Source organism: Sphingomonas sp. FG14 (assembly GCF_057809675.1).
Map to the genome: position 1 here is coordinate 1 of NZ_JBMDKK010000014.1, position 57,671 is coordinate 57,671.

Here is a 57,671-nt window from a genome sequence, read left to right on the forward strand (position 1 = left end):
CAGACCGCTTCATCGTCAATCCGATCCACCAAATGCCGGGACTGAACACCTAGGCGGCGTGGACAAATTTGAGCCAGTATCTGGCGGTGGCGACTTGGACCATGCCAAGGAAGCTGTTCGCGAGTTGGTCATAGCGGGTGGCGATGGCGCGATTGATCTTGAGATGGCCGAACATGCGTTCGATGCGGTTGCGTTGTTTGTAGAGGGTCCGGTCGTGCTCGATCTTCACCCGGCGGTTTGATCGACCGGGAACGACGGGATTGATGTTCCGTTTTGCGAGGTCTGCGCGGATAGCATCGACATCGTAGCCCTTGCTCGAGATTGTGAGCCCGGATGAAAGCCGCCCAGTCCATGCTGGTGAACTGCGAGCCCTGATCCGAGTGGATCAGCACCCGGTGCTTCGGTTTGCGCCGCCATACCGCCATGTGCAGAGCCTGCAGCACCACATCGGTGGTCTGCCGGCTCTGCATCGACCAACCCACCACGCGGCGGGAATACAGGTCGATTACGACAGCCAGATAGGCAAAGCCTTCCAAGGTGCGGATGTAGGTGATGTCTGTCACCCAAGCCCGGTCGGGCGCCGCTACGTTGAACTGGCGATCCACAGTGTTGTCGATCGCCAGGGACGGCTTGCCGCCATAGCTGCCCGGCCGCCGCTTGTAGCCGATCTGCGCCCTGATGCCCGCCAGCCTGGTCAACCGGGCCACGCGGTTCGGGCAGCAAGCCTCGCCCTGATCCAGCAGGTCGTCATGCAGCTTGCGGTAGCCATAGACCTTGCCGCTGTCGCTCCAGGCTTGCCGGATCAACTCGGTCTGCCAAGCATCTTCCTGAGCCCGCCAGCTCAGCGGGCTCTTCTGCCAGGCATAGTAACCACTGGGCTGGATGCGCAGGCACCGACACATCGACCGAACCCTGAACTGGTCGCGATGCTCGGCAACGAACGCGTATCTCACTTTGCATCCCTGGCGAAATACGCGGTGGCTTTTTTTAGGATGTCGCGCTCCTCGGTCACCCTGGCCAGCTCGCGCTTCAGCTGGCGGATCTCTGCATCCTTACCGGCATCGCCAGACGCTACCTTCGCCAGCTGACGCTTCCAGGCATACAGCGAATGCGGGCTGACGCCGAGGCGCTGCAAAACTTCCGCTACCGGGTACCCCCGCTCGGTGATCTGGGCCACCGCATCACGCTTGAACTCATCGCTGAAATTAGCCTTCCCCATCGTTGCCTCCTGCCCTCAAAATTAGAATCGAAGGCGTCCAGAAATCTAGGGGCTACTCAGTGCTTGGCTCAGCTATCGGGGCAACGCCGTCAGCATCAATCAGTCAGCGGACTATCGCGCCTCAGGATCAGGCGCCTTCGCCTTGCACAGCAAGGCTGAGAGATCGTCGATTCGTGCCTCGACAGCTCACGCTAATTCTCAGTTGATGTTCTAATTCAGGGGCCACTTACCACGGCTCGCCAGCATCGCATCGCATCGATCATTCTGGAGAGTCATCGCAGATGCCAACTCCCCAACCGTTGACAACATACTTGTATACAAGTATTCCGAGTCGCGAAAATAAGGGAGGGCATAATGCGGATTTTCGGACATGTCGGTTCTCGGATCGCGCTCTGCACATCGACTGCGATGGTGCTGACGCTTGCTGCACCTGCGGTGGCGCAGAATGCGCCCGCCGCGCAGGACACTGATGAAACCTCGCGGCAGGCGACGGATATCGTCGTCACCGGCAGTCGCATCCAGCGCAGCAGCTTCGACTCCCCCACCCCCGTCATGGAGCTGGCGCGCGACACGCTGCTGGAGCGCGGCGCCCCCGATCTTGCCGAGGCGCTCGCCGACCTGCCGGGCGTCGACCTGACGGCTAGCCTGGGAACCGGACAGACAGCGATCACAGACAGCGGTCTCAGCACGATCAGCCTGCGAGCACTGGGCTCCAACCGCACGCTGACGCTGATCGACGGTCGTCGCACGGTGTCGAACTCCGGCACCGGCAACGTCGTCAGCCTGTCGACGGTCCCTGAATTCTTCGTCGATCGCGTCGAGGTGATGACCGGCGGCGCTTCCGCGATCTACGGCTCGGACGCGATCTCCGGCGTCGTCAACATCATCACTCTGAACAAGTTCGAAGGCGTGCGGGCCCGCGTCGTCGGGGGCACGGCAACACAAGGGGGAGCGGAGACGCTGGAGGTTTCCGCGCTGGCCGGAACGATGCTCGACGATGACCGCCTGTCGCTGATGATCGGTGGCACCTATGCCGAGGATTTCGGTCTGATGGCGGCGGAGCGCGACTATGCGCTGGAGTCCGTCTCATTCGATCGCCCGACAAACACGCTGATCCGGCCCAACCTGTCCACCTCGATCCCGGGCGGGAGGTTCCTGAACCGGTTCTATTATGACGAAACCGGACTGCACGACGGTTATGTGGCATCGGTCAACGGATATGAAGCGCGGCCCGATTATTCGCTCATCACACGCCGGGTCGACTACAGCGTCGGGGCGAAGGCCGTCTACGAATTCTCGCCCGCCTTCCGCCTGTCCGGACAGTTTCTCGGCTCTTGGGTGACGACCCACGCGCTGCGCGATCCGGATTCCCTGACCAGCACGACGACCTATGGTCTGCTCGACCAGTTCCGGCTGACCCCGCTGGCGCGGACCAATCCGCTGGTACCGGCGGTCATCGCGGCGGCCGCGCCGTCATCCGGCGTGTCGTACCAGCGGCGCGCGACGGAGGTCGGTTACCGCACGCGCGACTTTCAGCGCGACACCTATCGCTTCGCACTTGTCGCGGACGGGACCTTCGGCAGCAAGTGGAAGTGGAACCTAGGCTATTCGCTAGGCATCGCAACCGGGCATCAATTTCGCGGAAACGGGCTGAACCTGCCGAATGTAGCCAATGCGCTCGACGTCGAGGTGGGGCCTGACGGCGCGCTGCGCTGCCGCAGCGCTGAGGCTCGCGGCGCGGGCTGCGTCCCGCTCAACATCTTCGGCGTCGGATCGATCTCGAAGGCGGCTGCCGACTATATCCGCGCCAACGGCATCTGGGATTATCGCAACGAGCAGCAATCTCTCTCGGGCTATGTCTCGGGCTCGCCTTTCGCACTGCCGGCAGGCGATGTGCAGACGGTGGTCGGCTTCGAGTTGCGCCGCGACAAGATGCGCAGCGTGGTCGATGCGATCAACGCCGCCGGCCTGACATCGATCTCGGCCATCCCCCAATATCGCGGGCAGACCGACGTGAAGGAGGCCTTTGCCGAGCTGTCGGTCCCGCTGCTCGCGGATAGACCGCTGTTTGAGGAACTTACCATCGATGGCGCGCTGCGGATCTCGGACTACAGCATCGCCAAGGTCGGCACGGTGCTCAGCTTCCGCGCAGGCGGGCAGTGGTCACCGGTGAAGGGAGTTCGCTTCCGCGGCGAATTCAGCCGCGCGTCGCGTGCGCCCGACCTGACCGAACTGAACGCGCCGGCGATGGCCGATGCGGATACGGTGTTCGATCCGTGCAGCGGCGTTACGGCGGCAACCACCGGCGGCTTTGCGACGATCTGCCGCTCGAACCCCGGCGTCGCCGCGGCGATCGCCTCGAGCGGAGTATTCACCCAGGAAACGACGACCATCAACGGGCCGAGCAGCGGCAACCTGAACCTGAAGCACGAGACCGCCAATACGCTGACGCTCGGCGTCGTCGTCCAGCCCTTCCGACGCCTGCGCGCGAGTGTCGACTATTACGATATCAAGATCCGCGACGCGATCGCCGAACTGGGCAATGAGGTGATCCTCAGCCAATGCTACAACAGCGGTGCCAGCGCGGCGACCAATCGCTTCTGCGGTCTCATCACGCGCGATGCGGCCGGGCAGATCACACGCATCCTCAATCCGACCGAGAATCTGGGACGACTGCGCGCCGCGGGCCTAGACTTCGCGCTCGGCTACGGCTTCGGCGATCGCGAGCGCCTGCCGGGCGACTTCACCCTCAGCGTCAATGGGACACGGCGACTGAAGGGAAGCCAGGTGGTCCAGGGCGTCAACGGGCCCGAGACGACGATCACGCTGGGCCAGTATAACGATCCCAAGTTCAAGGCGCGCTTCGCGATTGACTGGAAGTACAGCGATTTCGGCATTTCCTGGTCATCGAACGTGATCGGGCGCACCGTCGACAGCAACATCGCCAAGGCCTTCTTCAAGGCGAACGGGGTCACCAACCCGCTGGTCCTCAACATCGCCCCCTTCTGGCGCCACGACCTCAATCTCAGCTACTCGCCGGAAATGTGGGGCAAGAAATGGAAGCTCTTCGTGACGGCACGCGACCTGTTCGACGCGAAGCGCCCGTTCCTCCCCATAGGCTCCGTCAGCAACCGCATCTACAACACCAATGCGATCTACGGCCTTCAGGGCAGGACTGTAACGGGCGGCGTCCAGGTGCAGTTCTGATCCGGACGGCAGGCGCGGCGCAAGGAGCGGGCAGTTGGCGCAGGGCATAAAGGCGAATGGGAAGGCGCGAACCAGCGCGTTCGCGCAGCTTGCCCTCGCGCTTGCATGCGCGGCGTCGCTGCCCGGATGCGGCCGGGTCGACGACGACGTTACCCGACCGGCCAGCGAACCTACGCTCGAGCGCATCCGCCGCACCGGGGAGATCGCACTGGGCCATCGCGAGAACAGCATTCCCTTCTCCTATTTCGACAATCGCCAGCAGGTCGTGGGCTATGCCCATGACATCTCGCTGGCGATCGCGCGCGAAGTCGGACGCGAACTGGGAATGCCGAACCTGCGTATCCGTCTGGTGCCGGTGACGTCGCAGACGCGTATTCCGCTGCTGCTGAACGGCACGATCGACCTGGAATGCGGCACGACCACCAACAACCGCAGCCGTGGAAGACAGATCGCCTTCAGCACCAATTATTTTATGTCAGGCACGCGCTTCCTGGTGAGCCGGACAAGCGGGATCGCCTCCATCGCCGACCTGCGCGATCACAACGTAGTCGTGTCGGCAGGAACGACATCCGAGATCGCCCTGCGCAAATTCAACGCGGCGCGGCAACTGGGCATAAGGGTGATCGCCGCGCGCGATCACGGCGATGCCTTCGTCGCGCTCGAATTCGGCAAGGCGGTCGCCTTCATGAGCGACGACGCCATCCTGTATGGCGAATTGTCGAAGGCCAAATATCCCGGCGACTGGCATGTCGTGGGCGAACCGCTCACAGAGGAGGCCTATGGTTGCGGATTGCGTCAGCGGGACCCGGCATTCAAGGCGCTGGCCGACCGGACGATCAGCGGGATGATGCGATCGGGCGCGATGCGGCGGCTCTACGCCCGCTGGTTCCAGTCACCGATACCGCCGCGCGGCGTCGATCTGGGCGTCCCGTTCTCGAGCGAGCTCGCCGCGCTGTTCGCCGCACCCAATGACAGGCCGCTGCAATGATCGGGGCCGCCATCGACATCATGTCTCGTCGAGGAGACCGCCGGTGAACTATGACTGGAACTGGGGGATATTCCTGGCGGCGACCTTCACCGGCGAGGGCCGCTATATCGGCTGGGTCGCGTCCGGGCTGGCACTTACGATCGGCATCTCGCTGTTCGCCTGGATGATCGCGCTCGCGCTCGGTGTCGCGCTGGGAATCGGGCGCACGGTGCCTTCGCGCCTCGTCCGCGCGGTCATCACCGCCTATGTCGAGGTGTTCCGGAACATCCCGCTGCTCGTACAGCTCTTCTTCTGGTATTATATCGCACCGGTATTCCTGCCGGCTTCGATGCAGGACGCGCTCAACAAAGCCCATCCCGTCCTGGTCCAGTTCGCCACCGCGACCCTGTGCCTCGGGCTGTTCACCGCCGCCCGTATCTGCGAGCAGGTGCGCGCCGGCATCGAAGCGCAGCCTCGGAGCCAGTTTTCGGCCGGGTTGGCGCTCGGACTCTCCCGGCCGCAAGTCTATCGTTACATCACGCTGCCGCTGGCGTTCCGCATCATCCTGCCTCCCCTGACATCCGAGTTCCTCAACGTGTTCAAGAATTCCGCGGTCGCGCTCACGATCGGCCTGCTGGAACTCACAGCGCAGAGCCGCCAGATCGGCGAGTTCACCGGTCACATCTTCGAGGCGTTCATCCTTGCGACGCTGCTGTATTTCGCGATCGCGCAAACCGTGTCTTGGCTGATGCGGCGGTTGGAAATCCGGCTCGCCATTCCCGTTCATGCCGGGGGCGGCGCGCGATGAGCCATGATCTCGACTGGAGCGTGATCGGCGACGCCCTGCCCTTTCTGTGGCAAGGGATGGGGTTGTCGCTGAGCCTGTTGCTCGTATCGCTTGTCGGCGGGCTCGCGCTGGGCGTCGCGCTCGCGCTGATGCGCCTGTCCGCCAATCGCGCCGTCGCGGGTTTCGCCTCCGCCTATGTCACGACCTTCCGCTCGATACCGCTCGTCCTAGCGATATTCTGGTTCTACCTGCTCGTGCCCATGGTGCTGGAGGCAATTCGCGGCAGCTACACGCCGATCGGCCCGCTCTATTCGGCGTTCATCGCCTATGTCGCTTTCGAAGCGGCCTATTTCAGCGAGGTCATCCGCGCCGGAATCCTCAGCGTGGGGCGCGGGCAGACAGCGGCGGCGCTCGCGCTGGGAATGACGCGCGCGCAGGCGATGCGCCATATCATCCTGCCCCAGGCATTGCGCGCGATGACGCCTCTTATCCTCACCAAGGCGATCATCATCTTTCAGGACACGTCGCTGGTCTATGTCATCAGCGTAAGCGACTTTCTCGGCGCGGCGACCAAGATCGGCCAGCGCGACAGCCGCCTGATCGAATTGTATCTGTTTGCCGGCGCCGTCTACTTCGTCATGTGCCTTGCCGCGTCGAAGCTCGTCGAGCGCTGGACGGCGAGAAAGGCCCCGGCATGATCGACATCCAGCATGTTTCGAAATGGTATGGCGCGACGCAGGTGCTGCACGATTGTAGCCTGAGTGTCGCGGCGGGCGAAGTGGTCGTGGTATGCGGGCCATCGGGCTCGGGCAAATCGACGCTGATCAAGTGTGTCAACGCGCTGGAGCCGATCCAAGAGGGGCGGATCGCGATCGGCGATTTCTCGATCCCGGCTCCGGCCTCCGCCCTCCCCGCGATACGCGCGCGCGTCGGCATGGTGTTTCAGCATTTCGAGCTGTTTCCGCATATGTCGGTGCTACGCAATCTGGAGTTCGCCCAGGTCAAGGTCCTGAGGCGCACGCCGGATGATGCGCGCGAACGCGCCGCCGGCTATCTGGAGCGGGTCGGACTGGAACGGTTCGGAGACAAGTTCCCCGGCCAATTGTCCGGCGGCCAGCAGCAGCGCGTCGCCATTGCCCGCGCCTTGTGCATGGATCCGGCCTGCATGTTGTTCGACGAGCCGACCTCCGCGCTCGACCCCGAAATGGTCAACGAGGTGCTCGACGTTATGACTGAGCTGGCGACGGAGGGCATGACGATGATGTGCGTCACACACGAGATGGGCTTCGCGCGCGCCGTGGCGGATCGGGTGGTCTTCATGGATGCCGGGCAGATCGTCGATGATTGCCCGCGCGACGCGTTTTTTGGTTCGCCGCCGCGATGCTCCGAACGCGCGCAGCGCTTCTTGTCGAAAATCATAAGCCATTGAAAGCCTGGGAGAGAACAATGATCCTCGAGGATGAACTGAAGGACCAGTCGGTGCCCTTGATGAAGCGCCTGACCGACTGGATCGCTCATCCGGCGCGTATCGATGGCTGCCTGATCACGGAATCCGAGCTGGCCGCGGTGTTCGGCGTCAGCCGCACGCCGCTGCGCGAGGCGGTCAACCGTGCGCACAGCATAGGCCTGATCCGGCGGGAACGCAGCCGCTCGATCGAGATCCCGCCGCTATCAACCGCGGACATGATACAATTGTCGAGCACGCGTGAGGAACTCGAGGGGCTGATCGCGCGACAGGTGACGGAGCGGTTGATCGCAGGCGAGATCAGCCTGTCCCGGCTGGAGTCGATCAATACCCAGATGAGCGCGCTCGCCACCGTCGGCGATACGGGCGTCCTGCTGGGAGTCGGCCTGGATTTCCATGGGCGCATGCGTGCGCTCTCGGGTAATGCGGTGGCGGCCGGACTGCTCGAGCAGCTGATGGTCAGGCTTGAGCGCTATCGCCAGTGCGTCCGCTCGCTGGAGGGTCGATCGTCGCTGATCGTGAGCGAACATGATTCCTTGCTGGACGCGATGCGCGCGGGCGATGCCGCCGCCGCCGCCGCTGCCGCACGCTCGCATATCGCACGGGCACGCGAATTCTATCGCACCGAACTGTTCCGGCGCGGCCTGTCCTGAAGCGACGCCGTCATTCGGAAATGTTGGAGGAGGCTGGCGTGGATTATTGCCGGGTTGGATCCATATTGCGTGTCGCCGTCTCCATCGGCATCGCGCTGATACCTGTCGGCGCGATCGCGCCGATGACGGCGTCCGCTTCGGCGCAAGCGGTTTCCCCGCCAGCGTTCGACGTGCGGGACCTTCATCGCAACGACATCGGCCGGACCGATACCGATCGCTTCCTGACCCGTGCGCAGGGGGTGGAAGACCTGGAGGCTGTACGCCGCGTCATCCGGTCGACGAGCTCCTATATCTGGGCAACGACCTTTCCGCTCGACGCCGCGATCGCAAGGATGCAGCAACAACTGCCATTGAGGGTTTCGGTCAACGGGCTGTCGACGCAGATCAACAAGCTACTGCGCCTGTTCGGGGACGACCATGCCCAGGTGGTCGATTGGGACGCGCGCGTGCCGCAGGGCTTCGCACCCTTCCGCGTCGGCAAGATCGACACGCGCTATTTCCTCTACGCTTCGGCCCCTGCAGGGCTGATCAATCCCGATTTCCCGTTCGTGCGATCGATCGACGGCACATTGATCGAGGACTGGATGCGCGCGGCGGGCGATATCGGGCAGGGACCGCTCAGCTCGGCCTCGGCACGATTCGGCCGAGCCTATCGCGTGATGGAAAACATCAATTACATGCGGACCGAACTCGGCCTGCCCATGGCTCCGGCAATCACCGTCGAGCTGGTCTCCGAGGACGGCGACCGCAGCATGACGATGCACCTGCCCGTGCTCTCCGAGCGCCCCGCCTGGCCCAAGCCGTTTCACCTCGACGCGCCGAGCCGGGTGCTGGCCGGCAATATCGGCTACCTGCGTGTTCCCGCGCACACCGGCCCGGAGGCGACCCGCTTCGTAGCAGGCGTCGACGCCGAGATGGCGTGGCTTCGCGGGACGCGGGCTCTCATTATCGACGCGCGCCAGTCCGGCGGCGGCAAGCGCGAGGTGCTGAACGCGCTCTTCCCCTATTTCATCGCGCCGGGCGCCCCGCCCTATGTCTTCAACGTGGCGAAAGTCCGCATCCCGGATGACGGCGCCGGTTTCGATCCGCTCAAGATATTCGACAGTCCGGACAAAAGGCTGCTCTACGTCCTCGACCCGACCAATCCGAAGGACGAGGCCGATGCCTACCGCGCCTTTGCCGTCAGCTTTCGTCCGGCCTGGCAGCCACCGGCAGGCAAGTTCACCGACTGGTATTTCATGACGCTGCGCGCCGATGCGAAAAAGCCCTATTACACGCGGCCCGTCTATCTGCTGATCGATTGGGGACTGGGCAGCGCCGGCGACATCTTCACATCCGCATTCAAGGGATGGCCGAACGTCACCCTGGTCGGCACACCGACGATGGGGCGAAGCGGCCAGGGCGAGAAGACAAAGCTGCCCAACAGCGGCCTTCAGATCAACATTTCGACGATGGCCTCGTTCCAGAAGACCGGCGAACGCTACGACACCGTCGGCATCCAGCCGGATATCGCCATGGAGCCGGCCCTTTCGGACTGGTTCGGCGCAACGGATTCGGTGCTCGATCGCGTGGCGGCGCTTGCTGCGGCGAGAGTGCCGCGATGAGGTGGGGGCACCCGACGATGCTGCGCCACGCAGCGTTGGCGCTCGCCCTGGCGGGAGCCATGATCCCCGGCGGCGCGGCGGCGCGCGACGGGCGCATCACCGCCGGAGACCGCGAGACGGCGCGCGCCGTGCTGGACGAATTGCTGGCGATCCAGAGCGTCCGCGGCCAAGGCAAGGGGCCCGACGTGGCGGCGGCGATTACGGCACGTCTGCGTGCCGCCGGATTTACCGACGCGGATATCACGACCATATCCGTCGATGGCGAAGGCGAGCCGCTGACCGGCCTGTTCGTTCGCTATCGGGGACGCGCGACCGGGCAAAAACCGGTCATGCTGCTCGGCCATATCGACGTTGTCGGCGCAGTTTCCGATAACTGGACGGTCGATCCGTTTCGTTCCACCGAAAAGGACGGACATGTCTATGGGCGAGGCACGCTGGACAACAAGGGCCAGGTCGCGCTGCTGGTCACCACCTTCATCCGACTGAAGCGAGCAGGATGGACGCCTGACCGGGACCTTATCCTCGCCCTGTCCGGGGACGAGGAATCGGGCAGCCGCACGACCCAGGCCATGTTGCAGCATCCGTGGATCAAGGAGGTCGAATATGCCCTGAACGCCGACACCGGAACTGGCGAGGCGGCTCAGAACGGCAAGGCGCCCCGAGCCTTCATCAGCGTCGCGGAAAAGTCTTCCGTCAGCTTCAAGCTGGAAGCCCGCAATGCGGGCGGACACAGTTCCATGCCGCGCACCGACAATGCGCTCTACGACATCGCCGACGCGATCAAGGCGATCCAGAGCCTCCGGTTTCCCGTCGCGTTCAACGCGGTGTCCACTGCGATGGCGCGCGATCTGGCCGGCGGCAAAGGCGAGATGGCGGAGGCCTTCCGCGCGCTTCTCGCCGATCCAGGGGACAAGGAAGCCCGCGGGATCGCGGAAAAATATCCGGAACATGCGTATATCCTGTCCACGACCTGCGTCCCGACGATGATCGCGGGCGGCAACGCGCGCAACGCGCTGCCGCAGAACGCCGTGCTGACCGTCCATTGTCGCCTGCTTCCCGGAGCATCCGCGGGGGATGTGGAAGAAATGATACGCGGGACCATCGGTCGATCGGGCGTGACGGTCTCGATCGATCAGGCCCGCGGGGTCGGCCCGATCTCTCCGGCACGGCCCGACCTGACCGCAGCGGTGACGCGCGCGGTCCGCGCAAACTATCCCGACGCGGTCATCCTTCCGCAAATGTTCTCGGGCGGCAGCGACGCGCGATATTACCGAGCGCAGGGCATTCACACCTATGGCGTCGGCAGCTTGATGATCGACGCCGGGGACGAGGCGCTGAAGCACGGAATCGACGAACACGTATCGCTGGACAGCTTCTTCAGGGAATTGCTGTTCTGGGACGTCCTGCTGCGCGAGATCGCGGGCGGAAAACACCGGTCCGTCAGACATCCTAGCAACGCCGAATAACGCGATCATCACTTCATACCATCCTGATCAAAGTAAGGACCATCATCATGGCGATCACGCCAGTTATCGACCTGCCACCGCCGACCTCCACCTGGTTCGAATGCCCGGTGACCCGGCTTGGCGATGGTTCGGCCCATCATTTCTTCGGCTATTACAACAAGCCGCTGGACAGCCGCGACGGCCGCCTGATCCTGGCCAACCGGGTCGATGCGATGCAAAGCGATCTCGGGCGACTGGCGGCTGCCCAGATCGGCGTGTTCGACATGGCACAAGGCGGTGCATTTCGGACGCTTGGCGAGACGACCACCTGGAATTTCCAGATGGGATGTCAGCTGCAGTGGCTGGAGAACACGCCCTCCAGCGTCGTCTTCAACACACGCGGCTTTGCAGATGGGGCGGTCTATCCCGATTTCGCCGCCACAGTACTCGACATCGCGAACGGGGAGCGGCGCGAGCTTCCTCTCCCGATCTATGTCGTGGCGCCCGATGGCGGCTACGCTTTGTGCATCAGCTATGATCGGCTGCAACGCGCGCACCCCACGATCGGCTATTTCCCGCATAGCACTCGCGCACCACTGGACCTGGCGCCGGCCGACGACGGAATCTTCCGCATGGACATGGCGACCGGCGCGCACGACCTAATCATCTCCTTGCGCCAGTTACGCGAATTCGACCCCGTCGCTTCGATGTCGCGGGCATTCCACTGGGTCACCCATCTGGAAATCGCACCGGCATCAGGGCGCTTCCTGCTTCTCCACCGCTGGACCGAATGTTTCGAGGACGAGACGCGCTGGCTCCATCGGCTGTTCACCGCGAATCCCGACGGCAGCGATTTGCAGCTGCTGGAATGCGGAGACCATCCATTGCCGCCGCCCGGAGCCCCGCCATCGGGAATCTTCGACTATGAGAAGGCGATCTACCAGCTTTCACACCCCACATGGCGGGACGACGATCATGTGCTCATCTGGGGGCCGCACGATCACCGGGCGCATTATCACCTCTATGCCGACAGGACCGGGCAAGTGGAGATCATCGGCGCAGAGTGCCTGACCGAGAACGGCCACATGACCTACTCGCCCGATCGTCGCTGGATCCTGTCGGACACCTATCCCGACGACGACGATCATCGGTTGTTGATCCTGTACGACACGCAAACCCGCCGGCGTTTCGACATCGGCCGCTTCTACACCGACCCGGCGCTCGGCAAGATCAATCGCTGCGACCTGCATCCGCGCTGGAGCCGCGCCGGCGATACGGTCTACATCGACTCCGTCCACGAAGGCGAGCGGCAGATATATGCCGTTGACGTCTCCGCGCTGGTGGGAACGACGGCATGGGAGAAGGAGGGGTAATCCCCGGCAGGATCATGATCAGGAAGCCGAGGCCCATCCATCTTCTGATCGGGTTGCTGGCGATGACGGCCGCGCTCCACCCGGCGGACGCGCCCGCCGCCGGCGACGCCGCGCCTGTCGCCGCGATCGAGTCCGGCCCGTTGGTCGGCCTCATACGCGGCGGCCAGCGGCAATTCCTCGGCATCCCGTTCGCTGCCCCGCCGATCGGGCCTTTGCGCTGGCAACCGCCACAGCCGGTCCAGCGGTGGGACAAGCCGCTGCGGGCCGATCGGTTCGGAGATATCTGCCCGCAGGCGGACAACTTCGGCCTGTTCGCGAGACCGAGTCAACAGGAGGACTGCCTCTCGCTAAACGTCTTCGCGCCGGCGCGGTTACGTCGCAGGCTTCCCGTGATGGTCTGGATACACGGCGGCGGCCTCAAGGCGGGTTCCAGCGCCGATTACGACGCCAGCGCACTGGCAGCAGAGGGCGTCGTGGTCGTTTCCTTCAACTATCGCCTGGGTGTACTCGGCTATTTCGCCAATCCGGGCCTGGGCAAGGACAACGCCTCGCCCAATTACGGAATGCTCGATCAGATCGCCGCGCTGCGATGGGTTCAGCGCAACATCGCGGCGTTCGGCGGTGATCCGGAGAATGTGACCGTTTTCGGTGAGTCCGCCGGAGCGCGGAGCATCGCCGCGCTCCTGGCCTCGCCACAGGCGACCGGCCTTTTCCGTCGCGCGATCATGCAGAGCCTGAACTATGAAAACACCGGCATCGCGCGCGAGGCGGCCGAACGCAGCGGCCGCACATTTGCGGCAAATGCCGGTTGCGGCGTCGAGGACGCGGCCTGCCTGCGGGCGTTGAGCATCAAGGCGCTGCTTCGCGCGCAAGGGTCGTCGAGTGTCGTTCCCATACTCGGCGGCTCCGATCTACCTGAATCACCGCAAAGCGCAGTCGAGGCCGGGCGCATCCATCGGGTTCCCGTCATGGTCGGATGGAATCGCGACGAGACGACCTGGCAGACCGGCATCGCGGAGTTGAAGGCGGGTCGCCCCTTGTCGGTGGATGACGTCCGGGAGATCGCCGGGACGCGCACGGGGCACAATGCCGCCCTTCAGGCGAGAGCCATGAAACTCTACATGGCGGCCCATGCTTCACCCAGCCTTGCCGCGTCGGCGATGAAGACCGATTCCGGCTTCGTCTGCCCGGTCAAGAGGATGCTCAGGTCGATGTCGGCCCATGTTCCTGCCTATGCATTCGAATTCGCTGACCGGAACGCGCCGCAATTCAATCCGAAGGTCAGCTTCCCCTATGGCGCCGCGCATACCAGCGAACTGCAATATCTGTTCCCGGGATTCCGTGGCGCGGCGGGAACATATCATCCGCTGTCCTCGTCGCAGCTGAAACTGGCGGCGAAGATGCGGCGGCTCTGGACTCACTTCGCCCGGAACGGAACGCCCGGATCAACACAGGAAAGAGTACGGTGGACACGCTACGATGCGGTAAGCGACAATGTGCTGATCCTGGCCACGCCGGCGGTTCGCATCCAGTCCAGGCCCCACGACGTCGATCGCAATTGCTCATTCTGGGACCAACTGTGATATTGCCCTGAAGAGGGACAGACATAAGCCGAGCCGGCTCTGTCAGATCTGCGTGACACTTGATGATGCGTGCCGCTAACGACGCGGAATGGTACGCAAATCCAGGGCGAAGCCGCCCAGTCCGTTTCGCGGTTTCAACTCGTCGCCCGAGGTGATCCGGCTGGTCGTTCTAATGTTCGTCAGATTCCCGTTGTCGCTGCGGAACGTGGAAGATCTGCTGTTCGAGCGCGGCATCGACGTTTGTCACGAAACGGTTCGATTCTGGTGGATCCGGTTCGGTCCGATGTTCGCTCGCGATATCCGTCGCCAGCGCGTGAACCGGATGCGCGGCTTCCGCCACTGGAAATGGCACCTCGATGAAATGTACGTCAAGATCAACGGCGAGATGATGTATCTCTGGCGCGCCGTCGATCACGAAGGCGAGGTCCTGGAAAGCTACGTTACCAGAACCCGCGACAAAGCTGCCGCTCTGACATTCATGAGGAAGACGCTGAAACGTCATGGCTCTCCGATGGAGATCGTAACGGACGGGCTCAGATCATATGGCGCTGCCATGGACGAGCTCGGTAACCGTCAGAAGCAGCGGATCGGCAGGCACGCGAACAATGTGATAGAATGCAGTCACTTACCCTTGCGAAGGCGTGAGCGAGCCATGCTCAGGTTTCGAAGGATGAAGAACCTGCAGAAATTCGCCTCGGTTCACGCGAACGTGCATAATCATTTCAACCTGGAGCGGCATCTCGTAGATCGGCAAACGTACAAAAAGGCATTGTCAGATCTACGGGGCAGGCTATGTTGAGACGGCTGTCCGTCTCGCTATTCCGTTCGGCTCGTTCCCGGATAGACAGCCGTTTACCTCGGTATTGCGGGTCAAACGAGGAAGAGGCTCGCTTGAAAGCAACCAAACCCCATTGCTTTGACAACACCAGCGGGCAGCATCAGAGCCAGCAGTCATCAGTAGCTGCACAAGCAGGCCGAACAGATGACCACACCCTGTCAGATCCCACTATCAACTCAATTTGTCCCTTGCGGAGCAGGGGCCATCCACTCATGTCAATACTAACCCGCACCTTCTCCCACAACCGTTATCCCTTCTTGGACGCCGAGATCCCGACCAATGCGATCGGAAAGCCGCTGGTGATCAGGGAGTGAGTTCGCCGTCCACCAGTCGCGGTAGCCCGAGCGGATTGCCGTTGCGGATCGCCTCCGGGAGCAGCGCGGCCGGCAGATCCTGGTAGCAGACAGGGCGCAGGAAACGCTCGATCGCGGCGCTGCCCACCGAGGTGCTGCGCGGATCGGACGTGGCGGGGAATGGGCCGCCATGGACCATGGCGTGGGTCACCTCCACCCCGGTCGGCCAGCCATTGGCGAGGATGCGGCCGGCCTTGCGCTCCAGGATCGGGAGCAGCGGGCGGGCCAGTTCGGCGTCGCCTTCGCCCAGTTGGATCGTCGCGGTGAGTTGCCCCTCCAACGCGCGCAGTACCGCTGCGATCTCCTCGAGATCGCGTGCACGAACCACGAGCGAGGCCGCGCCGAACACTTCATGGGCCAGTTCCGGATTGGCGATGACCGCGTCGGCGTCGATGGTGAACAAAGCCGCCTGGCCACGGTTGCAGCCCTCCGGAGCGGCACCGCGTGCGGCCAGATCGGCCCCGGCCTTCAGCGTCTCGACGCCTTCCTCATAAGCTGCGTGGATGACCGCGGTGAGCATCACCTGCGGCTGCGTCTCCGCCAGCGCCGCCGATGCCGCCGCGACGAAGCGGTCAAGGTCCGCGCCCTCGATCCCGAACACAAGCCCCGGATTGGTGCAGAACTGCCCCGAGCCCATGGTCAGCGATCCGACGAACGCCGCGCCCAGCGCCTCGGCGCGCTCGGCCAGCGCGCCGGGCATCAGGATCACAGGATTGACGCTGGACATCTCGGCATAGACCGGAATCGGCTCGGGCCGCGCCTGTGCGATGGCGACCAGCGCGAGACCGCCGGCGCGCGATCCGGTGAAGCCCACCGCCTTGATCGCCGGATGCCGCACCAGAGCCGCGCCGAGATCATTGTCCGGCCCCTGCACGATAGAGAAGACCCCGCGCGGCAAGCCGCATGCGGCCACCGCTGCGTCGATCGCCCCGGCCACCAGCAGCGACGCGCCCGGATGCGCGGGATGCGCCTTGACCACCACGGGGCAGCCCGCCGCCAGCGCCGCCGCGGTGTCCCCACCCGCCACCGAGAAGGCGAGCGGGAAGTTGGACGCGCCGAACACCGCCACCGGGCCGACCGCGATGCGGCGCTGCCGCAGGTCGCCGCGCGGCAACGGCTGGCGCGCAGGCTGGGGGCTGTCGATCACCACGCCCGCCCAGCGCCCGGCGCGCAGCACCTCCGCGAACAGGCGAAGCTGCCCAACGGTGCGGCCGCGCTCGCCCTCCAGCCGCGCACGGGGCAGGCCGGTTTCCTGCATGGTCCGCTCGATCAGCGGTTCGCCGATCGCCTCGATGTGCGAGGCGATGGCTTCGAGGAAATCGGCGCGCGCTTGGGGTGTGGTTTCGCGGAACGCATCGAATGCGGCATCCGCGGCGGCGCAGGCGCGATCTACGTCGCCGGGGCCGCTGATGTGAAAGTCACCTTCGATCGCCGCGCCCATCGAGGGGTCTTGCCCCTGAAATGTCTGGTCCGTGGCGATCCGCTCGCCCGCGATCAGAAAGCGTCCGTCCATCTCGTCCTCCAGCCTTGCTTGCCAGCGCCCTGACAAATCCGGCTGGTCAAAGCCAGCCCAGTAATATTGGTGCGATGAATGAGATGGTCTATCTCTTTCGGTCCACGCTTCATCGACCAAGCACCAGAAGGGCTAAAGCTTGGCCCCAGCTTTACTGCCTTGCCTCATGTGCGCGCGGTCACTCATAAAATGGGAAAGGGAAAATCCTGGATAGAAGGGCACATCATGACGGTGAACAGGCGCGAACTCATGCAGGCGGGCGGAGCAATGGCGGCGCTCGCATGGGCGGCGCCAGTGCTGGGCAATCTCTCCGACATCAAGCCACTGCTGAAGGACGCCGAGGCTCTCTATCGGGAATCGATGATCATCGATATGTTGTGCGACGAGATGCGCGACGCCGAAGGCCTTGCGCAGATCAAGCAGAGCGGCCTGACCACGATGAGCACCACGCTCGGCGTGCGCCGTCCGGAAAACCCGCGCGGCAGCTATATGATGAACGGCTTCACGCTGGAAAACGGCGTGGCCGACTGTGTCGCGTGGGACAAGTTCATCAAGGAGAACAGCGCGTTCCTTGCCCCGGCGCGCTCGGCCGCCGACATCCGCCGCGCCAAGGCGGAGGGCAAGACCTCGGTCATGTTCAATTTCCAGAACGCGCCGATCGATGGCGAGTTGGATAACATCAACATGTTCCATGGCCTCGGCATCCGCGCGATGCAGGTCACCTATAACGAGCGCAACCTGCTCGGCGACGGATCGACTGAGCGCACCAACGCGGGCCTCAGCGATTTCGGCATCGCTGCGGTGCACCGGATGAACGAGGTCGGCATTCTGGTCGATTCCTCGCATTCGGGGCCGCAGACCACCATGGACGCCATCACCTTTTCGAAGCGCCCGCCGATCATCTCGCACTCCAACGCCGGCGCCCTCAACGAGCATCCGCGCACCAAGTCCGACGAGATCATCCTGGCGCTCGCCAAGAAGGGCGGCGTGATGGGGCTGACCACGGTGAACACCATGGTGAAGCGCGAATTCCCGGTGACCGCCGAGCACTGGCTCGACCATGTCGATCATCTGGTGAAGCTGGTCGGCATCGATCATGTCGGCTTCGGGACGGATACGCTGGTCCGCGGCTGGGAGACCGATCCCAAGATGAAGGACGAATTCCTCAAGGCCTATGGCGAGCCGCACTTCAAGTCGAGCTATCGCTTCCGCTTCCCCTTTGGCACCGAAGGCATGAACGACGCGAAGAAGTGGCACTTCGCCACCGCCGGCCTGATGAAGCGCGGCTACAAGACCGCCGATATTCAGAAGATATTGGGCGGCAACTGGCTGCGCATCATTTCCGACGTCGTCGGCTAAGGGCGCGAACCGCCGGGAGCTTCCGCGCGTGGAGATGTCTATGATTCACAGCCAGCCGCGCGCAGCAAACGCCACGGTCTTGCCATCGGGCGAGGGCGCGGGGTCAGTGGGTGAGGTGGCAAAAGTCGGAAGGTTGCAGCCTTCCAGAGACACCTGAAGCGGCAGGGAGGAGACGCGGGGATAGCGATTGATCCATTCGGCCGACGCCGATTGCGACGCCGCCAGTGCCAGCGCGCAATCGGACAGTATGATCGAACGGCGCATGTCTTGCGCACGGGTCCGCGTCACGCGGGGCTGCTGTCCTTCGTTCTGAGTGCGCTGCGTGTGCGGCTGTACAGCAGATAAAAGGCGATGCCGGCCAGGTTCCACATCGCAAAGCGCGTCAGCGTGTGGGTGGGCAGGCTGATCAGCAGATAGATGCAGCCCAAAGTCGCGAGCGTGCCGATCAGATAGGGCTGCGGGCAGCGGAACACACGTTGCAGATCGGGCGCGCGGCGGCGGAGCACCATCATGCAGACGGCAACCGCGATGAACGCGATGAGCGTGCCGGCATTGGCGAGTTCGGCGATCTCGTCGAGCCGGAAGAAGCCTGCCACCACGGCCACGAACACGCCGGTCACGGCAGTGATCGTGGTCGGCGCGCCCGAGCGCGGCGACACGCGGCTGAGAAAGCGTGGCAGCAGCCCGTCGCGCGCCATCACGAAGAAGATGCGGCTCTGGCCATACATCATGACGAGGATCACCGAAGGCAGGGCGATCAGCGCCGCCAGCCCGATCGCCCAGGCGGCGAAGGGATGCTCCAGCGAGCGCAGCACGAACGCCAGCGGCTCTGCCGACGCGCCCAGGTCGAGATAGTTCACCGCGCCGATCGCGCTGACCGCGACGAACATGTAGATCAGCGTGCAGACCGCCATCGATCCAAGGATTCCAATGGTCAGATCGCGCCCCGGATTGCGCGCTTCCTCGGCAGAGGTCGCCACCGCGTCGAACCCGTAAAAGGCGAAGAACACGATCGCCGCAGCCGCCATCACGCCGCGGGTCTTGCCATCGATCATTTCGCTTCCGAAGCCATAGGGCATGAAGGGGGTGAATTTATCCGCATCGAACGCGGGCATGGCCAGGACGACGAACGCGGTCAGCGCGGTGAGCTTGATCCCCACCAGGATGATATTGAAGGTCGCGCTCTCGCGCGTGCCGGCGATCAGCATGCCGGCGATCGCCAGCGCCACCAGCACCGCGGGCAGATTGACGATGCCCCCGGCATGCGGGCCTGCCAGAATTTCGGGCGGGAGGTACAACCCCAGCGACTGCATCCAGCCGACGAGATAGCCCGACCAGCCGACCGCGACGGTCGAGCAGGCAAGCGAATATTCGAGGATCAGGCTCCAGCCCACGGTCCAGGCCAGCGTCTCGCCAAGGACGGAATAGGTATAGGTGTAAGCGCCGCCCGATGTCGGCATCAGCGTCGCCATCTCGGCATAGGCGAGCGCGGCGCAGGCGCACACGATGCCCGCCACGGCGAAGGCCAGGATCACCGCCGGTCCCGCGCGCTCCGCGCCGACGCCGGTGAGCGTGTAGATGCCGGTGCCCACGATCGCGCCGACGCCGAGGCCGACCAGATGCGGCCAGCTCAGCGTCTTGCGCAGTCCGTTCGCACCGCCGCCGGCGGTCTCAATCGGCTTGCGCGGCCCCAGCCAATGTCCTGCCACGCGACGCTCCCCTTGTCCGATAGACCATGGCGCTCAGGCGCCATGACTCCCGTTAAACCGTATACGAAATACGAAATACGACAAGTCGAAACTGCAGGCATCTGAAATTGCCGGCCATTCACGGCGAATCAGCCCTTGGCCCGCTGGGAAAGCTGTCCGCGCAGGTCGATGACCGTCTTCTTGATGTGTGCGTGCATCAGCTTCGCAACCGCCTTGTCGCGGGCCAGCCACAGCTTCAGTATCTCGTCATGTTCGCTGTTGGCGCGCTCGTCGCGGCCCAGCGGTTCGAGATGCTTGCGCACATAGCGCTCGCTCAGCACATGCAGCCGTTCGAGCAGGATGGTGGTGATCGCCTGGCCCGAGGGACGGATCAGCGCGAGGTGGAACGCGCGGTTGAACGCGCCGACGCCATCGCCATGGGCATTGGTCACAGTGTCGAGCGCAGCATGGGTCGCGATCGCGTGCTGACGGTCTTCGTCGGTCGCCCGCTTTGCGGCCAGCGCGACGGTGTCGGGCTCCAGCTTCAGGCGCAGCGCATAGACCTCCTCCGCCTCCGTTGCATCGAGCGCGCGGACGAAATAGCCGCGGTTGATCTGGTTGCGGACCAGCCCTTCCTGCTCGAGCCGGGTCAACGCCTCGCGCAGCGGGATCTTGCTGACGCCCAGTTCGGCGGCGAGCGCGTCCTGCCGGATCGGCTGCTCGGATGGAACCGAGCCGTTCAATATCCGGTCGCGGACGAGATCGACGAGCTGGTCGGAGAGATTACGAATGATGAGGCCGTTCATATTTTGAGCCGTATACCATATAATTGTTCCTTGCGAGGGCACTTACCCGAAGCGGGTCAGGTCAAAGGGCGACAGATCGAACGGGACGGATTCGTTGCCGATCATCGCGCCCACGGCCTCGCCGGTGATCGCCGCCAGGGTCAGGCCCAGATGCTGATGGCCGAACGCATAGGCGATCGCGGGTCGGCCGCGGAGGCGGCCGATCGCCGGAAGATAATCGGGCAAGGTGGGGCGCGCGCCCATCCATTCGCGCGCGCCATCGCCCAGGCCGAGTCCCAGCGCCCCCGCATGCGCGCGCAGCCGTGCCCATTTGCGGCGGTCGGGCGGATAATCGCCGCGCGCGAACTCGACAAAACTTGCGGCGCGCAAGCCATGCGCGAAGCGGGTGACGATCATCGAGCGGTCCTCGAACACGACCGGTGGCATGCCGGCCGGCCATTCGGCGGCGGCGCTCTCGATATGATAGCCGCGCTCGGAGATCAGCGGAGCGGAAACGCCCAGCGGCGTCAGCAGCGCGGCGGAGGCCGCCCCCGCGGAGACCAGCGCCAGGTCCGCGATCAGCTCGCCGCCATCGTCGAGCGCGACCTGTGCGTCCGCATGCCCCGACACCCGCACGGCGCGGCCCATGCGCCGCTCGCCGCCCAAGGCATGGAAGCGGGCATGGAGCGCCTCGCCCAGCGCTGCCGGATCGGTGATCTGGCCGGTGTCGCGAAAGCGCAGCGCTCCCATGATCCGGGGGCGGATCAGGCGCTGTAATTCGGCGAGTTCGTCCGCCGGCACGTCTTCGAGCCGCGCGGTGCCGATATCCGTCGATCGCCAGTGCGTTCGCCCCGCCTCCGCACTGGCTGCGCTTTCCCACAGCAACAGATGCCCGTCGATGCGCAACAGGCCGGGCTGGCCCGCATCGGCAACCAGCCGCTCCCAGGCGGGCAGGGCGCGGGCGAGCGCCGCGCCGAGCGCCTTTTTTCCATGCGCGAACCGCATCGGCGTGCTCGCGCGGAGCAGCTTCAGCGCGAAGGGCAGCCAGGTCGCCACAGCGCCGGGCGGCAGCGCCAGCGCGCCACCAAGGATGAACAGGCGCTTGTGGAAGCTGCGAACTGCAGCGGGCGAGGCGAGCGGCTCGACCTGCTCGGTCGCGATATGCCCCGCATTCCCCCAGGATGCGCCGCGCCACTTTTCGTCGGGCGCAACGATCGTCGTCCGTATGCCACGCCGCTGCAATGCGATTGCACTGGCGAGGCCCACGACGCCGTTGCCGATCACGATCGCCGTGGCGGGCGACCCGTTCAAACGACCGTGAACCCGGCCCAGAACGGATCCTCGCGGTCGATCCAGATCGTGTTGTAGCCCGTTGCGATGGCGGCCCCTTCGATCGACGGCACGATCCCGTCGATATCGCCAACCTTCGCCGCCGCCTCGATCCGGCCGATAAAGCGGCTGCCGATATAGCTTTCGTGGACGAACCGGTCGCCCACGGCCAGTCGGCCCGTCGCGACGAGATGCGCCAGCCGCGCCGAGGTGCCGGTGCCGCAGGGGCTTCGGTCGATCGCGCGCTCACCGTAGAACACGGCGTTGCGCCCGTCGGCACCCTCGCCCTTCGGCTTGTCCGCCCACAGCACATGGCTGACGCCGCGGATGCTCGAGTCCCCCGGGTGCACGGGCTCGTAGATCTCGCGCACCATCGCGCGGATGACGCGGCTCAATTCGATGATCCGCGCCGCGCCGAGATCGTCCAGCCCGGTATAGCTGCCCTGCGGCTCGATGATCGCATAGAAATTACCGCCATAGGAGACGTCGACGGTCAGCGGTCCGAAGCCCGGCACGTCGATTTCGATGCCGCGCTGCGCGACATAGGCAGGGACGTTGCGGATCTTGACCGAACGCACCCGGCCGCCCTGTTGCTCATAGGCGATCTCGATCGTCCCGGCGGGCACCTCCACCGTCAGCCGCCCCGGCTCGCGCGGCTGGATCAGGCCGTTTTCCAGCCCGAAGGTGATCATTCCGATCGTACCATGGCCGCACATCGGCAGGCATCCGCTGGTCTCGATGAACAGGATCGCCGCATCCGCATCGCCGCAGGGCGGATAAAGGAAGCCGCCCGACATCATGTCGTGCCCGCGCGGCTCGAAGCACAGGCCGGTGCGGATCCAGTCGAAGCGTGCGAGGAAATCCTGCCGCCGCTCCGCCATGGACGAACCGCGCAGCAGCGGCGCCCCGCCCGCCACCAGGCGGACGGGGTTGCCGGCGGTATGGCCGTCGATGCAGAAGAAACTGTGGCGCATCAGGCTGCCATGGCCTCCCTGAGTACGGGCCGGGTGCGCGCGGCTTCCTCGACCATCGCGACGACCTCGGCGCGGCGCTCGCCCGCTAGCGGCAGGCGCGGCAGGCGCACCCGTTCCGATCCGCGGCCCATGATCTCCTCGGCAAGCTTGATCGACTGGACCAGGTCATGCTCGGCGTCGAGGTGCAGCAGCGGCATGAACCAGCGGTAGATCTTGAGCGCCTCCTCGATATCGCCGCGATAGAAGGCGGCGACCAGCGCGACCGATTCCTGCGGGAACGCGCTGGTGAGGCCGGACACCCAGCCCGATGCGCCAAGCATCAGCCCTTCCAGCGCGACATCGTCGAGGCCGGCCATCACCGAATAGCGGTCGCCATAGCGGTTGAGCAGATCGGTAAAGCGGCGCGTATCAGGCGCACTTTCCTTGACCGCAACGATGTTCTGCACCGATTCAAGCGCGTCGAGCGTCGCGAAATCCACGCCCACCCGATAGGCGGGCGGATTGTTGTAGAGCATGATCGGCAGTGCCGTGGCCTCCGCAACGGTGCGGAAGTGCGTGGCCAGTTCGGCGCCGGTCGGCACATAGACCATCGCGGGCAGCACCATCAGCGCGTCGAGACCGATCGCTTCGGCTTCTTTCGCATAGGCGGCGGCGCGGCGGGTGGTGAACTCCGAGACGCCCGCGACCAGCGGCACCCGGCCGCCGACCGCTTCGACGCCGGCGCGCAGCACGGTGAGCTTCTCGTCGGAGTCGAGCGAGTTGTTCTCGCCGCAGGTGCCGAGCAGGATCAATCCGTCGACTCCGTCATCGACCAGCGCGGTCAGCACGCGCTGGGTCGCATCGAGATCGATTGACCCGTCCTCGGAAAACTGGGTCGTCGCGGCAGGATAAACGCCCGTCCACAAAGCATTTTGAGCTGCCACTGAAAATCTCCTTCGAACCAGATCCTATGGAATCTTCTTCCGACTGCGAGCGAGAGTTTTTCTCCGGCTGCGATCTTGACTCCACCCCTCAACGCAGTATCGTGTTTAGTATACGATATAAGAATGATCAATCCCGTTCGCACCGAGTTGATGCGGTCCGTTTCGCATCACGGCTCACGGGAACGGGGGAAAAGGGAAAACGGCGAAAATGTCCGCCGCATCCGGAATTGGAGAATGGATGACGAGAGTCCGTCTTGCGCGATCGGAAGCCGCCGCCGCATGGCGGGCTTCGGAATCACGTGCGCGGGGATCGTCAATCCTTCGCGGGCGTGTCCATATGGTGGCCCAGCGCGCCCATCGCCGCGGCAATGATCAGGTCGCGCCATTCTTTCTGAAGGCCCATCGTCCCCGCAAGGCGGGCACTGAAGTTCGCGCCGGACAGAGATGTGAACGCGCGCGCCATCCGCTCCATGTCCGGATCGGTCAGGTCGATTCCCAGCACCACCAGAAGATCGAGTCCCATCTTTGTGAGGCGCGGGTTTTCGCCGAGGTGCTCGCGCGACAGATAATGGCCGAACTCGGCCATGCCCGGCCATTGATAGGCGAAGTCGACTGCGCTTTCGACGAGTTCGCGGTCTCTGGCGATCCCCGGCGCGAAGGTCCGGACATGGTCGAGCCGGTCGCCGGTCTGCGCCTCGTGCTTCGCCATCACCGCATCGAAGAGCGCCTGCTTGCTGGGATAGTGATGAAGCAGCCCGGCCTTCGAATATTTCAGCGCGTCAGCGATCTGCTGGATCGACGTGCGCGCGAACCCGTGCCGAGCGAACAGTCCCGCCGCGCAATCGATGATCTCGTCGTCAATTTCGGATTTGGTCTGTCTCGGCATCGCCGTCCGCCTTGCCATCGAACGGACCGGCAGCACACAAATTTTCTTGCGCCAGTCCATATTGGTCGGTAACTGACCATATCGGTCGGTAATTCGATTGGCGCATCGGTGCGCCCCGGTCAACCCGCCAGAACGGTTTTTTTGAGGAGATGAGCCTTGTTGCAGCTTAATGGTGTCGAGCACGTCTACCCCAATGGGACGCGCGCGCTCGACGGCGTCACGATTTCTATCGGAAAGGGCATGTTCGGGCTGCTGGGGCCGAACGGCGCCGGCAAGTCATCGCTGATGCGCACGATCGCCACGCTGCAGACGCCGACCGCGGGCTCGATACAATTCGGCGATATCGACGTGCTGGCGGAGCCGACCCGGCTGCGCTCCACGCTCGGCTATCTGCCGCAGGATTTCGGCGTCTATCCGCGCGTGTCGGCCTATGATCTGCTCGATCACATGGTGTCGCTGAAGGGCATCGTCTCCAAGGCGGACCGCAAGGCGACCGTCGAAACGCTGCTCAACCAGACCAATCTCTGGAGCCACCGCAACAAGGCGGTCGCGGGCTATTCGGGCGGCATGCGCCAGCGCTTCGGCATCGCCCAGGCGCTGATCGGCAACCCCGAACTGATCATCGTGGACGAGCCCACCGCGGGCCTCGACCCCGAGGAGCGCAACCGCTTCTACAATCTGCTCGTCGAGATCGGCGAGAATGTCGTCGTCATCCTCTCGACCCATATCGTCGAGGACGTCGCCGATCTCTGCCCCAGCATGGCGGTGCTCGCCGCCGGCCGCATCCAGCTTCAGGGTGCGCCGGCCGACCTGATCCAGCGCAGCCGCGGCACCGTGTGGGCCAAGACGATCGCGCGCGATCAGCTCGACGACGTGAAGGGCAAATACGAGGTGATCTCCACCCGGCTGCTCTCCGGCAGTACGATCGTCCATATTCTGTCCGACCAGGATCCCGGCAATGGCTTCACCCAGGTCGAGGGCGGTCTCGAGGATGTCTATCTCTCGACGCTGGTCCGGTCGCGCCGCGCCGCCGCGCAACCCACCGCATAAAGGAACGCCCGATGTTCTCAACGATCGCGCGCTTCGAAGCGCGTTACCAGTTGCGCAACCCGGTCTTCTGGGCTGCCACAATCCTCTTTTTCCTGCTGACCTTCGGGTGGACGACCGTCGAGTCGATCCGCCCGGTCAGCGGCAACACCTTCACCAACTCGCCCGTGGGCATTGCGCAGGTCACCCTGACCATGTCGATGTTCTTCATGTTCGTGACGACCGCGTTCGTCGGCAATGTGGTGGTGCGCGACGACGAGACCGGTTTCGGCCAGATCATCCGATCGACCAAGGTGGGTAAGCTGCCCTATCTGTTCGGCCGTTTCACCGGCGCCTTTTTCGGCGCCGCGGTCGCGTTTCTGGCGGTGCCGTTCGCGATCTGGCTCGGCACCTTCATGCCATGGGTCAATCCCGAACTGATCGGGCCGAACCGGCTGGGCGACTATGTCTTCACCTATTTCGTCATAGCGCTGCCCAACCTGCTGATCACCTCCGCGATCTTTTTCGCGGTGGCCTGCTGGACGCGATCGGTCACCTATAGCTACCTGACCGTCATCGTCTTCATGTTCGCGTATTTCACGCTGACGGCGATGCTGCGCAAATTGCCGGACCTGTCGTTCGCCTCTTATTTCGAGCCGTTCGGTTCGGTCGCCTATAGTCTTGGCGTCCGTTATCTGACGCCGATCCAGCAGAACACGCAGTCGCTGGAACTGACCGGTACGCTGCTCAGCCACCGGCTGGTGTGGATCGCGATCTCCATCGCCATCGTCGCATTCGCGGTCATCCGCTTCCGCTTCGCCGACCGCGGCATCTCGAAGGGCAAGTACAAGCGCCAGGCGGCCCAGGCGCAGAAGCTCGCTGCGGTCCAGCCGATGCTGGTCGATCGCCTGCCCGATACGAAGCCGGAAGGTGCTGCCTGGCATCAGCTCGTCACGCGCACGCTGCTCGAGATGAAGCTCGTGTTCAAGAGCCCGGCCTTCTGGGTGCTGGCGCTGGTCGGCTCGATCAATCTGTTCCTGACGCTCAGCCTTGCCGGCCGTATGTACGACGTGCCGATCTGGCCGCGCACCTATGCGATCATCGACACCGTGCGCGGCGCGTCGCTTCTGATCACGCTGCTGATGGCAATCTATTTCTCCGGCGAGGTGGTGTGGCGCGAGCGTGAGAAGCGCTTCGGTGACATCATCGATTCGACCCCGATCCCCAACTGGATCTTCCTCGTTTCCAAACTGGCCGGCGTGGTCGGCGTGCTGGTCGCGCTCAGCGTCATCGTCGTGACGATCCAGGCGGTGGGCTATCAGCTTGCACGCGGCGTTCTCGATGTCGAGCCCGGCCAGTGGCTGAGTTGGTTCGTCATTCCCAGCACGCTTTACGTCATCCATCTCTCGGTGCTGGCGATCGTGCTTCAGGCGATCAGCCCCAACAAGTTCGTCGGCTGGGGGCTGATGCTGATCTATCTGGTGTCGACCACGGTTTTCGCCGGCCTCGGCCTCGATCATCCGCTGATCAACTATGCCGAAGCGCCGATGGCGCTGTCGGAGATGAATGGCGACGACTATATGGCTGCCAGCGCCTGGTGGTTGCGCGGCTACTGGACCGCGTTCGCGCTGATCCTGGTGGTTATCGGCCATCTGATGTGGCGCCGTGGCGGCACCACGACGCTAGGCGCACAATGGCGCACGCTGCCGCTGCGCCTGCGCGGCGTGCCGCTGGCGCTGTTGTCGGTCGCGGTGCTGACCACCGCCGGCATCGGCGGGTTCCTCTTCTACAATATGAACGTGCTCAACACGCGTCCCGACAAGGACAAGATGGAGGCGGCCAACGCGCAATATGAGAAGGACTATGCCAAATATCTCGACCAGCCCGAACCAACGCTGAAGGACATCAAGCTCAACGTCGACCTGCGTCCGTCCCAGCGCTGGGTGCAGTTCGACGGCGAATACCGCTTCGTCAACGAGACGGATAAGCCGATCGAGCTGCTGCACGTCCGCATGAACGTGCCCGACTGGATGGCGAATGTGAGGTCGATGACCGTTCCCGGTGCGAAGTTGCAAACGGACGATGTCGACAATCTCCACAAGATCTATCGTTTCGAACGGCCATTGCAGCCGGGCGCCAGCGGCACGCTGACCTTCCGCACCGTGATGGAACAGCGCGGCATCAAGTCGCTGCCCACCAACAAGCAATATTGGGAGATCGACGTCCAGCCCGCGAGGAACGGCGCCTATCTCACCAATCTCGGCTTCGCACCGGCGCTGGGGATGAGCCGCGCCAATTTCCTGCAAGGCACCACGCTGCGCAAGAAATACGGCCTTCCGCCGGAGACGCCGACGCCGTCGCTCGACGACAAGGCGGCGGTCATGCGCAGCTATGCCGGCGTCGATCGGGTCAACACCGATGTGACGGTATCGACCGATGCCGATCAGACGCTGGTCGCGACCGGTCAGGAAGTGTCGAACAAGGTGGTGGGCAACCGCCGCATCGCGCGGTTCGTGTCGCCGATCCCGACGCTGAACTTCATCACGATCCAGTCGGGCCGTTATGCGGTCAAGTCGATCGACGTCGATGGCGTGAAGCTGAGCGTCTACTACCATCCCAAGCACCCGATGAACGTCGACCGCATGCTCGGCGTGGTGAAGGACTCGCTCCAATATTATCAGAAGAACTGGGGCCCCTATCAGTATAAATATTTCCGCGTGATCGAGCGCCCGGACTATGCCGGCACCGCGAACTCGGCACCAGGCACGGTAGGCTATTCGGAACGGTTCGGCTTCACCGGCGACTTCCGCAACTCGAAGAATGTCGACTATCTCGCCTTCGTCACCGCGCATGAATACGGCCATCAATACTGGTTCCACCAGGTGATGCCGGGCGATGTCGAGGGCGCGGAGGTGCTCACCGAGACGCCGTCGCAATTTGGCGGGATCATGGTGATGAAGAAGCGCTACGGCCATGACGGGATGCGCCGCTTCCTGCAATATGAGCAGAGCGACTATCTGTCGGGCCGCCGTGCCGAAAAGGCGGAAGAACGCCCGCTCGCGCTGGTGAAGAAGCAGGGTTACATCCACTATTACAAGGGTTCGGTGGTGATGTACCTGCTCCAGGATCGCCTGGGCGAGGACCGCGTGAACGGCGTGCTGCGCAGCATCATCGAAAAATACCGCTTCCAGCCGCCGCCGTTCGCGCGCTCGGTGGATCTGGTGAACGGCCTGCTCGGCATCGCCCGCAACGATCAGGAGCGGGAGCTGATCAAGGATCTGTTCTACCGCATCACGCTCTATGATCTGCGCGTGAAGACGGCGACGGTCCGCCAGCTCGCCAACGGCCAGTATGAAACGACGGTCACCGTGCATGGCGGCAAGGCCTATGCCGACGGCAAGGGCAATGAGAAGGCTGCGCCGCTCGACGAGCCGATCGATGTGGGCGTGTTCAGCCTGGATCCGTCGAACCTCGCCTTCGGCCGGCAGAATGTGCTCTCGATGAAGCGGGTTCCGATCCGCTCCGGCGAGCAGCAGGTGAAGATCGTGACGAAGGGCAAGCCGCTCTACGCCGGGGTCGATCCGTACCTCACCTATATCGACCGCAACCATAACGACAATGTGGTCTCCGTAACCCAGTGACCCGTTGGGCGGCCGGGTCCGGTTTCATCCGGGCCCGGCCAAATGCCGCCCCTGGTCCGTTCAGCCCGAGAGGTTTTCATGCGCCGCTTCTTCACCTCCGCCCTTCTCATCGGCACCGCGATGGCGGGCCTCGCGCCGCTCGGCGCGCAGGATGCGCCGCAACCCGCGGCGGCCGCCAGGTCCACGCCCGAAATCGGCGCCTTCGGCTTCGACGAGAGCGGCATGGACACGTCGGTCAAGCCCGGCGACGATTTCTACGCCTATGCGGGCGGCGGCTGGGCGAAGAACACGCCGATGCCGGCGGACAAGGCGATGTACGGATCGTATCTTGTCATGCGCGACCTCACAAGCGAGCGGTTGCGCGGCATCATCCAGGGTACGCGGAACGATCCGTCGAGCAAGCTCGGCCGCGCCTATGCAGCCTATATGGACACCGCGAAGATCGAGGCGCTGGGCATGAAGCCGGTCCAGCCCTGGCTCGCCCGGATCAAGGGACTGAAAGACCGCAAAGGCTATTCGGCGCTGCTCGCGGAGTCGATGCGGATGGGCATCAGCGGCCCTTATTTCCCATGGGTATGGCCCGATGACCGGCAGCCCGAGCGCATGATCCTAAGCATCTGGCAGGATGGCACGGGCATGCCAGATCGCGACATGTATCTGTCGGACAAGCCGGCGTTCGCCAAGATGCGAGAGGCCTATGTCGCGCATCTCGCGCGCGTGCTGACGCTTGCCGGCGAGAGCAATGTCGAAGCCCGCGCCAGGGCAGTGATGGCGATGGAAACCGAGATCGCCAAGGTTCAGTGGACGCGCGTGGACGCGAACGACGTCACGAAGACCTACAACAAGTTCACGCTTGCCCAGACCGCGCAATTCTCCACCCCGACGCTCGATATGCCGACGGTGATCAAGGCGGCCGTTCCCAATGCCGGCGAACTGATCGTCAGCCATCCGAGCGCGATGATCGGCATCGCCCGGATCATGGACAAGGCGCCGGTCGAGGTATTGCGCGATCAGATGACGGTGCGCAGCCTGATGGCTCTCGCGCCGGCCTTGCCGGACGCGGTCGAGGCCGAGCGCTTCGCCTTTTACGACAAGGTTATCAACGGCACGCCGGAGCGCGAGCCGCGCTGGCGGAAGGGCACCGCGCTGGTCAACGGCATGCTGCGCGACGAGGTCGCTCAGCTTTATGTGCAGCGTTACTTCCCGCCCGAATACAAGGCGTCGATGACCGGTCTCGCCAACAATCTGCTGGCGGTCATGGGCGATCGCATCGGCCAGCTCGACTGGATGCAGCCGGTCACCAAGGTCAAGGCGCAGCAGAAGCTGAAGGGCTTCGTGGTCAGGGTCGGCTATCCCGACGCGTTTCGCGACTATGCCGGGCTGGACGTCAAGGACGGCGATCTTTTCGGCAATGTCGTCCGGTCGAACCGTTTCGAATTCCTCTGGTCGACCGGCCGCCTCGACAAGCCGACGCAGCGATCCGACTGGTATTATTCTCCGCAGACGGTCAACGCCAATGCGAGCTGGAACCGGCTCGAAATCACCTTCCCGGCCGCGTTCCTGCAGGCACCGTCCTTCGATCCCAAAGCCGATCCGGCCGTGAATTACGGCGCGATCGGCGCGATCGCCGGACACGAGATCAGTCATCATTTCGACGACAACGGTTCCAAGTTCAACGAAAAGGGCCTGCTTGAGAGCTGGTGGACGCCGCAGGATCTCAAGGCGTTCGAGGAGGCGAGCAAGGCACTGATCGCGCAATACGACGCCTATGCGCCGTTGCCGGGCGAACATATGAGCGGGCGGTTGACCCTTGGCGAGAATATCGGCGATCTCGCGGGCCTCACCATTGCCTATGAGGCCTATCAGCGCTCGCTGGGCGGCAAGCCCGCGCCGGTGATCAACGGTTATACCGGCGATCAGCGCTTCTTCCTCGGTTGGGCGCAATTCTGGCGGGTGAAGCAACGCGAGGAACACCTCCGCCAGCAGATGCTGACCGATACCCATTCGCCCGCGACGCAGCGCACCTGGGTCGTCCGCAATCTCGACGCCTGGTACAAGGCGTTCGACGTCCAGCCCGGCGACAAGCTCTATCTCGAACCGTCCAAGCGCGTCAGGATCTGGTAGCGTGCAGACGTTCAAGACGCCGCTCTCGGAAATCCTGCCGGGCGGACTCGTCTGGGACAATCACGCCTGCCTGCCGTTGCGGCCGGACGACAGGCGCTTCCTGCCGCAACTGGAGCGGGTGCGCGCGATCGGCGTGACCATCGTCACCATCAACGCGGCGTTCGGCACGTTCGGCGGGGAGCTTGCCGACGCCATGCTGGATAGCGTCCAGAACTGGGTGGCGGAACACCCCGATACGCTGATGCTGGTGAAGATGGCGGCCGATCTGGATGCCGCGCAGGCGAGCGGCAGGCTCGGCATCTGCTTCGATCTCGAAAGCATGACCGCGCTGGACGGCGATATCGGCAGGGTCGAGCATTTCTATGCGCGCGGCGTGCGCTGGATGCTGGGCACCTACAACACCGCCAATGCCGCCGGGGGCGGTTGCATGGATGCGGACGAAGGATTGACCGATTTCGGACGTGGCGTGATCGCCGAGATGAACCGGGTCGGCATGGTCGTGTGCGGCAGCCATTGCGGCTACCGCACCGCGCGCGAGATGGTCGACGCCTCGGCGGCGCCGGTGATCTTCTCGCATTCCAATGCGCGCGCGGTGTACGATCATCCACGCAACATCCCCGACGACCTGATCCGCGCCTGCGCGGCGCGGGGCGGGGTGATCGGCATCAACGGCTTCGGCCCGTTCCTTGGTGACAATGACGCCAGCACCGCGGCCTATGCCACACATGTCGAGCATATGCTCGACCTGGTGGGCGACGATCATGTCGGCATCGCGCTGGACTATGTCTTCGATATGGACGAGCTGAACGACTATATTTCCGCCGATCCAGTGACCTTTCCGCCGGACATTTTTCCGCTCGGCGCGGAGATGGTCGAGCCCGAACGGCTGCCCGACATCGCACAATTCATGCTCGATCGCGGATACAGCCGGGAGACGCTGGGCAAGCTCTTCGGTGGCAATCACCGGCGCATCGCCGAGACCGTCTGGAAATAGAAGAGCTAAGCCTAAGCCTTAGGCTTTACGCGTTGCGCTCGCCCCCCAGTGGCGAGACAAAAGACGATAATCTTTACGGGGACGAGCAGCATGACATTCAGCACGATCGATCAGTTCAACCGCCGCGACCTCATCCACGGCGCGGCCATGCTGGGGGCGGGAACCGCTCTGATGAGCCCGTTCGGCGCGCTTGCTCAGAAGGGCGGCTTTGCTGATGTGCGCAAGGCGGCGGAGGCCGGCAAGGAAGCGTCGGTCAAGCGCATCCGCGACTGGGTGGCGCTGGATTCGATCGCCGCCGAGAACAAGAACATGCCCGAGGGCGCGGCCTATATGGCCGAACTGATCAAGCAGGCCGGTTTCCAGAGCGCGGAAGTTGTGCCCACCAAGGGCCATCCCGGCGTGCTGGGCACACTCGATGCCGGCGCGAAGCGCACGCTGGGCCTCTATTTCATGTACGACGTGAAACAATATGACGCCGCCGAATGGACCTCGCCGCCGCTCGAGAGCCGGCTGGTGGAGCGCAAGGAGCTGGGCTCGGTGATGATCGGGCGCGGCACCGCCAACCACAAAGGGCCTGAAGCGACTTTCCTCGCCGCACTCCATGCGATCCGCGCGGCGGGCCGCAAGCTGCCCGTCAACCTCGTATTGCTCTGCGAAGGCGAAGAGGAGATCGGCTCGCCGAACTTCCGCGAACTCGCGACCACGCCGAGGGTGCTTTCCGCACTCAAGCGGTGCGAAGGGATCATGATGCCCACCGCCATGACGGATCTGGAAGGCAATGCCGTGATCGAGCTGGGCGCCAAGGGCATCATCGAGCTGGAACTCGTCGCCAGCGGCGAGAAATGGGGTCGCGGTCCGCGCAAGGACGTGCATTCCAGCCTGAAAGCCGCACTCGACTCCCCCGCCTGGCGGCTCGTCCAGGCGCTCCAGACTTTGGTCACGCCGGACGGCAACACGCCCGCGATCGACGGCTGGTTCGAGAATGTCCGCCCGCTGACCGACCGCGAGAAGTCGCTGATCCGCGAGGCCACCAAATATTCGAGCGAGGCACAGATCAAGGAGGCGATGAGCTTCACCCACTGGATCGACAATCTGTCCTACGAAGACGCGATGATCCGGTTGATGCAGGAGCCCACGGTCAATATCGAGGGTCTGGTCGCAGGCTATACCGGGCCGGGCGGCAAGACCGTCCTGCCGGGCCGTGCGGTCGCGAAGCTCGATCTGCGGCTCGTTCCGAACCAGACGCGCACCGAGGCCATCGGCAAGCTGCGCGCGCATCTCGACAAGCGCGGCTTCAAGGATATCGAATTGAACGTCAGCGGTGGCTACGACCCGACCGAGACCAGCGAGACCAGTTCGCTCACCCGCGCCGAAGTGGCGACCTACCGAAAGCTGGGCGTGCGCCCCAGCCTCAGCCCGCGCCTGGCGGGAAGCTGGCCGGGCGGCACCTTCACCCAGCCGCCGGTCTCGGTGCCGGTCGGCCGCTTCGGCCTGGGCTATGGCGGCGCCGCGCACGCGCCCGACGAATTCTATCTGATCGACTCGGTCAATCCCAAGGTGGCGGGCCTCGTCGATGCCACGATGGGGCATGTGGAATTCCTCCACATGCTCGCATCGATCTGATCTGGCAGGCTGTTGAGAAACTGATCTCATCCCCGCGTAGACGCGCTGCAGTCCGGGATTCTGCGCTCACTCCTTTGGAATTGCGCCGTTCTCCAGCCCGTCCATCCTGAGGAAAGACTGAGTAGCTGCGCAGCAGCGTAGCGAAAGGCTTGTCTCGAAGGACGCACCAAGCATGGTGCGCCCTTCGAGACACCGTTTCGACTTCGCTCAACGGTTCCTCAGGATGGTCGGTTCAGGGCGTGCCAGAAAACCATGTCTCGACATCATGCCAGGCGGCACCTTCCCGGCATAGTCGCGCTTCACGTCGAACGTCCGGCGAGAATCCCCGACACCGGGGCGCCTATGCGGGGATCACGCCGCGAGGGTGTTCGCGCGCCCTTGGCGCCTCAGCCGCCCCAGGTCGCGGTCAGCAGTCGCGCGAAATTGCCACCGAGGATCGCCTTGATATTGTCCTTTGAATAGCGGCGGCGCAGCAGTTCCTCGGTCAGGTCGTAGACCCGGCGCGGATGGTCGAAGCCGTCGGTGTCGATCTTGTCGCGCCACAGATATTTGGGGCCGGTGATCTCCTTCATCGACTTGCGCAACTCGGCGGGCATGTCGTCATAGCCGTGATTGTCGAGGTCGCTGCCCAGCCCGACATGGTCCATGCCGATCAGTTTCACCGCATAGTCGAAATGGTCGACCAACTGCGTGATCGTGGTCGGCTCCGTGCTGCTGACGAAATTGCGGACGCCGGCGATGCCCATCACCCCGCCCTTGGCCGCGCAGGCCTTGATCGCTTCGTCGGTCTTGAGCCGGGGATGGTTGGTGAGCGCGCGGCAATTGCTGTGGGTGATCGCGATCGGCTTGCTGGAGGCGGCGATCGCATCGAGCGTGGTGCGGTCGCCGCAATGCGACACGTCCACCAGCATGCCCACCTTGTGCATCTCCTCGATGATCACCGCGCCATAGTCGGTCAGGCCGCCATCGACCCGCTCGGTCGATCCCGAGCCGAGACGGTTCTGGCTGTTATAGGTGAGCTGGGAGACGCGCTGGCCGACATCGTAGAAGGTCTGCACATCCTCCTTCTTCCGGAAATGGTCGGCATTCTGCACGCCGATGATCACCGCCACCTTGCCGTCGCGCTTGGCGCGCAGGATATCCGCCATCTTGCTCACGCCGGTCAGCACATGGCTGTTCACCGCGATATAGTGCGTCCACATCATGTAGAAGGTGAGCACCAGGTCGCGCGCGTCGGGGCCGCCGATGCCGTTCGCGTGGTGCATCGCGGTGATGCCGCTGGAGCGGAATTCCGCTGCCAGCGCCTCGGTCATCGGTTCGGGCTTCTCGGCGATCTTGATCGGATGGAGCATGTCGATCACGAGCGACTCGTTGACCAGATCGACCACCTGCCTGGGATAGGCGCGGGCCGGATAGGCCGAGGTCTGCGCCTGCACCGGCCGGCTGATGTACGGCGCGGCCACCGCCGCGGCCAAAGTGCCGCTGACCATCTGCCTGCGTGAGAAATTCGTCATCATGCGCCTCCCTTTTTTGTCGCGCCGTAATGGGTGACCATGCGGGCGCGAGACAACGCAATAAAGCTGAGGCCGAGCGCCAGATGTCCTAAGCGTCGTTCGGTTTGTTGAGCAGGCCGGCGGCGATGAATCCGCCATCTACCGCGAGGATATGGCCGGTGACGTAGCTCGCGCCCGGGCTTGCCAGATAGAGCGCGGCGTGCGCCACTTCCTCGGGCGTGCCATAGCGGTCCATCGGCACCGCGCGGCGATAGTTTTTCCGCGTCTCGGGCGAGTGCATCCGCTGGACCAGTTCGGTCTCGATCGCGCCGGGGGCGAGCGCGTTCACCGTCACGCCTTGTTCGGCCAGTTCCACCCCGAGCACCTGGGTGAGGTTGATGACCCCGCTCTTCGCCGCGCCATAGGCGGCGCGCGCGGTGCCGCCGCGCATCCCCGCGGTCGAGGAAAGCAGCACGATCCGGCCATAGCCCTTAGCCACCATCACCCGCCCGGCGGCGCGCATACAGTAGAAGCTACCGCTCAGATCGACGTCGATGATCCGATGCCATTCCTCGTCGGTCGTATCCAGAAATCGCCGCTCGACGCCGATCCCTGCGCTGTGGACCAGCACGTCCAGCCCGCCGAAGGTCTCGACCGTCCGGTCGACCATCGCCTGCACTTGCGCGGAATCGGTGACGTCCACGTCGATCGCGAAGGCTTCGCAGCCCATCGTTTTGAGGTGCTCCACCGCGTGTGCGGTCGCCTCGCCGTTGCGGTCCGCCACTGCGACCTTTGCGCCCGCCTCGGCGAAGGCGCGCGCGAACGAACGTCCCAGCCCGCTCGCGCCGCCGCCGCACCCGAGCCCCAGCTTTGCATCGCCGCTGCCGCCGCGGTGACGATGCGCGGATCGGAGGCGAGCCCGAGATAGTTGTTGGCGCAGAAATTGATCGCATCCGCGGTGCCGCCATCCGAGCGCGCGACGTTTATCTCCGGACCCTGTGCGGAGAGCATCACCCGCTCCGGCTTGGTCAGCCCAGCCGCTTCGATACCGGCCAAGGCCTCGCGCATACGATCAATAAACTGGGCCTCGCCGCTCATTCGCGCCACTCACCATCAAAGAGAAAAACTATGGCTGAGGCATAAATTCTCATGCTGATCACCCGAAAATGTGGGATTCTATCAACCCAAGTGATAGAACGGCTATAGTCTAACCCGTATCAAATCAAGGCCATTCCAGGATATCCGAGTTCCAGAAGAGCTAGAGATTCTAATTCATCACCCCAAGATTTCTGGTTTGATGCGGATCGCGGATTTTAGGAAAGGAAGCGGGTGATTGCAGCCGATGCCGCGAATTCGCGGATCGGCATTGACGAAGAAGACGGTCGCGGATGACCGACAGGAGCAGAGCATGAAACTTTCGCAGGAACGCATCGAGGAATTCCAGCAGAACGGATTTCTCATTCTTCCCGAACTGTTCTCGGCCGAGGAGGTCGCGGAGATCCGCGCCGCGGCGGACCGCGTGTTCGCGCAGGACCTTCCCACCATCATCCGCGAGAAGAAGAGCAATGTCGTCCGCATGGCGACCGGTCTTCATCTGCTTGACGAGACCTTCGCGAAGGTCGTGCGTCACCCGCGCCTGATCGAGCCCGCGCAGCAGCTGCGTGGCGAAGACCTCTACGTCCAGCAGGCCAAGATCAATGTGAAAGCCGCGTTCGACGGCGAGCAGTGGCAGTGGCACCAGGATTTCTCGACGCACCATAACGAGGATGGCGTGCCCGAGCCGCTGGCGCTCAACCTGCACATCTTCCTCGACGATGTGAACGAGTTCAACGGCCCGCTCTACTTCTTCAAGGGCTCGCAGAAGTTCGGCCATCTCGGCACCTGGCACGATACCGTGTCCACCAGCTGGCCGCTCTGGGTGATCGAGGAGAAGGATGTTCGCCGGGTTTCCGAAAACTGTGAACTCCAGTCGATCACCGGCAAGGCCGGCACCGCGCTGATCTTCGGTGACTGCATGCTGCACGGTTCGCCGCCCAACATGTCGCCGTGGAACCGCAGTATCTTCTCGATGATCGCGAACCCGGTCACCAACGCGCTGACCAAGACCGACCGTGCCGATCACCAGCATCACCGCGATCTGACGCCGATCCGTCCGCTCGCCGACAATTGCCTGCTGGAGCAGATCGCCGCCTGATTTCGGCGGGTTTCGCAAAACGACCTGGCGGGTGCGGCCCTTGGCGGCGCCGCATCCGCGCCCTCATTCAAGGATAGACGATGACGATGCTGGCACGGCGCCCCTGGGTTGGTGAGGGTAGTGAAAATCTCGTTCAGTCGGTCGCAGCGTCGATCGCGGGCAGCAGCGTCGATCAGGTCGACGTGCGCCTCGCCGAACTGATCGATGAAAACCGTCAGATCCATGACGTCGGCTGCATCAATCTCAATCCCGCGACCAACACGATGAATCCGCGCGCCGAGGCGCTGCTCGCCAGCGGCATCGGCACGCGTCCGTCGCTCGGCTATCCCGGCGACAAATACGAGATGGGGCTGGAGGCGATCGAGCAGATCGAGATCCTCGCCGCCGAACTGACCGCCGAGGTGTTCGGCGCGCGCTATGCGGAAATCCGCGTCAATTCGGGCGCGATGGCCAATCTCTATGCCTTCATGGCCACTTGCAAGCCCGGCGATTCCATCATCGCGCCGCCCGGCTCGATCGGCGGCCACGTCACCCACCATATGCCGGGCGCGGCCGGCCTCTACGGCCTGAACGTCCATAGCGCCCCGGTCGATGCCGACAATTATACGGTCGACGTCGCCGCGCTGGCGGATCTTGCCCGTCAGGTGAAGCCCAAGCTCATCACCATCGGCGGCAGCGTCAATCTGTGGCGGCACCCGATCAGGGAAATCCGCGCCATCGCGGACGAGGTCGGTGCCTATGTACTGTTCGACGCCGCGCATATCTGCGGCATGATCGTCGGCCATGAGTGGCAGCAGCCGCTCGAGGAAGGCGCGCATCTTCTGGGTTGCAGCGCGTACAAGAGCCTCGGCGGTCCACCTTCGGGCCTGCTCGTGACCAACGACGCCGCGCTGGCCGAGCAGATCGAGGCGATCGCCTATCCCGGACTCACCGCGAACTTCGATGCCGCCAAGACCGCGTCGCTCGCGCTCGCGCTGCTCGACTGGAAGGCTTACGGGCCCGCCTATGCCAAGGAAATGCGCGAGAGCGCGCAGGCGCTGGCGCGCAGTCTGGACGAGCGCGGCATTCCCGTGTTTGGCAAGGCGCGCGGCTTCACGGAGTCGCAGCAGCTCGTTGTCGAGGCCGCGTCCTTCGGTGGCGGCCACGCCGCGGCCAAGAAGCTGCGCGAGGCCAATATCCTCACCTCGGGCATCGGCCTGCCGATCGATCCGGTCGAGGGCGATTTCAACGGCCTCCGCCTCGGTACGCCCGAGATCGTCCGCTGGGGCATGACCGCGGCCGACATGCCCGAACTCGCCGACCTGATCGTGGCGGGCCTGACCGGCAACGACGCCACCGCGACCGCCGAACGCGCCACCGCGTTCCGCAAGCGCTTCAACACGCTGCACTTCGTTCGCGATTGAGTCTCCCAGAGCCGTGAACCCGAATACGGGCACGGCATCGGGTAAGGCTGTCGCCCAATAGAGCGGATCTGGTTCAGTCCGAACCGGATCCGTGCTGTATTTTCTCTTGTTTGCCGTGATTTTAAGCGATTTCGAGGCAGATGGAATCATCTGCCTCGAAATCGCTCTAGACCATGATCACGTAAGATTGATTCAATCTGAAGTGTGAATCATGGTCTCAACTCTCTGAATAGAGCCTGATTCACGCCATCGGCGGAAGCGCGAAGCGCTTCCTCTTCAAGCGATCAGGCTCTAGTCGTTCAATTCCGCCTGCGCTTGCGTCTGGCTGGGCTGGGCCTGTTCGACCAGCCAGTTGACGAAGTTCTGCGCCGCGTCCGACAGCGGCGTGGCGGACTTGGTCAGCAGGTAGAATTGGTTGCTTGAAGGCACCCGGCGTTCGGAGAGCGCGACCAGGCGTCCATCCGCGATCAGGTCGCCCACCAGCGACGTATGCCCCATCATGAAGCCACGCCCCTGCAGCGTGGCCTCCACCGTCATCGAATAAAGCGAGAAGGTCTGCGTGTTGAGCGTGGGCGGCTCGGTCTGGCCGGTGTGTCCGAGCCAGTCGGTGAAATCATGCTGCCAGTAGAGATCGACCATCAGCGGTGCACCCACCGGCAGGCCGCGTTCGTCCACCTCGGCGGTTTCCATAAGCTTGGGGCTGGCCACCGGCACGATCTCGTCGAAGAACAATTCGGTCTGGTCGAGGCCGGGGAAAGGCGGACGGCCCCAGCGGATCGCGATGTCGAAATTCGAGGTGCGCAGGTCGATGATCGCCGGATCGGCCCAGATCTCGACATTCGCGCCGGTGTCCAGCGTGTGGAAATGCTCCATCTTCGGGCCGAGCCAGAGCTGCGCGAGCGCGGGCAGGATTGTGATGCGCACTGTCTTGTTGCTGCCGCTGGAGATCACCTCGCGCGTCGCCGCGACGATCTGCTCCAGCGCGGGCGCGAGGCGCTGGGCATAGCGTTTGCCGGCTTCGGTCAGCTTCACACCGCGGGGATAACGCTCGAACAGGTCGATCTGAAGGAAGGATTCCAACGCCTTGATCCGCTGGCTCACCGCGCCGGGCGTCACGCCCAGCCGCAGGGCCGCCAGTGCGAAGCTTTCGGTCGCGGCGGTTTCGGTGAACACGCGCAGCCAGTCGAGATTGGGCGTCTCTCGCAACATTAGGACATCTGTTCCTCAGGCCTAAGAATAGTGGTTTGCGGAACCCCCCAAAATTCTGGAGGAACTGGCGGGACAAGAACGACTATAAATTGATGTGACACCGGGGCAAGCCGGGATCGCGCTTCCGCGAAGGGATGTCGCGCTCCGCCGTCCGCGTGCGTCCGCCAAGCCGTATCAGAGGGGGGACGCCAGCATGATTTTCGGGCGCATCAAGCCGGTCGATGCGATCATCCGTACCGCCGAGAAAAAGGCGCTGATCCGCAGCCTCGGCCTGGGCCAGCTCATCCTGCTCGGCGTTGGCGCCACTATCGGCACCGGCATCTTCGTGCTCACCGCCGCCGCCTCGCAAAAGGCGGGGCCGGGCATGCTGGTCAGCTTCGTCATCGCGGGCTCCATCTGCGCGCTCGCCGCGCTCTGCTATTCGGAACTGGCGGCGATGGTCCCGGTTTCGGGATCGGCCTATACCTACAGCTATGCGGTGATCGGCGAACTGCTCGCCTGGATGGTGGGCTGGGCGCTGGTACTCGAATATGCGGTATCGGCCAGTGCGGTATCGGTCGGCTGGTCGGGCTATTTCATGGGGCTGGTGGAAAGCGTCACCGGCTTTTCCCTGCCCCAGGCGCTGTCGCGCGGGCCGGTCTGGTCGATGAACGGCATGCTGCCCAGCCCGGACTTCACCCATGGCGTGATCAATCTGCCCGCCTTGCTGATCGCGCTGGCGGTCACCGGGCTGCTGGTGCTCGGCACGCGCGAGAGCGCCCGCTTCAACGCCATCTTCGTCGTGGTCAAGATCGCCGCGCTCACCGCCTTTGTCGCGCTCACCATTCCCGTGCTCGACACCGGCAATTTCTCACCCTTCGCGCCTAATGGCTGGTTCGGCACGGGCGATACGCACGGCATCGGCATCGTCGGCGCGGCCGCCTCGATCTTCTTCGCCTATATCGGTTTCGACGCAGTCTCCACCGCTGCGGAGGAAACGAAGAACCCGCAGCGCAACGTGCCGCTGGCGCTCATCGGCAGCCTCGCGATCTGCACGATCTTCTATGTGGCGGTGGCCGTCGGCGCGATCGGCGCGATCGGCGCGCAGCCGGTGCCGGGGCCAGACGGCGCGGCGGTGATGCCGGGCTCGGCCGGCTTCGTCGAGGCCTGTCTGCTCCCCACCAATCGCGAGGCGCTGGTCTGTTCGAACGAGGCGCTGGCGCATGTGCTGCGCGCGATCAACTGGCCCGTCATGGGCAACGCGCTCGGCCTGATCGCCAATCTCGCGCTGCCTTCGGTCGTGCTGATGATGATGTATGGCCAGACACGCATCTTCTTCGTGATGGCGCGGGATGGTCTGCTGCCCGAGAAGCTTGCGCGCATCCATCCGCGCTTCGGCACGCCGCATATCGTGACGATGGTCACCGGCGTGTTCGTGGCGACCGTGGCGGCGGTGCTGCCGATCGGCCAGTTGGCGGACATCTCCAATTCCGGCACGCTGTTCGCCTTTTTCATGGTCGCGATCGCCGTGCTGGTGATGCGAATCCGCGAGCCGAACCGGAAGCGGCCGTTCCGCGCGCCGATGATCTGGATCGTCGCACCCGCGGCGATCGGCGGGTGCCTGTTCCTGTTCGCAAACCTGCCCGTCGACGCCCAGCTCGTGCTGCCTATCTGGGGCGGGCTCGGGCTGATCATCTACTTCCTCTACGGCTATCGCCGCAGCCATGTCGGCCGCGGACTGGCCGAGGTCCATGAGCAGGACGCCGACGCGCCTCCGCATCTGAAGGATATCGCATGAGCCAGTCGCTCCGCTCCGCCACGCTCGACATCGACCTGTCGGCGCTGCGCCACAATCTCGATCTGGTCCGCGACCTTGCGGGCGAGCGCGAACTCATCGCCTCAATCAAGGCCAATGCCTATGGTTTCGGCGCGGTGGAGATCAGCGGCGCGCTCGTGGATGCAGGCGTGCGCAAGCTGTGGACGGGCAATTTCGACGAGGCTGTGGAAATTCGCCAGGCGGGGATCGACGCCGAAATCCTGCTGTTCGGGGGCGCGGAGCCGCAGCATATGCCCGCCTTCCTCGCCTACGACCTCCAGCCCACGGTGTTCGAGGAACGCTCGATCGCCGCGGCGGAGCAGGCCGCCGACGCACTGGGCACGCGCGCGCCGGTCTGGGTGAAGGTCGATTCCGGTCTCGGCCGGCTGGGCGTGCCGGTGGCCGACGCCCTCCCCCTCATCCGGCGCATCGCGGACAGCCCCGCGCTCGATCTGCGCGGCGTCTACACGCACCTCCCCTTCGGCACGGCAGACGGCAAGGCCTGGGCCCTTGAAGGCTATGCCCGCTTTCAGCAGCTCCTCGCCGATCTGGCCGAGGCAAGGATCGGGGTGCCCGTCAGCCAAGTCTGGGGCTCCTCGGGCGTGCTCGCCGAATTGCCGGACGCCACCAACGCGGTCTGCGTCGGCCATGCACTCTACGGGCTGACGCCGCTGGATGCGGGCGTCGGCCCCGCGCGCGATTTTCGCCCGCTGATCCGCTCGCTCTCCGCCGCGGTCGTCCGCGCCCAGGCGGCGGCCTCGTCGGGCGGCTATGCGGGCGGGACGGTGAAGAGCCCGGCCAGCGTCGCCATCGGCCTGGGCGACGGGCTGCGCAAGGCGGCCCCCGGCACGTCACCAGAAATCATTATGAACGGCGCGCGCGTGCCGGTTACCGCCTTCACGCTGGAGCATCTGATGATCGACGCGGCCGGCGCTGACCCGGCGCTGTTCGATCGCGCGACGATCATCGGACCGGACATCACGCTGGACGACTGGGCGCGCTGGACGGGATCGACCCCGCTGGAATTGATGATGTCGCTCTCGGGCAGGATACCGGCATTCTACGCGAAATAGATGATCTCACCCGATGCAGTGGATGTGCGCGGCTTCCGTGATAGGCAGGATCAGAATTGCTCACTCTGTGCGCCAGCATTTGTTGTTTGCCGAACCCCGCGCAAATGATTTCAGATGCCCGCCAACGAAACAATGGCGCCGGCAGAGCGGCCGACCAGGGGAGTATTTCGGCGTGAGCATGAAACGATCTGGTACCTTCGCGGCTTTGTGCGCGCTGCTGCTGCAGGCGTGCGGTATGGTCCCGGACGGCCCGGCGGCGGTCGATCAGGCGCGGCTGCTCGCCGCCGCCGAGGATCCGGCCAACTGGATGACGCATGGCGGCACCTTCGAGGAACAGCGCTACAGCGCGCTCGACCAGATCAACGCCGGCAATGTCGGCCAGCTCGGCCTCGACTGGTCGTTCGAGTTCGACACCAGCCGCGGCCAGGAAGCGACCCCGATCGTCGTCGACGGCGTCCTCTATGTCTCCACCGCCTGGTCCCGCGTCTATGCGATCGACGGGCGTACGGGGAAGGCACTGTGGCGCTTCGATCCCGAAGTGCCCGGCGAGGACGCCATCAAATCCTGCTGCGACGTCGTCAACCGCGGCGTCGCGGTGTGGAAGGGCAAGGTCTATGTCGGCACCATCGAGGGCCGCCTGATCGCGATCGACGCCAAGACCGGCAAGCAGCTTTGGTCGGTGCTCACCGTCGACAAGTCCAAGCCCTATGTGATCACCGGCGCGCCGCGCATCTTCAAGGACAAGGTGATCATCGGCAATGGCGGCGGCGAACTCGGCGTGCGCGGCTTCGTGACCGCATACGACACCGAGACGGGCAAACAAGCCTGGCGCTTCTACACCGTGCCCGGCGACCCGTCGAAGGGCGCAGACCGTGCCGCCTCCGACTCCGCCATGACGATGGCCGCCAAGACCTGGTTCGGCCGCTGGTGGGAAATGGGCGGCGGGGGCACCGCCTGGGATTCGCTGGTCTACGATCCCGACTATGATCAGGTGCTGATCGGCGTCGGCAACGGCTCGCCGTGGAACCGCAAGGTTCGATCGGACGGCAAGGGCGACAATCTCTTTCTCTCCTCGATCGTGGCGGTGGATGCCGACACCGGCAGCTACAAATGGCATTATCAGGCGTCGCCCGGCGACAGCTGGGACTATACCAACACCCAGCAGATCATGCTCGCCACGCTCCCGGTCGAAGGCAAGGCGCGCAAGGTGCTGATGCAGGCGCCCAAGAACGGCTTCTTCTACGTGCTCGACCGCGCGAACGGAAAGCTCCTGTCCGCCAAGCCCTTCGCGAAGCAGAGCTGGGTCGAGAGCATCGACATGAAGACCGGTCGGCCGGTGATGAGCGCCAACGCCTATTATGAGGAGGGCATGAAGATGATCGAGCCCTCCTCGGTCGGCGGGCACAACTGGCAACCCATGTCGTACAGCCCGCGCACCGGGCTGGTCTATATCCCCACGGTCCAGTGGAGCCTGACCTTCGCGCAGGACAAAGCGTTCAAATACAAGCCCGGCCGTCTGAACATCGGCGCGCAGATCGGCGGAAATCCCGCCGAGCCGATGGGCACCGGCGCACTGATCGCCTGGGATCCGATCCGGCAGCGCGAGGTCTGGCGCGTGCCCCAGCCCGAGATGATCAACGGCGGCACCGTCGCCACCGCGGGCGATCTCGTCTTCGCGGGCAACGCGCATGGCGAATTCACCGCCTTCCGCGCGAAGGACGGCGCGAGGCTGTGGACCTTCAAGCAGCCTGCCGGGATCATGGCCGGGCCGGTCAGCTACAGCATAGACGGCGTGCAATATATCGCGGTGGTCGTCGGCAAGGGCGGCGGCGCGATGGGTATTCAGGATGCCAACCGCCCGCGCTTCCGCCAGCCCAACGGACGGCTGTTCGTCTTCAAACTCGGCGGCAAAGGGGCCATGCCCGAATATGATCTTACCCTGCCGCCCGCCAATCCGCCGGCAGAGCGTTTCCCTGCGGCGATGGTTGCGGCAGGCGGCCTCACCTACGGCGAATATTGCGCGCGCTGCCACGAAGGCGTCGCCGCGCCCGATTTGCGCCGGGCGAATGCACTGGCCGACAAGGACATCTGGAAGAGCGTCGTGATCGACGGCGCGCTCACCGCCAGCGGCATGGTGAGCTTCTCGCGCTGGATCACGCCGGATCAGGCCGAACAGATCCGCGGCTATGTGGCCGAAGAGGCGCGGACGCTGGAAAAGACCGAAAAGAAATGACCCGCGCGCCCGGCGCGAGGCCCAGGGAGACTATGGAATGAAGATGCTTGCCTTGCTCATGGCCGGAACGCTGCTCTCCGCCGCGCCCGCGGCCGTGCTGGCGCAAAGCCCCGCGCCGGCTGCACCGGCAGCGGTGGACGCCGAGACCGCACGGCTCAATGCGTGGCTCAACACGAAATACGAGGCGCAGCTGGCCGCCAGCCCGATGGCGCGCTCCTATGCCGGCGAGAAGAAGGATTACGACAAGATCGACGACATGTCCGAGGCGGCCGCCGCGCGACAGCTCGAACGGATGCGGCTTGAGGTCGAGGAGATGAAGGCGACCTTCGACCGCGCGAAACTGCCGCAGGATGCGAAGCTTTCCTATGATCTGTGGATCTATCAGTACGAGGAAGCCGCCGCGCTCGCGAAGTTCAACCGCAACGCATATGTCTTCCAGCAGATGTACGGCCCGCACACGCGGATGCCGCAATTCCTGATGCAGGTGCATCGTGTCGACGAACCGTCGGACATGGACGCCTATGTCGCGCGTATCGGCGGCATCGCGCGCGCGCTGTCGCAGCAGCTCGAGATCGCGAAGCTCAACGCGGCGGCGGGTTCGCGCGTGCCGCGCTTCTCCTACGAGATGATGATCCCGCAGGCGAAGGCGCTGAACAGCGGCGCCCCCTTCGACGGCGAGGGCGACAATGCGGTGTGGAAGGACGCCAACGCCAAGATCGACGCACTGGTGAAGGCCCGCAAGATCGACGCCGCCAAGGCCGACGCCTATCGCGCCGCGGCGAAGAAGGCGCTGCTGGAACAGTGGAAGCCGGTCTACGACCAGCTGATCGCCTGGTTCGAATCCGAGCTGCCCAAGGCCGATGCGGTCGCCACCGGCGTCGGCAAGAATCCGAACGGCAAGCCATTCTACGACATGATGCTGCGCAGTTCGACCACCACCGATCTCACCGCCGGGCAGGTTCACCAGATCGGGCTGGACGAGGTCGCGCGGATCAAGGGCGAGATGGAGGCGATCAAGCAGAAGGTGGGTTTCAAGGGCACGCTCCAGGACTTCTTCAAGTTCGTGCGTGAAGATGCGCAATTCTATTATCCGGACACCGATGCCGGCCGGCAGCAATATATCGACGATGCGACCGGCTATGTTGCCTTCATGAAGGCGCGGCTGCCCAAATATTTCGGCATCCTGCCCAAGGCCGATATCGTCGTGAAGCGTGTCGAGCCCTATCGCGAGATCCCCGGCGCCGCGCAGCATTATTATTTTTCCACGCCGGACGGATCGCGGCCAGGCGTGTTCTATTCGCACCTGTCGGACATGCGGGCCGTGCCCAAGCCCCAGGTGGAGGTGATCACCTATCACGAGGCTTTGCCGGGCCATCACATGAACTTCGCGATCTCGCGCGAACTGACCGACATCCCCGAGTTCCGGAAATATCTCTATATCAACGCCTTCCAGGAGGGCTGGGGCCTCTATTCCGAGAAGTTCGCGAAGGAGATCGGGGCGTACAAGGATCCCTATTCGGACTTCGGCCGGCTGACGACCGAGATCTGGCGCGCGATCCGGCTGGTGGTGGATACCGGCCTGCATTCCAAGGGCTGGACCGAGGATCAGGCGGTCAAATATTTCACCGACAATTCGCCCGCCGCGCTCGGCCAGATCCAGTCCGAGGTGAAGCGCTACATCATCATGCCGGGCCAGGCGACGGGCTACAAGATCGGCATGATCCAGATGGAGAAGCTCCGCAAGAAGGCGGAGGCGGCGCTCGGCAGCAAGTTCGATATCCGGGGTTATCACGACACCATCATCGGCCGGGCGCAGATGCCGCTCGACGAGCTCGAGCGGCAGCTCGACATCTGGATCGCGAAGCAAAAGGCGCGCTGAGCCGCGCGACATATTCAAAGAGGGGTTAGTGACGATGAAGAAGACGATTTGCGGATTGCTGCTCGCCAGCGCGCTCACCGCCGCGCCCGCCGTGGCGCAGAACAAGGAAGACAACGGGCCGCAGGCGCGGCCGATCTACGACCGGTCCGTGGTGCTGCCACCGTCGGTGCCCACCTCGGACGACGTGCTGCGCATCCCCGTGCCCAAGGATTACAACACGCCCAAGGGCTCGTTCGTGCTGGTCGGCGGGCGGCTGTTCGACGGCACCGGCAAGGCGGCCCGGCCGGCGACCATCGTGGTGCAGGGCAAGACGATCGTCGCGGTGCTCAAGCCCGGCGAGCAGAACTGGCCGGCGGACGCGGTCGTCTATGACGTGACCGGCAAGACCGTGATGCCGGGCCTCATCGACCTGCACTCGCACCTTACCTTCTTCGCCGCAGGCGACGCCGTCAACGTCTACTCCGCCGCGAACTATAGCGGCGCTGAATCGACGATGCGCGGGATCAAGCGCATGGCGACCTATCTGGAATCGGGTGTGACGACGGTGCGCGACGTCGCCTCGCATGGCGATGTGCCGTTCGTGCTGAAGGCGAAGCAGGCCGCTGGCGAGATCTTCGGCCCCCGCATCTTCGCGGCGGGTCAGCTCATCACCCAGACCGGCGGTCACGCGGCGGTGCACGCCTTTCAGCAGGGCTATCCGGAGATTGCGGACAAGAATCTGAACTCGATGGTCCGTATCGCGTCCGGCCCCGAACAGTGGCGAGAGGCGGTGCGCATACAGTTCGCCAAGGGCGCGGATCTCATCAAGCTCGCCAGCGAATATTCGCAGGAGGAGATCACGGCCGCGGTCGACGAGGCGCATTCGCTGGGCCTGCCCGTCACGGTCGATTCCGAAACGCAATATATCGACATGGCGATCAAGGCCGGGGTGGATTCGATCGAACACCCGCTGCCGCGCAGCGATGCCGCGGTGGCGCTGATGGCCAAGCGCGGCATCGCCTCGGTGCCCACCCTGGTCGCCTATCGCGTCATCATGCGCGGCAGCGGCGGCTATTTCGGTTCAACGTCGCGCCGCTTCCAGCTCGACGAGACGGTCAACGAGAACATGGCCGCCAAGATGCGGCGCGCGGGCGTGAAGATGGGCATCGGCCTCGACGTGGTCGCGCTCGCGGGCACCGATTATCTGCCCGGCTCCTATATCGACGAGCTCGAATCCTTCACCCGCATCGGCTTCACCAAGGTCGAGGCGCTGGTCGCGGCCACCAAGACCGGCGCGGAGATCATCAGGATGGGAGACCGGCTGGGCACGATCGAGCCAGGCAAGCTGGCCGACATCATCGTGGTCGACGGCAACCCGGATGAGGACTTCACCGCACTCCGCAAGGTGAAGACGGCCTTCGTCAACGGCCGCCTGATGCTGCAGGATGGCCGCGTCTACCAGCCCGCGCACGAGGAAGTGCCGTTCCCCAACCCGCGGAAGTGACGCTGCGAGGCCGCTTCGCCGCTAGAGCCTTTCCCGTCAGGGGAAGCGCTCTATCCGACGGCGAAGCGGTCGGTCGCCTCGATCAGCGCGTGCAGGATGCCGGGCTCGTTGAAGACATGGCCCGCATCGGGCACGATCTTCAGCTCCGATCCGGCCCAGGCCTTGTGCAGGTCCCAAGCATGGCGCGCGGGGCAAGGAATGTCGTAGCGGCCATGGACGATGACGCCGGGAATGCCGCTGAGCTTTCCGGCATCGCGGATGAGCTGGTCGGGTTCAAGCCAGCAGCCATTCTGGAAATAATGGTTCTCGATCCGCGCGATCGCGATCGCATAATCATCGCTCCCGAAATGCGCGGCGAGGCCGGGATCGGGCAGCAGCGTGATCGTCTCGCCTTCGAAGGTGCTCCAGGCATTGGCGGCTTCCAACTGCGTCGTTCGATCGTCGCCCGTCAGCCGGCGGTGATAGGCGGCCACCAGATCGTCATGCTCCGCTTGCGGGATCGGCGCCAGGAACGCGTCCCACTTGTCCGGGAAGATCTCCGACACGCCGAACTTGTAGAACCAGTCCACCGCCGCGCGTGTCGCCGGAAAGATGCCGCGCAGGATCAGCGCGCTCACCCGCTCGGGATGGGTCTCGGCATAGGCGAGCGACAGCGTCGATCCCCAGCTTCCGCCGAACACCAGCCATTTCTCGATCCCCGCCATCTCGCGCATCCGCTCGATATCGGAGACGAGGTGCCAGGTCGTGTTCGCCTCCAGCGTGGCATAGGGCAGCGATCGGCCGCAGCCCCGCTGGTCGAACAGCAGCACATCGTAGCGCGCGGGATCGAACAGTTGCCGGTGCGCGTCCGAAAAACCCGCGCCCGGCCCGCCATGCAGGAACACCGCAGGCGTCGCGCCGGGCGTGCCCGAACGTTCGTAATAAAGGCTGTGCCCGTCGCCCACGTCGAGCATGTCGGTCTCATAGGGTTCGATCGGCGGGTAGAATGTACGCATGTGGTTCCTGTGCTATTTCTTCGCCGTCCGGCCATATTTGGCCAAGATCGTACGCAGTTCGTCATGGGGCAGGGCGTAGACGGTCACCCCATCGCGTCCGGTCATCGTCTTGGCCGCGATCATGGAATTGACGATCGACTCCTCGGTCGCGTCCACCGCGGCCTCGAAGATCTTGGTGATCTCCGAATTGGAGATCGCCGAGATCGCCTGCACGCCGGGCGCGCTTTCGTTCAGCGCCTCGGCGTTCGCGGTTGAAAAGGCGATGAAGATGTCGCCCGAAAGATTGTGGCTGATATCGCCCATCCGGCCGATCGCCTGGGTCGGCCGCTTGGCCACACGCTTCAGTTGATGGGGCAGCAGCGGCGCGTCGGTCGCGATCACCACGATGATCGAACCTTCGGGCTCATAGGGCTTGCGGCTGATCGGCTCGCACTTGCGCGCCGGCTTGTAGGGCGCGGTGCCCGGCAGGTCGCTGCACGGCAGATAGCGTGTCGCCAGATCCTGCCCCACCGGTGCGCCGCCGATGCGCAGCAGCTGCCGCGCGCCATAGTTGCACTGGACCAGCACGCCCACCGTATAGGCCTTGCCGCCGATCTCCACCTTGCGCGACGCGGTGCCGATCCCACCCTTGAAGCCCGCGCACACCATGCCCGTGCCGCCGCCGACATTGCCCTCGGTCACCCGGCCACCCTTCGCCGTCGCCAGCGCCTCGGCCGCATGTGAGGGTTTTACATGAAAGCCGTCGACATCGTTCAGATAGCCGTCCCATGTCTCGGCGACGACTGGCGTGAAAAACAGGCAGCACGCCTTCTTGTCGACCAGCCACTTCACCGCCGCGTCACGGACCACGCCAACGCTGTGCGTGTTGGTGATCATCACCGGCCCGTCGAACGAACCGCGCTCCTCCAGCCAGGTGGTGCCGGTCATCTCGCCCGCGGCATTGGCGGTCGCCCAGCCACCGAACACGGGCGCGGCGGAGTCCTTGCCGCGCGGCAGGATCGCGGTGACCCCGGTGCGCACCGGCCCGCTGCCGCGCTTCAGCGCGCCGTCGCCCTGGATGATGGTGCTGTGCCCCACCTCCACGCCGGGCACGTCGGTGATCGCGTTGAACGGGCCCGGCTCGCCATGGAATGGTACACCCAGATCGCGCGCACGGGTCGTCTGCGCGGCCGCGGCGGATGCTGCAAGCCCGATCGCCAGCGCCGCCGCCAGTCGCAGAATGCTCATGATGCCGCCTCCCCGCCCGATCGCCTCGCCTCATGCGCCGCCACCGCCGCGCCGCGCCTGAACCACAGATAGAGCGCCACGGCGAAACTCGTGATCGCCAGCATGAATCCGAACTCGTCGATCGCATAGGCGGTGATGTCGCCGGTCGGCGCGGTCAGCGGCGTGAAGACCGTCTGGATGAACAGGTTGTGGCTGCCGTGCATGATCGCGGCAGGCCAAACGCTGCCCGACTTCAGCCGGAACCACGCCATGATGAAGCTCAGGTTCATCACCATCACGAAGAAGCAGACCAGCGCGAAGCCGCGCGGCGCGGCGCTGTTATAGTCGGCATAGAGGATCAGCGGTACATGCCACGCCGTCCAGATCACCCCGGTGATCAGCGCCGCGCGCGTGAAGCCGAAGCGATCCTGCAGGCGCGGCGCCATGAAGCCCCGCCAGCCGATCTCTTCGCCCAGCCCGCGCGCCGTCCCCACGATGATCCCGGTCACGCCGGTGAATACGAAGAACAAGACCGCGAACAGCGTCGGATCCTCGATGGTCCAGCCGATCCGCGCCGCGATCGGCGCAATGCTTTCGGGCGTCGCGAACTGGCCCATGCCGGTGGTCCAGACGATGGCGTAAGCGATGCCGGCATAGCCGATCGGCAGCAGATAGCTCGCCCATGACGAGGACGTGCCGCGCCACGCGAAGCCCAGCGACGACCAGTCCAGCTTCAGCAGCCACACCGTCAAGATCGCGGCCACCGCCGGCCCCCACATCAGCGCGGTCACATAGCCGCCCGCGCCGCCGCTCACGCCGTAGCGCGCCATCAGCGCATAAGGCGCCGCGCACAGCAACATAGTAAGCAGCAGATAGAGTCCCACTCCGGCGCCACTCCGTTCCCGCCCCATGCCCGTCTCCCTTGTTGCCGCGTCCATGAATCACGCTGGCATAGGCTTCGCCCCGCCGCTAACCATTAAAGCTGGGGATAAGGCGCAGTTATTCTCGTGCAGAGACTGAGGAATATGGCGTTGCTGCGCGCCCGCGCGGCGGCAAATCTGCATCCGAAAAATCCGTTACGGGGAAGAGCATATGACCACGCTGGTGTCGAAGATTTCGCTGACTCTCGCCTTGGCGCTGTCGCCGGTCGCATCGCACGCGCAGGGGGTGCCGGTCGTCGTCCCCGGCGGCGACATTCCCAAGGCCTATACGCCGATCGCCGCCGAGAGCGACTTCGAGCGGCGCGAGGTCATGATCCCGATGCGCGACGGCGTGAAGCTCCACACCATCATCCTGGTACCCAAGGGCGCGGCCAACGCGCCGATCCTGATGGACCGTACGCCCTATAACGCCACTGCGCGCTCGACGCGGTCGACCAGCGGCAAGATGATCAACGCGCTCCCCTTCGAGAATGAGGAGTTCGTGCGCAACGGCTACATCATCGTCTGGCAGGACACGCGTGGCAAGTTCAAGTCCGAGGGCGACTACACGATGATCATGCCGGCGGCGGGGCCGCTCAACCCCACCGGCGTGGACCATTCGACCGATGCCTACGACACCATCGCCTGGCTGGTGAACAAGGCGAACCTGCCCGAGGCCAACGGCCGCGTCGGCATGATCGGCTCGTCCTATGAGGGCTACACCACCGCATCGGCGCTGCTCCATCCGCACCCGGCGCTGCGCGCCGCCGCGCCCGAAAGCCCGATCATCGACGGCTGGATGGGCGACGACTGGTTCCATCATGGCGCTTTCCGCCAGTTGATGCTGGGCTTCGTGGCGATGCAGAGCGGAGACAAGGCGTTCGCCGCTACCCCGCCGCACGGCAGCGGCGACGATTATCACATTTTCCGCGAAGCCGGCTCCGCAGGGGATTGGGCGCGGGCCCGCGGTTTCGACCAGCTTCCCGCCTGGAAACGGATCGTGGCAAACCCCGAATATAACCAGACCTGGTCGGGTCAGGCGCTGGACAAGCTTCTCGCAGCCAATCCGTCTAATGTGCCCACGCTCTGGGTGCAGCCCTTTTGGGACCAGGAGGATTCCTATGGCGCGATCAACGCTTTCGAGGCGCTGCGCAGGGCGGGCAAGACCGGCAACAACCACATCATCCTGGGCCCCTGGTTCCACAGCCAGATCAACCGATCGGCGGGCGGCCGCAGCACCGGCGCGTTCAATTGGAGCAGCGACACCGTTGCCGATTATTGGAAGAAGATGATCCTGCCCTTCTTCAACCAGCATCTGAAGGACGGCCCGCCCGCCAACATGCCCGTCGCCACCGCCTATAATACGGGCGAGGACAAGTGGGAGAAATTGAAGGCCTGGCCGCTTGCCTGCGAAAGCGGCTGTTCCGCGCCGTTGACGCCGATCTATCTCGCGGCCGAAGGCGGACTCTCGCTCAAGCCGGGTGCCGTGGGCGAGGACAGCTATGTCTCCGATCCGGCCAAGCCCGTGCCCTTCCTGCCGCGGCCGTTCAGCATGCAGAAGTCGGTCTACACCCCCGAATGGCCGGTCTGGCTGCTCAGCGACCAGCGCCACGCCGATGGCCGTCCCGACGTGATGACCTATACCACCGAGGTGCTGACCGAGCCGATGCGCGTCTCCGGTGCGCCGATCGCCGAAATTATCGCCAGGACGACCGGCACCGACGGCGATTTCGTGGTCAAGGTGATCGACGTCTTCCCGCAGGAGAACGAGACCAACCCCAAGATGGCGGGATACGAACTGCCGATCAGCCTCGACATCTTCCGCGGGCGTTATCGCAACAGCTTCGCCAAGCCGACCGCTATCCCGAAGGGCAAGGCGCAGACCTACAAGTTCCGCCTGCCCACCGTGAACCACGTTTTCCAGCCCGGCCACCGCATCATGGTGCAGATCCAGTCCAGCCTGTTCCCGCTCTACGACCGCAATCCGCAGACCTTCGTGCCCAACATCTTCAACGCCAAGAAGGGCGACTACAAGGCCGCGACGATCACGCTGGAGCGCGGCGCCGCCGGCACCAAGATCTGGTTGCCGATCGTGCCCGTCGACCAGTCGGCGATGATGGCGAAGTAAGGGAAGCCCCCGGCCAATCGACCATCCCCGCGCAGGCGCAGTGCTGCCCGGAATTTTCGTGAGCGTGTGCCGGGCGGGCTTCATCCCGCCAGGTCATGTCCGGACATTAAGGATGTGCGCCTGCGCCCACCAATCGCCGCGTCCCGATAAGCTGGCTTAGACCAAAAATCCCGAACAACACTCCAGCCGCCCATTATCGCCACCGGACCGAGCGCGACCCCCGCCCGCGATCCAAGCCACTTTGCTTCCGCCAAAAGGAAACCGCCCCCGGACAGGAGTCCGGAGGCGGCAGGGGAAGTCGCGGCTGATCGTTAGAACTGAATGCCGCCCGTGATGCCGAAGGTCCGTGGACGCCAGGTCTGGATCTGGATGCGCTCGGATGGCTGGAAATGCAGGCGGCCGATGATGTCGCGCGAGTTGGTCAGGTTGTTGGCGAACACCGAGATGTCGATACCGTTGCCGGTGCGGATGCCGAGGCGGGCGTTCAGGTTGCGCTGGTCGTCGGTGGTGGCCAGGATGGGATTGAAACCGACATTGCCCGGCTTCACCGAAAAGCCGCTCTTGTACGTCCACTGGACGGTGCCATAGCCCCTCAGATCGTCGGGGCCGATCGGCGTCTCGTACATGCCGGTCAGGTTCACTGTCCACGGCGCGGCGAAGCGGTCGCCCTTGCGCGTGACGGTGTTGGTCGTACCGGGAACGAGGATCGTCTCCCGCTGGGTGCCGTCGATATAGCCGATATTCGCGTCGAGCGTCAGGCCCGTGACCGGAAACACCGTGATCTGCGCTTCGAGGCCGCGTGAGCGTGCCTTGCCGAAATTGTCGGTGAAGATGCTCGCGCAGCCCTCGATCTGGCGGCTGCGTTGAACGCCGGTCCAGTCGGTCTGGAAGGCGGCGGCGGCGAATGTCGCGAAACTGCCGACACGGCCCTTGGCACCCAGTTCGTAGCTCCACACGCTATCAGACTTGTAGGTCGCGGGAATGGTGTCGTAGCCAACCTTCTGGAGGCCCGGCAGACAGCCCGGATCGACCTGGGCGGCGGCGGTGTTGACGCCGCCCGAGCGGAAGCCCTTCGCCGCGGAGGCGTAGACCATCAGGTTCGGCGTAGGCTCATAAGTGATACCGAACTTGGGCGTCAGCGGCTTTTCAACGCTGCGCTGAAGCGCGCCCGTCGTCGTCACTTTGGTCACCGAATCGACACTTTCCGCCTGCGATTCAAACTCGAGACGCGACCAGCGCAACCCTGCGGTCAGCGTCAGATTTTCAAAAAGTTCGAAATCGACACTGCCGAAGAGGCCCAGGTTGCGGTCTACGATACGGGTCTGGGCATACCCCCCCACGCCGTCCGCCGAAAGCGGGAAGAACGGCGGCAAAGCGCCTGCGAAGATGCCCAGCGGGAAGGGGAGCGGGACTGGCGGTGCTGCATGATACGACGTGGGGTACAGGTAGTTGTCGTAGGGCGAATAGCTGAAGTCGCTGTCACGTGCGCGCTGGCGGGTCTTCTGGTAGAATGCGCCGACGACATAGCGGAGGCGCGCGTCCGGATCGTTGGACTGGAGGCGCACTTCCTGGCTGAAGCTGCGCTGGATCTGGTCCGAGAAGAGGACGAAGCATTCGCCGCAATTCGGCCCGCCGGCCCGGCCGGGCGACGCGGTGTCGAAACCGATCTGGGTGGTGTTTGCGCCCGCCGCCCTGGCGAAAGCATCATAGATGCCGCGGAGGGGGACGCCCGTGCCGAATGCAGGGTCGTTCCCCAGTCCGTTCAGAATATTGTCGAAGATATCGAGGATATAGGCCGTGCCGTCGTCTATGGACCGGTTGCGGCGATCGACATAGGCGGTGTTGCTGATCAGCGAAACCGGACCCATGTCCCACTCGCCCTTGAGCTGATACAGCTTGAATTTGTCTTCGCCCGTCGATGCGATGCCTTCGCCGCTCTGGAACTCCGGCGGCTGGGCGCGGGTGGAGCCGTTCCCGTAGGTCCAGTAGGTGCTTTGATCATCGCGGTTGGTCTTCTGGTAGAAGATCGATGGCGTGATCGAGATATCTTCGGTCGGCTTCCACAACAGCGAACCGTTGAAGACCATCGTCCGGTTCGAGTTCGAGTTCTTCTCGGCCGTGCCGCGGTTGGCGTAGAAGGGAACACGGTCGATATAGCCGCCGTCGCGCCGGTAATAGGCGCTGGCGCGGAAGGCCAGCTTATCCTCGACGATCGGGCCGCCCACTGCGCCACCAAGCTCATAGGTCGGATCGCCGCCTTCGGTGAAGCCGAGTTCGGCGCGCGCGTTGCCGGTGAACTTGTCCAGCGTCGGCTTGGCGGTGATGAAGCGCACCGCGCCGCCCATGGCGCTCGAACCGAACAGCGTGCCCTGCGGACCGCGCAGAACCTCGACGCGCTCGAGATCGTAAAGCGCCGGAGAGAAGAAGCTCATCAGCACGAGCGAACGGATATGGACCGGCGTATCGTCGATATAGATGCCGGTCATGGTTGCGCCGACCGATGATTGCAGGCCGCGGATCGCGATATAGCGAATGCCCGAAAAGCCCTGGGTGAGATTGACGCCGGGGGTGTTGCGGACGAGATCCTCGACGCTGCGGATGCCCTTCTGGTCGAGCGTTTCCTGCGAATAGGCCGCGATGCTGATGGGCACATCGAGCAGCGATTCCGCGCGTCGTGTGGCCGTGACGATGATTTCGTTCGCGTCCCTCGTCGGCGTGGCCGTCTCTTGCTCTGTCGGTGCGGACTGGGCCATCGCCATGGCGGGGCACGCGACCGCAAACACCGAAGCTGCGATCAGCAGATGCTTTCGAAGATCCCTCATATTTGTCTCCCTTTTTTAATATTAAAGTTGTTATTTGTTATTATCGATTCATCTTGCTTCTATGCTGCGAACGTTATCTTCGGAATTGCGGTCGATATATTTGAGATAGGGGTCGAGGCCGACAAATGTTGGCTGTCTATCCAGTACCATTTCGAATTTATGCCGGCCGGATGTCAGCCGCTGTTGCTTGAACGACAGGACATTGGCCTTGCCAAAGCCCTTGCCTCCCGGGTTCGCGGAGAACACGCCGATGTCGAACACCTCGTTCAACGGGGTTTCGGTTTCCACGCCCTTGCCGTCGGCGTAGCGCTTGCGCGCCTCCACGATGACCGAGAGCGTCCATTTCCCGTCGGCACGGCGCCTCGTGCGGCCGTCGATCACCTTCAGGTCGTAGAGCGTGATTCGCTCGAACAGGTCGGTGATCAGCTGTTGATGCTCGGGTTTCGCCTGGGCGCGAAGCGCGTTGGTCAGGTGGCGGC

The 57,671-nt window shown here is 64.2% G+C and carries 42 protein-coding genes and 1 pseudogene (1 of these 43 running past the window's edge); 25 read left to right on the forward strand and 18 right to left on the reverse strand.

Annotation, left to right across the window (positions count from 1 at the left end; all coding sequences use genetic code 11):
• Positions 1-49: 49 nt before the first annotated feature.
• Together ACODTA_RS23735 and ACODTA_RS23740 are read right to left on the reverse strand one after the other, a co-directional pair.
• Positions 50-376 (reverse strand): transposase, encoded by a 327-nt coding sequence (locus tag ACODTA_RS23735; protein WP_489069473.1) that lies wholly within the window; start codon positions 374-376, stop codon positions 50-52.
• Positions 297-1,219, reverse strand: a pseudogene (locus ACODTA_RS23740) (IS3 family transposase); the annotation flags it as partial. The pseudogene ACODTA_RS23740 and the gene ACODTA_RS23735, both read right to left, overlap by 80 nt.
• A gap of 354 nt (positions 1,220-1,573) precedes the next feature.
• On the opposite strand from ACODTA_RS23740, the gene ACODTA_RS23745 reads away from it, so the two are divergent.
• From ACODTA_RS23745 to ACODTA_RS23795, 11 genes are all read left to right on the forward strand, one after another.
• A complete protein-coding gene (locus tag ACODTA_RS23745; protein ID WP_489069286.1) occupies positions 1,574-4,426 on the forward strand; it encodes a TonB-dependent receptor plug domain-containing protein in 2,853 nt (950 codons plus the stop codon).
• 34 nt (positions 4,427-4,460) lie between these two features.
• Positions 4,461-5,414: a transporter substrate-binding domain-containing protein gene (locus ACODTA_RS23750; RefSeq protein WP_489069288.1), complete on the forward strand. Its 954-nt coding sequence runs from the start codon at positions 4,461-4,463 to the stop codon at positions 5,412-5,414.
• Positions 5,415-5,457: 43 nt separating this feature from the next.
• Positions 5,458-6,201 (forward strand): amino acid ABC transporter permease, encoded by a 744-nt coding sequence (locus tag ACODTA_RS23755; RefSeq protein ID WP_489069290.1) that lies wholly within the window; start codon positions 5,458-5,460, stop codon positions 6,199-6,201.
• The gene (locus tag ACODTA_RS23760; RefSeq protein ID WP_489069292.1) at positions 6,198-6,878 is read left to right on the forward strand and encodes an ABC transporter permease subunit; all 681 of its coding nucleotides are present in this window, start codon (positions 6,198-6,200) and stop codon (positions 6,876-6,878) included. Before ACODTA_RS23755 ends, ACODTA_RS23760 begins: the two co-directional genes overlap by 4 nt.
• Complete coding sequence (locus tag ACODTA_RS23765) at positions 6,875-7,609, forward strand: amino acid ABC transporter ATP-binding protein (RefSeq protein ID WP_489069294.1); 735 nt, start codon at positions 6,875-6,877, stop codon at positions 7,607-7,609. Before ACODTA_RS23760 ends, ACODTA_RS23765 begins: the two co-directional genes overlap by 4 nt.
• A gap of 17 nt (positions 7,610-7,626) precedes the next feature.
• Positions 7,627-8,298 carry a GntR family transcriptional regulator gene (locus tag ACODTA_RS23770; RefSeq protein WP_489069296.1) on the forward strand — a complete coding sequence of 224 codons (672 nt, stop codon included), beginning with the start codon at positions 7,627-7,629 and terminating at the stop codon, positions 8,296-8,298.
• A gap of 38 nt (positions 8,299-8,336) precedes the next feature.
• The gene (locus ACODTA_RS23775) at positions 8,337-9,902 is read left to right on the forward strand and encodes a S41 family peptidase (protein ID WP_489069298.1); all 1,566 of its coding nucleotides are present in this window, start codon (positions 8,337-8,339) and stop codon (positions 9,900-9,902) included.
• On the forward strand, positions 9,899-11,368 hold the full coding sequence (locus ACODTA_RS23780) for a M20/M25/M40 family metallo-hydrolase (RefSeq protein WP_489069300.1): 1,470 nt from the start codon (positions 9,899-9,901) through the stop codon (positions 11,366-11,368). Before ACODTA_RS23775 ends, ACODTA_RS23780 begins: the two co-directional genes overlap by 4 nt.
• 47 nt (positions 11,369-11,415) lie before the next feature.
• Positions 11,416-12,720, forward strand: a complete 1,305-nt coding sequence (locus ACODTA_RS23785; RefSeq protein ID WP_489069302.1) for a hypothetical protein — start codon at positions 11,416-11,418, stop codon at positions 12,718-12,720.
• Between the two features lie 14 nt (positions 12,721-12,734).
• Complete coding sequence (locus ACODTA_RS23790; RefSeq protein ID WP_489069304.1) at positions 12,735-14,303, forward strand: carboxylesterase/lipase family protein; 1,569 nt, start codon at positions 12,735-12,737, stop codon at positions 14,301-14,303.
• A gap of 88 nt (positions 14,304-14,391) precedes the next feature.
• Complete coding sequence (locus tag ACODTA_RS23795) at positions 14,392-15,102, forward strand: IS6 family transposase (protein WP_489069306.1); 711 nt, start codon at positions 14,392-14,394, stop codon at positions 15,100-15,102.
• A gap of 342 nt (positions 15,103-15,444) precedes the next feature.
• Here the strand turns inward: ACODTA_RS23795 and ACODTA_RS23800 are convergent, their stop codons facing one another.
• The gene (locus ACODTA_RS23800; protein ID WP_489069308.1) at positions 15,445-17,007 is read right to left on the reverse strand and encodes an aldehyde dehydrogenase (NADP(+)); all 1,563 of its coding nucleotides are present in this window, start codon (positions 17,005-17,007) and stop codon (positions 15,445-15,447) included.
• Positions 17,008-17,232: 225 nt separating this feature from the next.
• Between ACODTA_RS23800 and ACODTA_RS23805 the strand changes: the two genes are divergently transcribed.
• A complete protein-coding gene (locus tag ACODTA_RS23805; RefSeq protein WP_489069310.1) occupies positions 17,233-18,366 on the forward strand; it encodes a dipeptidase in 1,134 nt (377 codons plus the stop codon).
• 45 nt (positions 18,367-18,411) lie between these two features.
• Here the strand turns inward: ACODTA_RS23805 and ACODTA_RS23810 are convergent, their stop codons facing one another.
• The 7 genes from ACODTA_RS23810 to ACODTA_RS23840 form a co-directional block, all read right to left on the reverse strand.
• Positions 18,412-18,654, reverse strand: a complete 243-nt coding sequence (locus ACODTA_RS23810; RefSeq protein WP_489069312.1) for a hypothetical protein — start codon at positions 18,652-18,654, stop codon at positions 18,412-18,414.
• Entirely contained in the window at positions 18,651-20,075 is a 1,425-nt protein-coding gene (locus ACODTA_RS23815; RefSeq protein WP_489069314.1) for an amino acid permease, read from the reverse strand. The genes ACODTA_RS23810 and ACODTA_RS23815 overlap by 4 nt, the downstream gene beginning before the upstream one ends.
• A gap of 128 nt (positions 20,076-20,203) precedes the next feature.
• Entirely contained in the window at positions 20,204-20,860 is a 657-nt protein-coding gene (locus tag ACODTA_RS23820; protein WP_489069316.1) for a GntR family transcriptional regulator, read from the reverse strand.
• A 42-nt stretch (positions 20,861-20,902) separates the two neighbouring features.
• Positions 20,903-22,150 (reverse strand): NAD(P)/FAD-dependent oxidoreductase, encoded by a 1,248-nt coding sequence (locus ACODTA_RS23825; RefSeq protein ID WP_489069318.1) that lies wholly within the window; start codon positions 22,148-22,150, stop codon positions 20,903-20,905.
• Entirely contained in the window at positions 22,147-23,142 is a 996-nt protein-coding gene (locus ACODTA_RS23830; RefSeq protein ID WP_489069320.1) for a 4-hydroxyproline epimerase, read from the reverse strand. The genes ACODTA_RS23825 and ACODTA_RS23830 overlap by 4 nt, the downstream gene beginning before the upstream one ends.
• A complete protein-coding gene (locus tag ACODTA_RS23835) occupies positions 23,142-24,065 on the reverse strand; it encodes a dihydrodipicolinate synthase family protein (protein ID WP_489069322.1) in 924 nt (307 codons plus the stop codon). The genes ACODTA_RS23830 and ACODTA_RS23835 overlap by 1 nt, the downstream gene beginning before the upstream one ends.
• Positions 24,066-24,378: 313 nt before the next feature.
• Positions 24,379-25,134: a TetR/AcrR family transcriptional regulator gene (locus ACODTA_RS23840; protein WP_489069324.1), complete on the reverse strand. Its 756-nt coding sequence runs from the start codon at positions 25,132-25,134 to the stop codon at positions 24,379-24,381.
• Here ACODTA_RS23840 and ACODTA_RS23845 point away from each other — a divergent pair.
• The 5 genes from ACODTA_RS23845 to ACODTA_RS23865 all read left to right on the forward strand — a co-directional run bounded on the left by ACODTA_RS23845 (position 25,108) and on the right by ACODTA_RS23865 (position 34,359).
• Positions 25,108-26,001 carry an ABC transporter ATP-binding protein gene (locus ACODTA_RS23845; protein ID WP_489069326.1) on the forward strand — a complete coding sequence of 298 codons (894 nt, stop codon included), beginning with the start codon at positions 25,108-25,110 and terminating at the stop codon, positions 25,999-26,001. The two genes, ACODTA_RS23840 and ACODTA_RS23845, sit on opposite strands and share 27 nt — an antisense overlap.
• A gap of 11 nt (positions 26,002-26,012) precedes the next feature.
• Positions 26,013-29,618, forward strand: a complete 3,606-nt coding sequence (locus tag ACODTA_RS23850) for an ABC transporter permease/M1 family aminopeptidase (protein ID WP_489069328.1) — start codon at positions 26,013-26,015, stop codon at positions 29,616-29,618.
• A gap of 78 nt (positions 29,619-29,696) precedes the next feature.
• Positions 29,697-31,742 carry a M13 family metallopeptidase gene (locus tag ACODTA_RS23855; protein WP_489069330.1) on the forward strand — a complete coding sequence of 682 codons (2,046 nt, stop codon included), beginning with the start codon at positions 29,697-29,699 and terminating at the stop codon, positions 31,740-31,742.
• Between the two features lies 1 nt (position 31,743).
• Positions 31,744-32,736: a dipeptidase gene (locus tag ACODTA_RS23860; RefSeq protein ID WP_489069332.1), complete on the forward strand. Its 993-nt coding sequence runs from the start codon at positions 31,744-31,746 to the stop codon at positions 32,734-32,736.
• A gap of 90 nt (positions 32,737-32,826) precedes the next feature.
• Positions 32,827-34,359, forward strand: coding sequence for a M20/M25/M40 family metallo-hydrolase (locus ACODTA_RS23865; RefSeq protein WP_489069334.1), 1,533 nt, complete (start codon positions 32,827-32,829; stop codon positions 34,357-34,359).
• Between the two features lie 386 nt (positions 34,360-34,745).
• Here ACODTA_RS23865 and ACODTA_RS23870 read toward each other — a convergent pair whose 3' ends face one another.
• Positions 34,746-35,873, reverse strand: coding sequence for a dipeptidase (locus tag ACODTA_RS23870; RefSeq protein ID WP_489069336.1), 1,128 nt, complete (start codon positions 35,871-35,873; stop codon positions 34,746-34,748).
• A gap of 88 nt (positions 35,874-35,961) precedes the next feature.
• Positions 35,962-36,792 carry an SDR family NAD(P)-dependent oxidoreductase gene (locus ACODTA_RS23875; protein ID WP_489069474.1) on the reverse strand — a complete coding sequence of 277 codons (831 nt, stop codon included), beginning with the start codon at positions 36,790-36,792 and terminating at the stop codon, positions 35,962-35,964.
• A 468-nt stretch (positions 36,793-37,260) separates the two neighbouring features.
• On the opposite strand from ACODTA_RS23875, the gene ACODTA_RS23880 reads away from it, so the two are divergent.
• Together ACODTA_RS23880 and glyA are read left to right on the forward strand one after the other, a co-directional pair.
• Complete coding sequence (locus ACODTA_RS23880; protein ID WP_489069338.1) at positions 37,261-38,046, forward strand: phytanoyl-CoA dioxygenase family protein; 786 nt, start codon at positions 37,261-37,263, stop codon at positions 38,044-38,046.
• 80 nt (positions 38,047-38,126) lie between these two features.
• On the forward strand, positions 38,127-39,449 hold the full coding sequence (gene glyA / locus ACODTA_RS23885) for a serine hydroxymethyltransferase (RefSeq protein WP_489069340.1): 1,323 nt from the start codon (positions 38,127-38,129) through the stop codon (positions 39,447-39,449).
• 291 nt (positions 39,450-39,740) lie between these two features.
• On the opposite strand, the gene ACODTA_RS23890 is transcribed toward glyA, so the two are convergent.
• On the reverse strand, positions 39,741-40,658 hold the full coding sequence (locus tag ACODTA_RS23890) for a LysR substrate-binding domain-containing protein (RefSeq protein WP_489069342.1): 918 nt from the start codon (positions 40,656-40,658) through the stop codon (positions 39,741-39,743).
• Positions 40,659-40,851: 193 nt separating this feature from the next.
• On the opposite strand from ACODTA_RS23890, the gene ACODTA_RS23895 reads away from it, so the two are divergent.
• The 5 genes from ACODTA_RS23895 (at position 40,852) to ACODTA_RS23915 (ending at position 49,121) form a co-directional block, all read left to right on the forward strand.
• Positions 40,852-42,435 (forward strand): amino acid permease, encoded by a 1,584-nt coding sequence (locus tag ACODTA_RS23895; RefSeq protein ID WP_489069344.1) that lies wholly within the window; start codon positions 40,852-40,854, stop codon positions 42,433-42,435.
• Positions 42,432-43,526, forward strand: a complete 1,095-nt coding sequence (gene alr, locus ACODTA_RS23900; RefSeq protein WP_489069345.1) for an alanine racemase — start codon at positions 42,432-42,434, stop codon at positions 43,524-43,526. Before ACODTA_RS23895 ends, alr begins: the two co-directional genes overlap by 4 nt.
• Positions 43,527-43,704: 178 nt before the next feature.
• Positions 43,705-45,759, forward strand: a complete 2,055-nt coding sequence (locus ACODTA_RS23905; RefSeq protein ID WP_489069347.1) for a PQQ-dependent dehydrogenase, methanol/ethanol family — start codon at positions 43,705-43,707, stop codon at positions 45,757-45,759.
• A gap of 37 nt (positions 45,760-45,796) precedes the next feature.
• Positions 45,797-47,638 (forward strand): DUF885 domain-containing protein, encoded by a 1,842-nt coding sequence (locus ACODTA_RS23910; protein WP_489069349.1) that lies wholly within the window; start codon positions 45,797-45,799, stop codon positions 47,636-47,638.
• A gap of 34 nt (positions 47,639-47,672) precedes the next feature.
• Entirely contained in the window at positions 47,673-49,121 is a 1,449-nt protein-coding gene (locus tag ACODTA_RS23915; protein ID WP_489069351.1) for an amidohydrolase family protein, read from the forward strand.
• A gap of 50 nt (positions 49,122-49,171) precedes the next feature.
• On the opposite strand, the gene pip is transcribed toward ACODTA_RS23915, so the two are convergent.
• From pip to ACODTA_RS23930, 3 genes are read right to left on the reverse strand one after another with little or no spacing between them, the layout of a single operon-like run.
• Positions 49,172-50,116, reverse strand: coding sequence for a prolyl aminopeptidase (pip, locus tag ACODTA_RS23920; RefSeq protein WP_489069353.1), 945 nt, complete (start codon positions 50,114-50,116; stop codon positions 49,172-49,174).
• A 12-nt stretch (positions 50,117-50,128) separates the two neighbouring features.
• Positions 50,129-51,343 carry a DmpA family aminopeptidase gene (locus ACODTA_RS23925; RefSeq protein ID WP_489069355.1) on the reverse strand — a complete coding sequence of 405 codons (1,215 nt, stop codon included), beginning with the start codon at positions 51,341-51,343 and terminating at the stop codon, positions 50,129-50,131.
• The gene (locus tag ACODTA_RS23930) at positions 51,340-52,233 is read right to left on the reverse strand and encodes a CPBP family intramembrane glutamic endopeptidase (protein ID WP_489069357.1); all 894 of its coding nucleotides are present in this window, start codon (positions 52,231-52,233) and stop codon (positions 51,340-51,342) included. Before ACODTA_RS23930 ends, ACODTA_RS23925 begins: the two co-directional genes overlap by 4 nt.
• A 181-nt stretch (positions 52,234-52,414) precedes the next feature.
• Between ACODTA_RS23930 and ACODTA_RS23935 the strand changes: the two genes are divergently transcribed.
• A complete protein-coding gene (locus ACODTA_RS23935; RefSeq protein WP_489069359.1) occupies positions 52,415-54,370 on the forward strand; it encodes a CocE/NonD family hydrolase in 1,956 nt (651 codons plus the stop codon).
• A 311-nt stretch (positions 54,371-54,681) separates the two neighbouring features.
• Here ACODTA_RS23935 and ACODTA_RS23940 read toward each other — a convergent pair whose 3' ends face one another.
• On the reverse strand, positions 54,682-57,192 hold the full coding sequence (locus ACODTA_RS23940; protein WP_489069361.1) for a TonB-dependent receptor: 2,511 nt from the start codon (positions 57,190-57,192) through the stop codon (positions 54,682-54,684).
• A gap of 48 nt (positions 57,193-57,240) precedes the next feature.
• Positions 57,241-57,671, reverse strand: the final stretch of a protein-coding gene (locus ACODTA_RS23945) for an ABC transporter permease/M1 family aminopeptidase (RefSeq protein ID WP_489069363.1). The gene runs 3,199 nt beyond the window's last position; 431 of the gene's 3,630 nt are visible here — the last part of the coding sequence; its start codon lies beyond the right edge, outside the window; it ends in the stop codon at positions 57,241-57,243.

What these genes read in the sequence shown, in the direction of transcription:
- ACODTA_RS23830 (WP_489069320.1), bottom strand. Translation starts at nt 23,142, where the DNA reads ATGCGCCACAGTTTCTTCTGCATCGACGGCCATACCGCCGGCAACCCC.
- ACODTA_RS23760 (WP_489069292.1), top strand. Translation starts at nt 6,198, where the DNA reads ATGAGCCATGATCTCGACTGGAGCGTGATCGGCGACGCCCTGCCCTTT.
- ACODTA_RS23935 (WP_489069359.1), top strand. Translation starts at nt 52,415, where the DNA reads ATGACCACGCTGGTGTCGAAGATTTCGCTGACTCTCGCCTTGGCGCTG.
- ACODTA_RS23880 (WP_489069338.1), top strand. Translation starts at nt 37,261, where the DNA reads ATGAAACTTTCGCAGGAACGCATCGAGGAATTCCAGCAGAACGGATTT.
- glyA (WP_489069340.1), top strand. Translation starts at nt 38,127, where the DNA reads ATGACGATGCTGGCACGGCGCCCCTGGGTTGGTGAGGGTAGTGAAAAT.
- ACODTA_RS23890 (WP_489069342.1), bottom strand. Translation starts at nt 40,658, where the DNA reads ATGTTGCGAGAGACGCCCAATCTCGACTGGCTGCGCGTGTTCACCGAA.
- ACODTA_RS23905 (WP_489069347.1), top strand. Translation starts at nt 43,705, where the DNA reads ATGAAACGATCTGGTACCTTCGCGGCTTTGTGCGCGCTGCTGCTGCAG.
- alr (WP_489069345.1), top strand. Translation starts at nt 42,432, where the DNA reads ATGAGCCAGTCGCTCCGCTCCGCCACGCTCGACATCGACCTGTCGGCG.
- ACODTA_RS23915 (WP_489069351.1), top strand. Translation starts at nt 47,673, where the DNA reads ATGAAGAAGACGATTTGCGGATTGCTGCTCGCCAGCGCGCTCACCGCC.
- ACODTA_RS23865 (WP_489069334.1), top strand. Translation starts at nt 32,827, where the DNA reads ATGACATTCAGCACGATCGATCAGTTCAACCGCCGCGACCTCATCCAC.
- ACODTA_RS23805 (WP_489069310.1), top strand. Translation starts at nt 17,233, where the DNA reads ATGACGGTGAACAGGCGCGAACTCATGCAGGCGGGCGGAGCAATGGCG.
- ACODTA_RS23770 (WP_489069296.1), top strand. Translation starts at nt 7,627, where the DNA reads ATGATCCTCGAGGATGAACTGAAGGACCAGTCGGTGCCCTTGATGAAG.
- ACODTA_RS23930 (WP_489069357.1), bottom strand. Translation starts at nt 52,233, where the DNA reads ATGGGGCGGGAACGGAGTGGCGCCGGAGTGGGACTCTATCTGCTGCTT.
- ACODTA_RS23765 (WP_489069294.1), top strand. Translation starts at nt 6,875, where the DNA reads ATGATCGACATCCAGCATGTTTCGAAATGGTATGGCGCGACGCAGGTG.
- ACODTA_RS23940 (WP_489069361.1), bottom strand. Translation starts at nt 57,192, where the DNA reads ATGAGGGATCTTCGAAAGCATCTGCTGATCGCAGCTTCGGTGTTTGCG.
- ACODTA_RS23855 (WP_489069330.1), top strand. Translation starts at nt 29,697, where the DNA reads ATGCGCCGCTTCTTCACCTCCGCCCTTCTCATCGGCACCGCGATGGCG.
- ACODTA_RS23785 (WP_489069302.1), top strand. Translation starts at nt 11,416, where the DNA reads ATGGCGATCACGCCAGTTATCGACCTGCCACCGCCGACCTCCACCTGG.
- ACODTA_RS23895 (WP_489069344.1), top strand. Translation starts at nt 40,852, where the DNA reads ATGATTTTCGGGCGCATCAAGCCGGTCGATGCGATCATCCGTACCGCC.
- pip (WP_489069353.1), bottom strand. Translation starts at nt 50,116, where the DNA reads ATGCGTACATTCTACCCGCCGATCGAACCCTATGAGACCGACATGCTC.
- ACODTA_RS23745 (WP_489069286.1), top strand. Translation starts at nt 1,574, where the DNA reads ATGCGGATTTTCGGACATGTCGGTTCTCGGATCGCGCTCTGCACATCG.
- ACODTA_RS23910 (WP_489069349.1), top strand. Translation starts at nt 45,797, where the DNA reads ATGAAGATGCTTGCCTTGCTCATGGCCGGAACGCTGCTCTCCGCCGCG.
- ACODTA_RS23925 (WP_489069355.1), bottom strand. Translation starts at nt 51,343, where the DNA reads ATGAGCATTCTGCGACTGGCGGCGGCGCTGGCGATCGGGCTTGCAGCA.
- ACODTA_RS23780 (WP_489069300.1), top strand. Translation starts at nt 9,899, where the DNA reads ATGAGGTGGGGGCACCCGACGATGCTGCGCCACGCAGCGTTGGCGCTC.
- ACODTA_RS23795 (WP_489069306.1), top strand. Translation starts at nt 14,392, where the DNA reads ATGGTACGCAAATCCAGGGCGAAGCCGCCCAGTCCGTTTCGCGGTTTC.
- ACODTA_RS23870 (WP_489069336.1), bottom strand. Translation starts at nt 35,873, where the DNA reads ATGACGAATTTCTCACGCAGGCAGATGGTCAGCGGCACTTTGGCCGCG.
- ACODTA_RS23800 (WP_489069308.1), bottom strand. Translation starts at nt 17,007, where the DNA reads ATGGACGGACGCTTTCTGATCGCGGGCGAGCGGATCGCCACGGACCAG.
- ACODTA_RS23820 (WP_489069316.1), bottom strand. Translation starts at nt 20,860, where the DNA reads ATGAACGGCCTCATCATTCGTAATCTCTCCGACCAGCTCGTCGATCTC.
- ACODTA_RS23790 (WP_489069304.1), top strand. Translation starts at nt 12,735, where the DNA reads ATGATCAGGAAGCCGAGGCCCATCCATCTTCTGATCGGGTTGCTGGCG.
- ACODTA_RS23850 (WP_489069328.1), top strand. Translation starts at nt 26,013, where the DNA reads ATGTTCTCAACGATCGCGCGCTTCGAAGCGCGTTACCAGTTGCGCAAC.